28 protein-coding genes, 1 pseudogene and 2 riboswitches are annotated in these 47893 nt (G+C 76.0%); of the genes and pseudogenes, 17 read left to right on the top strand and 12 right to left on the bottom strand.

The window, feature by feature from the left end; all coding sequences use genetic code 11:
* Positions 1-879 precede the first annotated feature (879 nt).
* Positions 880-4650, bottom strand: a complete 3771-nt coding sequence (locus IF83_RS30715) for a cobaltochelatase subunit CobN (RefSeq protein ID WP_394297387.1) — start codon at positions 4648-4650, stop codon at positions 880-882.
* An 889-nt stretch (positions 4651-5539) separates the two neighbouring features.
* A riboswitch (cobalamin riboswitch) is annotated at positions 5540-5616 on the bottom strand.
* A 403-nt stretch (positions 5617-6019) separates the two neighbouring features.
* On the opposite strand from IF83_RS30715, the gene IF83_RS35680 reads away from it, so the two are divergent.
* From IF83_RS35680 to IF83_RS30720, 3 genes are read left to right on the top strand one after another with little or no spacing between them, the layout of a single operon-like run.
* Positions 6020-8206, top strand: a complete 2187-nt coding sequence (locus IF83_RS35680; RefSeq protein ID WP_244177222.1) for a precorrin-3B synthase — start codon at positions 6020-6022, stop codon at positions 8204-8206.
* Positions 8203-8835 carry a precorrin-8X methylmutase gene (locus tag IF83_RS0126930; RefSeq protein WP_030548535.1) on the top strand — a complete coding sequence of 211 codons (633 nt, stop codon included), beginning with the start codon at positions 8203-8205 and terminating at the stop codon, positions 8833-8835. The genes IF83_RS35680 and IF83_RS0126930 overlap by 4 nt, the downstream gene beginning before the upstream one ends.
* Complete coding sequence (locus IF83_RS30720) at positions 8832-10766, top strand: precorrin-2 C(20)-methyltransferase (protein ID WP_051723457.1); 1935 nt, start codon at positions 8832-8834, stop codon at positions 10764-10766. The genes IF83_RS0126930 and IF83_RS30720 overlap by 4 nt, the downstream gene beginning before the upstream one ends.
* Before the next feature lie 458 nt (positions 10767-11224).
* Here IF83_RS30720 and IF83_RS0126940 read toward each other — a convergent pair whose 3' ends face one another.
* Positions 11225-11971 (bottom strand): cobalt-precorrin-6A reductase, encoded by a 747-nt coding sequence (locus IF83_RS0126940; protein WP_030548538.1) that lies wholly within the window; start codon positions 11969-11971, stop codon positions 11225-11227.
* Positions 11972-12435: 464 nt separating this feature from the next.
* Between IF83_RS0126940 and IF83_RS0126950 the strand changes: the two genes are divergently transcribed.
* Positions 12436-13764: a cobalt-precorrin-5B (C(1))-methyltransferase gene (locus IF83_RS0126950; RefSeq protein WP_244177223.1), complete on the top strand. Its 1329-nt coding sequence runs from the start codon at positions 12436-12438 to the stop codon at positions 13762-13764.
* 527 nt (positions 13765-14291) lie between these two features.
* Here the strand turns inward: IF83_RS0126950 and cobM are convergent.
* The gene (gene cobM / locus IF83_RS0126955) at positions 14292-15092 is read right to left on the bottom strand and encodes a precorrin-4 C(11)-methyltransferase (protein ID WP_030548542.1); all 801 of its coding nucleotides are present in this window, start codon (positions 15090-15092) and stop codon (positions 14292-14294) included.
* 202 nt (positions 15093-15294) lie between these two features.
* Complete coding sequence (locus tag IF83_RS0126960) at positions 15295-16701, bottom strand: bifunctional cobalt-precorrin-7 (C(5))-methyltransferase/cobalt-precorrin-6B (C(15))-methyltransferase (RefSeq protein ID WP_051723458.1); 1407 nt, start codon at positions 16699-16701, stop codon at positions 15295-15297.
* 55 nt (positions 16702-16756) lie between these two features.
* Positions 16757-16880: riboswitch (cobalamin riboswitch) on the bottom strand.
* Positions 16881-17385: 505 nt separating this feature from the next.
* Here IF83_RS0126960 and IF83_RS31405 point away from each other — a divergent pair.
* The 7 genes and pseudogenes from IF83_RS31405 to IF83_RS0126995 all read left to right on the top strand — a co-directional run bounded on the left by IF83_RS31405 (position 17386) and on the right by IF83_RS0126995 (position 24436).
* Positions 17386-19041 carry an ATP-binding protein gene (locus IF83_RS31405; RefSeq protein WP_051723459.1) on the top strand — a complete coding sequence of 552 codons (1656 nt, stop codon included), beginning with the start codon at positions 17386-17388 and terminating at the stop codon, positions 19039-19041.
* Positions 19042-19043: 2 nt separating this feature from the next.
* On the top strand, positions 19044-19454 hold the full coding sequence (locus tag IF83_RS0126970; protein ID WP_030548548.1) for a roadblock/LC7 domain-containing protein: 411 nt from the start codon (positions 19044-19046) through the stop codon (positions 19452-19454).
* On the top strand, positions 19451-19813 hold the full coding sequence (locus IF83_RS0126975) for a DUF742 domain-containing protein (RefSeq protein WP_030548550.1): 363 nt from the start codon (positions 19451-19453) through the stop codon (positions 19811-19813). Before IF83_RS0126970 ends, IF83_RS0126975 begins: the two co-directional genes overlap by 4 nt.
* Positions 19791-20432, top strand: coding sequence for a GTP-binding protein (locus IF83_RS0126980; protein ID WP_030548551.1), 642 nt, complete (start codon positions 19791-19793; stop codon positions 20430-20432). The genes IF83_RS0126975 and IF83_RS0126980 overlap by 23 nt, the downstream gene beginning before the upstream one ends.
* Positions 20429-21685, top strand: a pseudogene (locus tag IF83_RS0126985) (cytochrome P450); the annotation flags it as partial. The gene IF83_RS0126980 and the pseudogene IF83_RS0126985, both read left to right, overlap by 4 nt.
* 1115 nt (positions 21686-22800) lie before the next feature.
* Positions 22801-23535, top strand: coding sequence for an SDR family NAD(P)-dependent oxidoreductase (locus IF83_RS0126990; RefSeq protein WP_394297386.1), 735 nt, complete (start codon positions 22801-22803; stop codon positions 23533-23535).
* A 13-nt stretch (positions 23536-23548) separates the two neighbouring features.
* Positions 23549-24436 carry a DMT family transporter gene (locus IF83_RS0126995; protein ID WP_051723460.1) on the top strand — a complete coding sequence of 296 codons (888 nt, stop codon included), beginning with the start codon at positions 23549-23551 and terminating at the stop codon, positions 24434-24436.
* Between the two features lie 356 nt (positions 24437-24792).
* Here the strand turns inward: IF83_RS0126995 and IF83_RS30730 are convergent, their stop codons facing one another.
* Together IF83_RS30730 and IF83_RS0127005 are read right to left on the bottom strand one after the other, a co-directional pair.
* The gene (locus IF83_RS30730) at positions 24793-26322 is read right to left on the bottom strand and encodes a glycosyltransferase (protein ID WP_037681590.1); all 1530 of its coding nucleotides are present in this window, start codon (positions 26320-26322) and stop codon (positions 24793-24795) included.
* 398 nt (positions 26323-26720) lie between these two features.
* Entirely contained in the window at positions 26721-27155 is a 435-nt protein-coding gene (locus IF83_RS0127005) for an HIT family protein (RefSeq protein ID WP_030548562.1), read from the bottom strand.
* Positions 27156-27373: 218 nt separating this feature from the next.
* Here IF83_RS0127005 and gdhA point away from each other — a divergent pair, with 218 nt between their 5' ends.
* From gdhA to IF83_RS0127020, 3 genes are all read left to right on the top strand, one after another.
* Positions 27374-28756, top strand: a complete 1383-nt coding sequence (gene gdhA, locus IF83_RS0127010; RefSeq protein ID WP_051723462.1) for an NADP-specific glutamate dehydrogenase — start codon at positions 27374-27376, stop codon at positions 28754-28756.
* A gap of 409 nt (positions 28757-29165) precedes the next feature.
* Entirely contained in the window at positions 29166-29975 is an 810-nt protein-coding gene (locus tag IF83_RS0127015; protein ID WP_030548566.1) for an SAM-dependent methyltransferase, read from the top strand.
* A 260-nt stretch (positions 29976-30235) separates the two neighbouring features.
* Positions 30236-30961, top strand: a complete 726-nt coding sequence (locus IF83_RS0127020; RefSeq protein ID WP_030548567.1) for a Mut7-C RNAse domain-containing protein — start codon at positions 30236-30238, stop codon at positions 30959-30961.
* Positions 30962-31010: 49 nt separating this feature from the next.
* Here the strand turns inward: IF83_RS0127020 and IF83_RS0127025 are convergent, their stop codons facing one another.
* Entirely contained in the window at positions 31011-32123 is a 1113-nt protein-coding gene (locus IF83_RS0127025; protein WP_030548569.1) for a DUF2804 domain-containing protein, read from the bottom strand.
* Between the two features lie 490 nt (positions 32124-32613).
* Between IF83_RS0127025 and IF83_RS0127030 the strand changes: the two genes are divergently transcribed.
* From IF83_RS0127030 to IF83_RS0127040, 3 genes are all read left to right on the top strand, one after another.
* Positions 32614-33999, top strand: coding sequence for an SGNH/GDSL hydrolase family protein (locus tag IF83_RS0127030; RefSeq protein WP_030548571.1), 1386 nt, complete (start codon positions 32614-32616; stop codon positions 33997-33999).
* A 431-nt stretch (positions 34000-34430) separates the two neighbouring features.
* On the top strand, positions 34431-34859 hold the full coding sequence (locus IF83_RS0127035) for a subtilase-type protease inhibitor (RefSeq protein WP_030548572.1): 429 nt from the start codon (positions 34431-34433) through the stop codon (positions 34857-34859).
* A 333-nt stretch (positions 34860-35192) separates the two neighbouring features.
* A complete protein-coding gene (locus tag IF83_RS0127040) occupies positions 35193-36104 on the top strand; it encodes a hypothetical protein (protein ID WP_347877129.1) in 912 nt (303 codons plus the stop codon).
* A 63-nt stretch (positions 36105-36167) separates the two neighbouring features.
* Here the strand turns inward: IF83_RS0127040 and IF83_RS0127045 are convergent, their stop codons facing one another.
* From IF83_RS0127045 to IF83_RS0127065, 5 genes are all read right to left on the bottom strand, one after another.
* Positions 36168-39485, bottom strand: a complete 3318-nt coding sequence (locus tag IF83_RS0127045; RefSeq protein WP_078843924.1) for an NHLP bacteriocin export ABC transporter permease/ATPase subunit — start codon at positions 39483-39485, stop codon at positions 36168-36170.
* Between the two features lies 1 nt (position 39486).
* A complete protein-coding gene (locus IF83_RS0127050; RefSeq protein ID WP_030548578.1) occupies positions 39487-41604 on the bottom strand; it encodes an NHLP family bacteriocin export ABC transporter peptidase/permease/ATPase subunit in 2118 nt (705 codons plus the stop codon).
* 371 nt (positions 41605-41975) lie between these two features.
* On the bottom strand, positions 41976-42782 hold the full coding sequence (locus tag IF83_RS0127055; protein ID WP_030548580.1) for an HlyD family efflux transporter periplasmic adaptor subunit: 807 nt from the start codon (positions 42780-42782) through the stop codon (positions 41976-41978).
* A 231-nt stretch (positions 42783-43013) separates the two neighbouring features.
* On the bottom strand, positions 43014-43220 hold the full coding sequence (locus IF83_RS0127060; protein WP_030548581.1) for a hypothetical protein: 207 nt from the start codon (positions 43218-43220) through the stop codon (positions 43014-43016).
* 590 nt (positions 43221-43810) lie between these two features.
* The gene (locus tag IF83_RS0127065) at positions 43811-47257 is read right to left on the bottom strand and encodes a S8 family serine peptidase (protein WP_051723463.1); all 3447 of its coding nucleotides are present in this window, start codon (positions 47255-47257) and stop codon (positions 43811-43813) included.
* Positions 47258-47893 lie beyond the last annotated feature (636 nt).

The following is a 47893-nucleotide window of genomic DNA, read 5'->3' on the forward strand; positions in this document are numbered from 1 at the left end:
GATCTGAGCGTGCTTGAACATCAGGAGTTACCTCCGAAGTGGGGGGCTCGCGCATTTCGCCGGGTTTGCCCGGTTGCGCCCTACCTTGGTAACCCGCCCGCACCAGGGGTTCAAGCACCCCCTCTCCTACCGGAGGCCGTAGCCGCCACCCCCGCACGCGGTCGCGTGAACCCCGGCGCGGGCAGCCCGCCCGCGCCCGTCGGACGCTCCCCCCGCGCCGGAGGACCGGCGCCGCTCCCCCGCTCCCCGCTCCGTAAACCCGCCGCTTGGGCCACCCCCCGGTCACGCGGCGCACCCACGGCACCCGGCGGCGGTCCGTCTCCCGGACGGGGCCGGGGCCCCGGGTCTCCTATCCCCCGTAGTACGTGAACCGGGCCACGTGCGGCAGGTCACCGGAAACCAAGGTCAACGACTTCTCGACGGGCTTCCCGAAGGGCCCGTGCCCGGTCCCCCGAGGGTCGGCACGGCCGCTGACGGCCGACCGGGAGCCACGGGGCCGGCACACCGGGTAAGGGCGGGCAGCCGGATGCGACCGGGCAAGGCGGTTCATCGGTCGGCGGCCCGGCGGGGAGGAAGAGGCGGCCCCGGGGGTAGAGGCGGCCCCGGCGGGGGAAGGGGCGGGCGGAGAGAGATGGGGCCCGGCGGCAGAAGAAGGGGGACAGCGGCCGCGCTCCCGGCATGCGCGGAGCGGCACACACCGAGCCCCGTCTCCCGGACCGGGCGCGGAGCCCGGGCCGGGAGGCCGGGCACGGAGCCGGGCCGGCACGGGACCAGGCCGGCCCCTCCGCCGGGCCGAGCTCGGGGGCCGGGCCGGGCCGAGCCGAGCTCGGGGCCGGGCACGGAAGTCGGCCCCGGGCTCGGGGCGGGGCCCCGGGCAGCTCAGTCCTCCCCGCCCTCCAGGTCGCCCTCCGTCTCCAGGAAGGTGCGGCGGAGCCCTTCGAGCACCTCCGGGTCCGGCTCCGCCCACATGCCGCGGCTCTCGGCCTCCAGCAGCCGTTCGGCCATGCCGTGCAGCGCCCAGGGGTTCGCCTCGCGGAGGAAGTCGCGGTTCTCCGGGTCGAGCACATAGGTGCGCGCCAGGGTGTCGTACATCCAGTCGGCGACGACCCCGGTCGTGGCGTCGTAGCCGAACAGGTAGTCGACGGTGGCGGCGAGCTCGAAGGCGCCCTTGTAGCCGTGGCGGCGCATCGCCGCGATCCACCGCGGATTGACCACCCGCGCGCGGAAGACCCGCGAGGTCTCCTCGGTGAGGGTGCGGGTGCGGACCGTCTCCGGGCGGGTGCTGTCGCCGATGTACGCGGCGGGGGCGGTACCCCGGAGCGCGCGGACGGCGGCGACCATCCCGCCGTGGTACTGGAAGTAGTCGTCGGAGTCGGCGATGTCGTGCTCGCGGGTGTCGGTGTTCTTGGCGGCCACGGCGATCCGCCGGTACGCGCTCTCCATCTCCTCGCGCGCCGGGCGGCCGTCGAGGCCGCGGCCGTAGGCGTAGCCGCCCCAGACGGTGTAGACCTCGGCGAGGTCGGCGTCGGTGCGCCAGTCGCGGCTGTCGATGAGCTGGAGCAGGCCCGCCCCGTAGGTGCCGGGCCGGGAGCCGAAGATGCGGGTGGTGGCGCGGCGCTCGTCGCCGTGCTCGGCGAGGTCGGCCCGGGCGTGGGCCCGGACGTGGTTGTCCTCGTCGCTCTCCTCCAGCGAGGCCGCGAGCCGCACCGCGTCGTCCAGGAGCCCGACGACGTGGGGGAACGCGTCCCGGAAGAAGCCGCTGATCCGCAGGGTGACGTCGACGCGCGGGCGGCCGAGGTCGGCGAGCGGTACGGGTTCGAGTCCGGTGACGCGCCGCGAGGCGTCGTCCCACACCGGGCGGATGCCGAGCAGCGCGAGCGCCTCGGCGATGTCGTCGCCGGCGGTGCGCATCGCGCTGGTGCCCCACAGCGACAGTCCGACGGACTCGGGCCAGCGGCCGGTGTCGGCGCGGTAGCGCTCCAGGAGGGAGTCGGCGAGCGCGGAGCCGGTCTCCCAGGCGAGCCGGCTGGGGACGGCCTTGGGGTCGACGGAGTAGAAGTTGCGGCCGGTCGGCAGCACGTTGACGAGTCCGCGCAGCGGTGACCCGGACGGCCCGGCGGGGACGAAGCCGCCGCCGAGGGCGCGCACGGCGTTCCGGATCTCGTCACCGGTGGCGGCCAGCCGGGGCACCACCTCGCGGGCGGCGAAGCGGAGCACGGCGGCTACGGCGGCGGGGTCCTCCCGGGGGCCGTCGAGGGCCGCGGGGACGCCGGCGGGGCGTCCGGTCTCCGGGGCCGCGCCGGTGCCGGGTTCGGGGGCGGTTTCGGGGGCGGTTTCGGGGGCGGCGCCGGTGCCGGAGGCGGTGCCCGGTTCGGGGCCGGATTCGGTCCCGGGACGGGGTTCCGTCCCAGAGGCGGCGCCGGTGCCGGAGGCGGAGGCCGTGCCGGAGGCGGAGGCCGTGCCGGAGGCGGAGGCCGTGCCGGAGGCGGAGGCCGTGCCGGGGACGGAGGCGTTCTCCGGGCCGGCGTCGGCGCCCGTGCCGCACACCGCCCCGACCACGCCCTCCACGGCGGCCGGGTCCCAGCCCGCCTCCTCCATGGCCTCGACCAGGGCGCGGGCCCGTTCCTCGGCCTCGTCCGCCCCGCCGCGGGTGGCCGCCGACTCGTCCAGGCCCAGGGCCTCGCGCAGTCCGGGCAGGGCGGTGGTGCCGCCCCAGATCTGCCGGGCGCGCAGGACGGCGAGGACGAGGTTGACCCGCTCCGGCCCGGCCGGAGCCTGCCCGAGCACGTGCAGTCCGTCGCGGATCTGCGCGTCCTTGACCTCGCACAGCCAGCCGTCGACGTGCAGCAGGAAGTCGTCGAAGCCGTCGTCGTCCGGGCGGTCGTCCAGGCCGAGGTCGTGGTCGAGCCGGGCGGCCCGGATGAGGGTCCAGATCTGGGCGCGGATGGCGGGGAGCTTGGCGGGGTCCATCGCGGAGATGGACGCGTATTCGTCCAGCAGCTGTTCGAGGCGGGCGATGTCCCCGTAGGACTCGGCGCGCGCCATGGGCGGGACGAGGTGGTCGACGAGGGTGGCGTGCGCGCGGCGCTTGGCCTGGGTGCCCTCACCCGGGTCGTTGACGAGGAACGGGTAGACCAGCGGCAGGTCGCCGAGCGCGGCGTCGGGCGCGCAGTCCGCGGAGAGCGCCGCGTTCTTGCCCGGCAGCCACTCCAGATTGCCGTGCTTGCCGAGGTGGACCATGGCGTCGGCGCCGAAGCCGCCGTCCTCGGGGCGGGCGGCGATCCAGCGGTAGGCGGCCAGGTAGTGGTGGGAGGGCGGCAGATCGGGGTCGTGGTAGATCGCGACGGGGTTCTCGCCGAAGCCGCGCGGCGGCTGGATCAGCACCAGCAGATTGCCGTGACGGAGGGCGGCGAGGACGATCTCGCCGTCCGGGTCCCGGCTCCGGTCGGTGAACAGCTCGCCGGGCGGCGGCCCCCAGTGCTCCTCGACGCGCTCGCGCAGTACGCGCGGCAACCGCTCGTACCAGCGGCGGTAGTCGGCGGCGGGGATGCGGACGGGGTTGCGGGCGAGCTGTTCCTCGGTGAGCCAGTCCTGGTCGTGCCCGCCCGCCTCGATCAGGGCGTAGATCAGTTCGTCTCCGTCGCCGGAGGCGAGCCCGGGGAGCGCGCCGGGCCCGTCCTCCGGACCGAGGTCGTAGCCCTCCGCGCGCAGGGCGCGCAGCAGGGCGACGGCGCTGGCGGGGGTGTCGAGGCCGACGGCGTTGCCGATCCGGGAGTGCTTGGTGGGGTAAGCGGACAGCACCAGCGCGAGGCGTTTGCGCGCGGCCGGGATGTGCCGCAGCCGGGCGTGGCGCACGGCGATCCCGGCGACACGCGCGGCGCGTTCGGGGTCGGCGGCGTAGACGGGCAGCCCGTCCTCGTCCACCTCCTTGAAGGAGAACGGCACGGTGATGAGCCGCCCGTCGAACTCGGGCACGGCGATCTGCGTCGCGGCGTCCAGCGGCGACAGCCCTTCGTCGTTCTCCTCCCAGGCGGCCCGCGGCCCGGTGAGGCAGAGAGCCTGCAGGATCGGTACGCCGAGCGCGGCGAGGGCGCCCGCGTCCCAGGACTCGTCGTCCCCGCCGGCGGAGGCCGCGGCGGGCTTGGTGCCGCCGGCGGCGAGGACGGTGGTGACGACGGCGTCGGCCTCGCCCAGCGCCTCGATCAGCCCGGGCTCCGGGGCGCGGAGGGAGGCCACGTACAGCGGCAGCGGGCGGCCGCCGACCTCCTCGACGGCCCGGCAGAGGGCCTCCACGAAGGCGGTGTTGCCGCTCATGTGGTGGGCCCGGTAGTAGAGCACGGCGATGACCGGGCGGCCCGTGGCACCGGGGCCGGCGGAGCCCGGCGCGGCGGTGCCGGGTCCGGTGGCGGCATCGGTGGTGCCCGGGCCGGCGGTGCCGGCCTCGGCGGCGCCGGGAGCCGCTTCCGGCATGGGGGTGCGTTCCAGCGGGCCCCAGCTCGGGGCGGGTTCCGGCGGGGCGAAGCCGTGGCCGGTCAGCAGCACCGTGTCGGAGAGGAACCGGGCGAGCTGCCCGAGGTTGGCCGGGCCGCCGTGCGCCAGGTAGGCGTGGGCCTCGGCGGCGATGCCGACGGGGACCGTGGACGCCGCCATCAGCTGGGCGTCGGGCGCCTGTTCACCGGTGAGGACGACGACCGGACGCTCCCCGGCGAGCAGCGCGTCGAGCCCGTCCTGCCAGGCGCGGATGCCGCCGAGCAGCCGTACGACGACGAGTTCGGTGCCCTCCAGCAGCGCGGGCAGCTCGTCGAGCCGGAGCCGGGAGGGGTTGCCCAGCCGGTACGGGACGGGGCCCCCGGCGGCGCGGGCGCTCAGCAGATCGGTGTCGGACGTCGACAGCAGCAGGATCACGGGCACTCGCTTCGCGGTGTCGTGGCGGACCGGCGGGCCGGCCCGGCCTGCCGGAGGGGAACGGCGACGCCCCGGGCCGGGGTATGGCCGGAGGGGACGCGGGAGGACGAAGCGGGATCCGGCCGGGCGGGGTTCGTCCGGGCGCGATTCCGGGTCGAGTTGAGCCGGGCGGGGTCCGGCCGGGCGCTATTCGGGGTCGAGTCGGGCCGGGCGGGGATCCGCCCGGCGGGGATCCGGACCGGATCCGGCTGGGAAGAGTGGGACGGAGCAAAGCTCGGCCGGGCGGGGTTCCGGGCCGGATTCGGCCGGAAGGGACCGGACCGGGCGGAGCCGGACCGGGCGGAGCGCGGCCCGACCGGCTTCCAGGCGGAGCCCGGCCGGGCGGAGTTCAACCGCGCAGGAACCCGGGCGGAGTTCAGCCGGGCAGGGTGGTGCGGGGTCGGCGGGCCCGGGGTCAGGGAACGCGGAATCCGGCGGCACGGGGTGCGGGACCGCGGGGCCGGGGCCGGGGCCGGGGACGGTATCCGGGAATGGCGGGACCGGGGGCGGCGGAGCCGGCCACGGCAGGGCCGAGAGCGCATGCGGCAGCGTGCCTTCCTCGGGGTCCTCGCCCCGGGTCGGTGGCGGACGGCGGGAGTTCCTGACTCACGCGGCGGTGCTGCTGCCGCGCTCACAGTGGCGGGACCGTGCCGGATTCACACCGGCTTCCTCCCCTGGCGCCGTCCATGGCGTCGTCGGACCCGCTCGGGGCCCGACGGTGAGCATAGTAAGGGCAGCGGGGCCGCTCGCGGCACGGTGCCTCCGCGGCCGGCCCGGCGGTGACCGAGAGAACACCGGCCGCCCGCCGGCCCCCGGAACACCGGCGCGCATCACACCAACCCGGCCGAAACCGGGACGGCTTCCGCCCGCTCACGAACCGTCCGGCCGGTGTCGCGCACTTCTCCCGCCGCAGCCGGTTTCCGGCTCAACCTCCGCCCTTGAACAGGGATTTCACCGGCTTCGGGGCGGCCCCGGAGCGGCCCGTCCCGGCAGTTCCGACCCCCGCCCGCCGCGGTGCGCCCCCGGCCACGAGACCCCACGGGCGCCGCCATCGGGCATCTGTATGCTCGCCGCCATGCCCTCCCCCGCCACACCCTGCCCCGGCATGCCCGGACCGCCCCGGCGCGGGCGCGACGACGCCTGCCCCGGAGCGTTGCGTCTGCACAGCGCCGATGACGGTGCCTTGGCACGGGTGCGCCTGCCGGGCGGATTGCTCACGAGCCGTCAGGCGCGCTGTCTTGCCGATGTGGCCGAGGATTTGGGGGACGGGGAGCTTGAGCTGACCTCCCGCGGCAATGTGCAGGTACGGGGTCTTCCCGATGATTGCGGTCGCCAACTCGCCGACCGTCTCCACCCCGTGGGACTCCTCCCCTCCGAGACCCATGAGCGCGTCCGCAATATGGTGGTTTCCCCGTTGAGCGGACTGGACGGCAACGGCCGCGCGGATGTCCGCGACTGGGTGCGCGCGCTCGACGCCCTGCTCTGCGCGAACCCGGGCGCGGCGGCGCTTTCCGGACGTTTTCTCTTCGCCGTGGACGACGGCCGCGGCGACGCCGCCGCCCTCGGCGCGGATGTGACGATCGTCGCAACCGGCGCCGGTGGCGCGGAGCTCCGCATCGGGGCGGGCGGCCCCCGGGTTCGGGTCACGGCCGAGGAGGCGCCGCGCGCGGCCGTCGCCGCCGCCGAAGCGTTCCTGCACGCCGCGGCGGAGAGCGGCACCCGTGCCTGGCGCGTCCGGGACCTGCCCCGCCGGACCGCCGAGTCCGGGGGACCCGGCGGCCCGGGCGAGCCCGGCGGACGCACCGGGCCGCCTCCTTCCGCGGCGCCGGATGCTCCGGGGAACCATGCTTTGGACGCGGATCTGCTGCGGCACCATCTGTCCCGCGCGGGTGTCGCGTGGAGGCCGGCGGAAGAACCGGCACCCGGACCCGCGCACGCGGGCGACCGCCCGGCGACCGGCCCTGGGCCGGAACGGGCGACCGGGTCGGCGGCGGGCTCCCCGGCCGGCCGGGTCATCGCACCGGCTCGACGGCCGGTTCCCGCACCGGCCCCCGCGCCGGCCGCCGGCCCCGCCCCCGGGCTGATCCGCGGCCCGGCCCCCGCCGGCCGGTGCGCCCTGTCGGTGACCGCGCCCCTGGGCCGGTACTCCGCCGCGCAGTGGCGGCTACTGGCGGAGACAGCCGAGCGCTCGGGTGACACGGAGCTCCGCACCACCCCCTGGCGCGGAGTCGTCGTTCCCGGTCTCCCGCCGGACGCGGGCCCGGCGGCTCTGCGGCGGCTGGCCGACGCGGGTCTCGTCACCGCCCCGGACTCCCCCTGGTTCGGGGTCGGTTCCTGCGCCGGGCGGCCCGGCTGCGCCAAGTCCCTGGCGGACGTACGGGCGGACGCCGCGCGGGCTGTACGAAGCGGCCGCGCGGAGCGCGCGACGATCCCCGGCGGCCCGGCCACCGGCCCGGCCATGGACGGCGCGACCACCGACCCGGCAACGGACGGCCCGGCCACCGACGATATGGCCGCGGACCGGCCCACGCACGCGATCACGAACCGCCCGGCCGGCGACCCCACCACGGCCGGCCCGGCCGCGGACCGTCCGGCCCGGGCTCAGCGCCCCACGGCTCCCGCGCCGGACGGCCCGTCCGCCCGGACGGACGTCTCCGGCCCGCCGACCCATGCCTCCGGCGGCCCAAGTGACGTGTCGACCCGCCCGGTTGACCACTCCGGCCTTCCCGCGGGCGCCACCGCGCCCGTCCGCGGTACGGCGGCGGTCCTGCCCGTGTACTGGTCCGGCTGCGAGCGCCGCTGTGGTCGTCCGAACGACGGCGGGCCCTGGATCGACGTCCTCGCCACCGGCGACGGCTACCGGGTGGCCGTCAACGGCACGCCGCCGGCGGCCCGTTCGGCGGCGCCGGTGCGGGTGCCACCCGGCCGGGCCGCCGCCGCGATCGCCGCTGTGGCCCGCGCGGCGAGTACCGACGGCACCACGCACCCGGCCCACCCGGCGCATACGGCGCCCCCGTCGGACGCCACCGGCACGGCGCTCGGAACGCTCGCCACGCCGGGCGGAACGGACCCGGCGGGCGGCACGGCGGACGGGACAGGCGGGACAAGCGGCAGCACCCCGGACCGTACAAGCGGCGCCCCGGACGTGACCGGCGCCGCCGGCCCCGGCGGCCGGAGCGGGTCCCAGCGGCACACACACCCCGGCACTCCGGGCGGCACCGGCGGCCCGGACGGCACCACACGAGCGAGGACGACTCCGTGACCGGTTACGAGTACGAGAAGGACGGCGCGGCCATCTACCGCCAGTCCTTCGCCACCATCCGCGCCGAGGCGGATCTCGGCGGCCTGCCCGCGGACGTGTCCCGGGTCGCCGTCCGGATGATCCACGCCTGCGGCATGACCGACCTGCCCGGCGACCTCGCCCACACCCCGGGGGTCGTGGCCCGCGCCCGGGAGGCGCTGCTCGCCGGCGCGCCGGTCCTCTGTGACGCGCGGATGGTCGCCAGCGGCGTCACCCGCAAGCGGCTGCCCGCGGACAACGAGGTGCTGTGCACCCTCTCCGACCCCCGCGTCCCCGCGCTGGCGCGCGAACTCGGCACCACGCGCAGCGCCGCCGCCCTGGAGCTCTGGCGCGACCGCCTGGAGGGCGCCGTGGTCGCCGTAGGCAACGCGCCGACGGCCCTGTTCCGGCTGCTGGAGATGGTGACGGAGGGCGCGCCCCGCCCGGCGGCGGTCATCGGCGTGCCCGTCGGCTTCATCGGCGCGGCGGAGTCCAAGGAGGCCCTGATCGCGCACCCGGCGGGCCTCGAACACCTGGTGGTGCGGGGACGGCGCGGCGGCAGCGCGATGGCCGCCGCCGCGATCAACGCGATGGCGAGTGAGGCAGAGTGAGCGAGCAGCAGGAGCGGCACACGGCACCGGAGGCGGCGACGGGCCGGCTCTACGGTGTGGGCCTCGGCCCGGGCGATCCGTCCCTCATGACCGTGCGGGCCGTGGAGGTCATCGCCGGGGCGGACGTCGTGGCGTACCACAGCGCCCGGCACGGCCGGAGCATCGCCCGCTCGATCGCCGAGCGCCATCTGCGGCCCGGCCACATCGAGGAGCGCCTGGTCTACCCGGTCACCACGGAGACCACCGACCATCCCGGCGGCTATCGGGGCGCCCTGGAGGAGTTCTACGAGGAGGCGGCCGCCCGGCTCGCGGCCCATCTGGACGCGGGGCGTTCGGTGGCGGTGCTCGCGGAGGGCGATCCGCTCTTCTACGGCTCGTACATGCATATGCACAAGCGGCTCGCGGACCGCTATCCGACCGAGGTGATCCCCGGTGTCACCTCGGTGAGCGCCGCCGCCGCGCGGCTCGGCACACCGCTGGTGGAGGGCGAGGAGGTGCTGACGATCCTCCCCGGCACCCTGCCGGAGGAGGAGCTGACGGCTCGGCTGGCCTCGACCGACGCGGCCGCCGTCATGAAACTCGGCCGCACGTTCCCCGCCGTGCGGCGCGCGCTGGAGCGGTCCGGCCGGCTGGCCGAGGCGCGGTACGTGGAGCGGGCCACGATGGCGGCGGAGCGCACGGGGCCGCTGGCGGAGGTGGACCCCGGCTCGGTGCCGTACTTCTCGGTGGCGGTCCTGCCGAGCCGGGTGGGCACCCGGCAGCGGGACACCGGGGCCCCGGCCGCGCGGGTGCCGGTCATCGCCGGCACCGCTGCGGCTGGCACCGTTGCGGAATCCGCGGTCCGGACGGCCACCGCCCCGGCCGCCGCCACCGCGTCCGACGCCGCTGCCGCCCCCGCCGATCCGGAGTCCGCCGCTCCGCCGTCCGCTCCCGGCGCCGCCGCTGCGGCTCCCGCCCCGGCGGAGCACGCCCCGGCCACCGTCCCCGTCACTCCGGCCACCGCGCAGGTGCCGGCCGTCGCAGCCACCGCTGCGGCCCCCGCCCCGGCCGTGACCCCGGTCACTGCCGCCCAGGCCGCCACCGCCCCGGACTCCGCTGCCGCGGCGGCCACCACCCCGGCCGCCCTCTCCGTCACCACCACTCCGGCCACCGCCGCCGCGCCCGCCGCCGCGCCTCCCGGCGCCGGCGAGGTCGTCGTGGTCGGGCTCGGTCCGGCCGGGCCGCTGTGGCTGACGCCGGAGGCGCGCGGCGAACTGGCCGCCGCGGACGACCTGGTGGGCTACACCACCTACCTCGACCGGGTGCCGGTGCGGCCCGGTCAGCGGCGGCACGCCTCCGACAACAAGGTCGAGTCCGAGCGTGCCGAGTTCGCCCTCGATCTGGCCCGCAAGGGCCACCGGGTCGCCGTGGTGTCCTCGGGCGATCCGGGGGTGTTCGCGATGGCGACCGCCGTCCTGGAGGTGGCGTCCGAGGACCCGTACCGCGAGGTGCCGGTGCGGGTGCTGCCCGGGATGACGGCGGCGCACGCGGCCGCCGCCCGCGCGGGCGCGCCCCTCGGGCACGACTACGCGGTGGTGTCGCTCTCCGACCGGCTGAAGCCGTGGGAGGTGATCGCCGGGCGGCTGCGGGCCGCGGCGGCGGCCGATCTCGTCCTGGCGCTCTACAACCCCGGGTCGCGCAGCCGGATCCACCAGGTGGGCAAGGCCCGCGAACTGCTGCTGGAGCACCGGGCACCGCACACGCCCGTCGTGGTGGCCCGGGACGTGGGCGGCCCGGAGGAGAGCGTACGCATCGTACGGCTGGCCGAACTCGACCCGGACCAGGTGGACATGCGCACCATTCTGCTGGTCGGCTCGACGCAGACGCGAGCGGTCACGCGCGGCGACGGCAGGGAGATCGTCTGGACCCCCCGCCGCTACCCGGACCGATGACGGCGCCGCGGCCCGCGGCGGTCGGGCCCGCAGCCGGGAGCGGGCCGACCGCGCCGGACGCGCACCGGTCCCGGACGGGCACGTATCGGACGGGCACGTATCGGACGGGCACGTATCGGTCCGGGCCGGACGACGGGCGGCAGCGGCGGGTCTGCTGCCGGCCGGGTGGCAGGCGGCGCGCGTCCACACGGCGCGTGGCGCGCCCCTTCGGCGCGGAAGGGGCTTCGCGCCCCGGTGCCGTACGGGTCCCCGTTCCGGCCGCCCGGGCCCGCAGCGCCCGGGACAGCGGACGCCGGACCCCAGCCGGTGGGGACGCCACGGGACCGGGACGGCCCCGGCCCGGCACCGTCACGCCCGGTACGGACACCCGGAACGAGGGGGCCTGGCGCCCGGGCGGTCCCGCCACCGGGCGGGGAACTGGAGGACGGGCCACGGGTACCCGCGCACGGCGGTTCCCGTCATCCCGTCCGGTTCCGCAACCATGCGACGGCCCCCGCCACGTCGGCCGCCGCCGGCACCCCCGCGGGCGCCTCCGGCCGCGTGACGACGACCACCGGCAGGCCGGCCCGCCGGGCCGCCGTCAGCTTGGCGGCGGTGGCCGCGGCACCGCTGTCCTTGGTCACCAGGACGTCGATGCCGTACCGGCGCAGCAGTTCGGTCTCCCCCTCCACCGTGAACGGCCCGCGCGCGAGCAGCACTTCGGTGCGGGGCGGGAACGGCGGCTCCGGGGGGTCCACGGACCGCACGAGGAACCAGAGCCCGGTGAGGCCCGCGAAGGCGGCGAGCCCCATGCGCCCCGTCGTCAGGAACACCCGTTCCCCGAGGTGCGGGAGCAGCCCCGCGGCGGCCTCCAGGGAGGCGACGGGGTACCAGTCGTCGCCCGGTCCGGCCGTCCAGCCGGGCCGGCGCAGGGCGAGCAGGGGAATATGGGTCCCGGCGGCGGCGCGGGCCGCGTTGCGGCTGATGGTGCCGGCGAAGGGATGAGTGGCGTCGATGAGCGCGTCCACCCGGTGCTCGCGCAGCCACCGGGCCAGGCCCTCGGGGCCGCCGAACCCGCCGACGCGGACCTCCCCGGCGGGCAGCCGCGGCCGGGCGACCCGCCCGGCGAGCGAGCTGGTGACCCGCAGCCCCGGATCGGCGGCCAGCTCCCCGGCGAGCCGCCGGGCCTCCTCGGTGCCCCCGAGGATCAGCACATGGCGTCGCATCCGTCCCCTCCCGGCTCTCCGCGCGGCTCTGCGCACTGCTCACGCTGCCGGGACATCTTCTCCGACCGGCCTTCCCGCGACTCCGCGCGGGTCCGGCCACGGCGAGCCGACGACCGGGCCGAGCCCTGCCCAGGGCTGGAGCATCGAGGGCTCGGAGCACGGGAACCCGGAGACCGGATGCGCACGGACGGTGGCCGGCGGACCGGAATCCCGCGGACCGGTGGCTCAGCGGCCAGGTGCTCACGGGCCGAGCACTCACGGCCGGGTGTTCACCGGCCGGGAGTTCGCGGACCGGAAGCCCGGGGGCCGGGGATCCACGGACCGGAGCACCGGACAGCCGGGCACGGCCTCCGCGACCGCATGGCCGGACACCCCTTGGCCCCGGAGGTATCGCGCGAGACCCCGGCCCGGCAGCCGTACGGCCACTCGACGCCCCTTCCCCCACCGGTCACCCGGAGCGCCACATGAACACCCCTGATCCCACCCACGCCACAAGCCCCGAAGGATCCGGACAAGGCGCGGACACACCGCCGACTCCGCGAACCCCCGCCTCCACCGGCACCCCGGGCTCCCCCGACACCCCGGGCGGCGCGAACTTCCCCGGCACCGGGAAGGCCCCGGGCTCCCGGGGCACCCCGGAGCCGTCGGGGGGCGCCGGCGGCCGCGCCGCGCAGCTCGCGCGCACCGGTCTGCGTCCCGGCTGGACCACGGGCGCCTGTGCGACCGCCGCCGCCACCGCCGCGTACACGGCGCTGCTCACCGGCCGCTTCCCCGACCCGGTGACCATCACCCTGCCCCGGGGCCAGACCCCGGCCTTCGCCCTCGCCACCGAGGAGTTGCGGTCCGCGGAGGGCCGGGCGGCGGCCGGTGTCGTCAAGGACGCGGGCGACGACCCGGACGTCACGCACGGAGCGCTGGTCCGCGCGACGGTGCGCCTCCTGCCACCGGGAAGCGGGGTCGTCTTCCGCGCCGGCCCGGGCGTCGGTACGGTCACCAAGCCCGGCCTGCCGCTGGCCGTCGGGGAACCGGCCGTCAATCCCGTCCCCCGGCGGATGATGCGCGAGCACATCGCCGGCGTGGCGGCGCGGCACGGCGGTTCCGGTGATGTGGAGATCGAACTGTCCGTCGACCGGGGCGAGGAGATCGCGCGTTCCACCTGGAACCCGCGGCTGGGCATCCTGGGCGGCCTGTCGATCCTGGGCACGACCGGTGTCGTGGTGCCCTACTCGTGCTCCGCGTGGATCGACAGCATCCGGCGCGGCATCGACGTCGCGCGGGCGGCCGGACGCACCCATGTGGCGGGCTGCACCGGCTCGACCTCCGAGCGGACCGCCGTCGCGGAGCACGGCCTGCCGGAGGACGCGCTGCTGGACATGGGCGACTTCGCGGGGGCCGTGCTCAAGTACCTGCGGCGCCACCCGGTGCCGCGCCTCACGATCGCGGGGGGTTTCGCCAAGCTGTCGAAGCTGGCCGCGGGCCACCTGGATCTGCACTCGGGCCGTTCACAGGTCGACAAGGGCTTCCTCGCGGACCTCGCCCGCCGGGGCGGGGCGGACGAGGAACTGGCCGCCGCCGTGGCCGGGGCCAACACCGGTCTGGAGGCGCTCCAGCGCTGCGCGGCGCGCGGGGTGCCGCTGGGCGATCTGGTGGCGGAGGCGGCGCGCGGGACGGCCCTCGGGGTGCTGCGCGGCGAACCGGTCACCGTCGACGTGCTGTGCGTAGACCGGGCCGGCACCGTCGTCGGACGCGCCGCCCCGGCGGGGCCGTCCCGCACCGGCCGCCCGGAGCGCTGACCCGGCACCCCCCGGCACCGCGCAGGACCACCCACACCCCCAACACAGGCACCATCACCGACCACGCCACCCCGACGGAGCCGCCCCACACCGGCCACCCGAAGCACTGACCCCCGGCACCGCGCAGGGCGGACGCCCGCCTCCAGCCCAGGCACCATCACCAACCACCCGGCGGAGCCGACCCCCGCCGACCGCCCGGAGCACCGACCCCGGCACCGCGCAGGGCCACCCCCGCCCCGGGCACAGGCACCGTCACTGACCGCGCCACCCCGGCGGAGCCGACCCGCGTCGCCCCTCCGGAGCACTGACCCGCCGCACCGCCGCGCGTCGTACGCACCCGCGTCCCGGCCCGCCGCACGGGGCGGGCACCCGTTCCGGCCACCCCCGCGCACGCGTGCACCGCATACTCCGGGAGGACGGTCACCGACCCGCCCGCACCCGCCAACCGGCGGCAAGGCCACGTCCGGGGGCAACGGCCCGCACCGGCCACCCCGCACCCGCCCGCCCCGCGCACCCGGGGCGGACCGTCACCGTTCCGGTGCGCTCCCGCCGGCCGGGGCCGGGCCGCCGTCCGGGGCGGCGGTTTCGCAGCGGTCGCGTTCCGCCGAGTACAGATGGCTGTCCGGGAACTGCTCGGCGCCAAGGGTGCGGCCGACCATGATGACCGCCGTGCGCGTCACCCCGGCCGCCCTGATCTGGTCGGCGATGCCGCCCAGCGGGCCCCGGAGCACCAGTTGGTCCGGGCGGCTCGCCATGGCCACCACCGCGGCGGGGCAGCCGGCCCCGTAGTGCGGCAGCAGTTCGGCGACGACCCGGTCCGCGTACCGGGCGGCCAGGTGCAGGACGAGCAGCGCCCCGCTGCGCCCCAGGGTGGCCAGGTCCTCGCCGTCCGGCATGGGGGTGGCCTGCTGGGCGACGCGGGTGAGGATGACCGTCTGGCCGACGGCCGGCACGGTCAGCTCCCGCCCGAGCGCCGCGGCCGCCGCCGCGAACGCCGGTACGCCGGGCACCACTTCGTACGGCACCCCGGCCGCGTCCAGCCGCCGCATCTGCTCCGCGACCGCGCTGAACACCGAGGGGTCCCCGGAGTGCAGCCGGGCCACGTCGTGGCCCGCGCGATGGGCGTCCACCAGCTCGGCCGTGATCTGGTCAAGGTTCAGCCGTGCCGTGTCCACGAGCCGCGCGTCCGGCGGGCACGCGGCGAGCAGTTCGCGCGGCACCAGGCTGCCCGCGTACAGGCAGACGGCGCACGAGGCCAGCAGGCGCTGCCCGCGCACCGTGATCAGGTCGGCGGCGCCGGGCCCGGCGCCGATGAAGTACACCGTCATCGTTCTACTCCTCGGTCCGGCCTCCCGGCCGGCGTGTGGTGTGCCACAGTGCGCTCTGCCGGCGCGTGGCCCGCGGGCGCGTGTCCCGTCGGCGCGGGCGCTGTTGACGTTCGGTCCGTCCGCGCACTGCCGACGGCTCGGACCGTCCGCGCGCCGCCGGTGTTCGTCCCCCGGCGTGGTCTGGGCGTGCCGTCCGCCCGCGTCACTCCGCCGGTGTCCGCTCCACCGGCTCCCGCACGCGCGGCCCCGGCTCTCCCGGACTCCGCTCCCCCGGCTTGGCCACCGCCCACTGCGTGACCGGCATCGCCGGCCGCCAGCCCGTGAACCCCCCGACGGGGGCGGCGTGGGAGACGGCGATCCGCACCAGCTGGCCACCGTGCCGCCGGTACCACTCCGCCAGCAGTGCCTCGGACTCCAGCGTCACCGTGTTGGCGACCAGCCGCCCTCCGGCGGGCAGCGCCGCCCAGCACGCCTCCAGCAGTCCGGGGGTGGTGAGCCCGCCGCCGACGAACACCGCGTCGGGCGGCCCGGGCCGGGCCCCGCGCCGGTCTTCCGGCCCGTTCCCCCGCCCGTCCGCGAGGCCCCCGTCCGCGGGCCCCTCCGCGCATCCCTCCGCGAGTCCCTCCAGGGCTTCCGGGGCCGCCCCGGTGACCACCCGCAGCGCGGGCACCCCCAGCCGCTCCGCGTTCCGCCGGATGCGCGCGGCCCGTACGGGGTCGCGCTCCACGCTCACGGCCCGGCAGCCGCGGCCGGCACGCATCCACTCCACGGCGACGCTGCCGGAGCCGCCGCCGATGTCCCACAGCAGTTCGCCGGGCGCCGGGGCGAGCGCGGCCAGCGTGGCCGCCCGCACATGGCGCTTGGTGAGCTGCCCGTCGTGCTCGTACGCCCCGTCCGGGAGCCCGGGCACGGCGGACAGCCGGCGGCCGCCCGGCGCGGGACGGCACTCGACGGCGACGACGTTCAGCGGATCGCCGGGCGGGTGCGGCCAGTCGGTGGCCGTTCCCTCGAACCGGCGTTCCCGCGCGCCGTCCCCCAGCTGTTCGAGCACCGTCATCCGGCTCGGCCCGTAGCCGCGGTCGCACAGCAGAGCCGCCACGTTGGCCGGGGTGCCGGCGCCCGCGCTCAGGACGAGCAGCCGCCGGCGCGCGTACAGGGCGGCGGCCAGCGCCGCGACCGGCCGGCCCACCAGGCTGACCACCTCGGTGTCCTCGACGGCCCATCCCAGCCGGGCACAGGCGTACGAGACCGACGAGGCGTGCGGCAGCACCCGCAGCCGCTCCGCGCCGACGGCCCGGGCCAGGGTCCGCCCGATGCCGTGGAACATCGGGTCCCCGCTGGCCAGGACGGCCACCCGGCGACCGGCGTGCTCGGCGAGCAGCCGGGGCACGGCGGGGCGCAGCGGTGACGGCCAGGGCACCTGCCGGGCCGTGCAGCCGGGCGGCAGCAGGGCGAGCTGGCGAGGGCCGCCGATGACGGTCCCGGCGCGGCGCAGGGCCTCCCGGGCGTCCTCACCGAGCCCGTGCCAGCCATCGGCGCCGATCCCGACCACGGTGACCGTGTCCGGCGCGGGGCCGGCGCCGGGGCGCGGTGCCTCGTCGTCGCTCATCACGAACCTCTTCCCGGGGTGTCCTCGCCCCTGGTGCGGCGGATCGGCGACGGGCCAGTCTCCTGGCTGCCGGATCAGCGCTCGCCCCGGCCTTCCGGCCCGCGGGGGGCCGTGGCTCGGATGGGGTCCGCTCCCCGGTCACAGTGGCGGGACCGCGCCGGATTCGCACCGGCTTCCTGGTTCCCGTCGCCTCGTTGGGGAGCATCCTCCCGCATCGGTGCGGACGGGTGTGCGACGGCCTCCGCCCTTGTGTGCGACGCCCGCTCTGAGCTGCGATAATTTAAAATGCATGGCCTATACATGGGTCTATGCTCCGTCCCGTGGACCCGAGACTGGAGCCGAGACTCCCGCCGTTCCGGCGCGCCCTCCCCTGCCCGCCTCCCGGCCGCGGGCACTCCCGCCGGCCCGGCCGGGCCTGTCCGGCGTACCCCTCGAATCGATGTGCCCGGTGCCGGACCGCGCACAACGGGCCCGCGGCGGCGCCACCGGCCGGTAGAAAGAAGGCCACGGAGCGCCGCCCCGCGGCTCCGGGCCCGGCCGCCCGCGGCACGGCGGCGCCCGGACGGCACGACGGCCCGGCGGCCGGACATCCCGGCCGCCGCCCGGCGGCAGACCTCATACCGGGGCCCTCGCCCCGCGTACGGGCCTCCGTCATCCGCCGTCCTTCCCTTCCCAAGGTGTGCCATGGTTCGACCCTCGATCGCTTCCTCCACGTTCCGCCGCCGCTTCGTCCGCCCGGCCGCGCTGCTCCTGGCCGCCGCCGCGGTCACGGACCCCTGGGCGCTGGGCGGGGTGGGCGCCGGCTGGGCCGTGGCCGGCCACGTCCTCACCGCGGCCCTGCTCGTCGCTCTCTTCGAGCGGCTGCAGAACGCGCTGCGCTCCTGCGAGCGGGAGACCCTGGACGCCCGGGAGGAGGCCGCCCGGCACGACGCCGAATGGCGTGAGTTCTGCGACCGGCAGGATGCGCGGCGGGAGGAAACGGTCCGGCATCTCGCCGACATCCGGCTCCCCGCCGCCCTGGCGGGTGAACCGGTGCCCGCGGCGCACCCGGCCGAGAGCCACCCCGGCACGGCCCGGGAGTACGAGCGGGTCCTGGCGGCCGCCACCGCCGCCGTGCGGACGGTCCGCGAGCGGGAGGAGTCGCTGCGCCTGGTCGTCGTGGCCCTCGCCCGCCGGGTGCAGGCGTCCTCGCACCGCATCCAGGAGGAGATGGCCGCCCTGGAGGCCCGCCACTCCGCCCACCCGGACGTCCTGGAGGCGAGCATGCGCGGCGACCACGCCGCCGCGCAGCAGGCCCGGATCGCGCAGAGTCTCGCGGTGCTGTGCGGCGAGTGGCCCGGGCAGCAGTGGCAGAAGCCGCACGCGCTGGTGGACGTGGTCCGCGCGGGGGCGTCCCGGATCGTGTCGTACCAGCGCGTCCGGGTCTGCGGCGACCAGGACATCGCGGCGGTGGCGGGTATCGTGGAGCCCCTCGTGCACGTCGTCGCGGAGCTGCTCGCCAACGCCACCCAGTGCGCGCCGCCGACCACCCACGTCGAGGTGACCGTCCGCACCGTGACCCGGGGCGCCGTCATCGAGATCGACGACGCCGGCCTCGGCATGGACGAGTACGCGCTCGAACAGGCCCGCGAGGTCGCCGCCGGACGCCGGCTGCTGGGCTTCGCCGATCTGGGCGAGATCCCGCAGACGGGGCTCGCGGTCGTCGGCCGGTACGCCGAGCGGCACCGGCTCAAGGTCGACCTGCTGCCCTCGCCGTACGGCGGGGTGCGCGCGGTGGTCCTCGTGCCGGGCACCCTGCTGCTGACCCTGGAGCCGACGGCCCTGCCCGCCTCCCGGCGCCCCTCGGCGGGCGAGACCGCGCACGGCGGGACCGGTGCCGTGCCGGCCGGCGCGGCGGCCGTCACCGGCGCCGTGCCCGTACCGCCGTCCGCCGCCACCGGCGGTACGGGACTGCCGCAGCGGCGCTCCAGCCGCCACCGGGCCGCCGTCCCGCCCGTCTCCGAGCTGACCGGTACCGCGAAGCTGCCCCCTCCCCCGCCGCCGCCCTCCCCCGAGCGGGCCGGGGCCTGGATGGGCGCCCTCTTCGCGGGCAGCCGGGCGGGGACCGCCCGGGCGCAGGCGGCGGAGACCGGGGACGAGACGGCGGGGACGGCCGGGCCCGGGGGCCCGGAGACCCCGGAGCCGGAGCGGTCCGCCGCCGCGGCGCCGGGAGGACCGTGGCAGCGCGTCGGCCCCGGCGGCTCCGGCGGCGCGGCCCCGGACCTCCCCGGCCACGACGGCACTCCCGGCCGCGACGGCCATCCGCAGCGCGACGACGACGCCGAAGGACAGCAGAAGTGACGATGCATCAGATGAAGAGCCCGGTCGGCCGCGACTGGATGGTGGCGGACGTCGCCTCCGTGTCCGGCGTACGGCATGTGGTGGTGCTCAGCACCGACGGTCTGCTGATGGCCCGTTCGGAGGGGACCGGCAGGGACAGCGCCGACCGGCTCGCGGCAGCCTGCTCCGGGCTGCAGTCCCTGGCCAAGGGCCTCGGCCGGGAGTTCGGCACCGGCAGCAAGGCCGTGATACAGCAGATGGTCGAGTTCGACGGCGGCTTCCTCTTCATGGTCGCCGCCGGGCAGGGCTCGTATCTGGCCGTCGTCACCGACGTCGCGGTCGACCCGCAGCTGATCGCCCAGCAGATGCGCATCCAGGTCAACCGCATCGGCAGCCATCTGTCCAGCCCGCCGCGGCAAGGCGCCGTCTCGTGACCGCCCCCGGGGAGTATCTGGACACCCCCCTGCGGCCCTATGTGCTCACCGGCGGACGGGCCCGGCCCAGCCGCAACACCGTCGCCCTCGACACCCTGCTCGTCGCCTCCGCCCGGGAGGAGGACCTGCCCGTCTCCGCCAGCCGCCAGGAGCGTGCCCTGGTACGGATGTGCGGCCGGCTGCTGTCCCTGGCGGAGGCCGCGGCGCACCTCGGGCTGCCGGTGAGCACGGTCACCGTCCTCGCCTCGGACCTGGTCGACTCCGGCCACCTCACCGCGCGCACCGGTGTCCCCCCGGCCGCCCGCACCGACCGCGATCTGCTCCAGGAGGTGCTCGATGGTCTCCGCCGGCTCCGCTGACCCCGGCCTCGCCACGCGCCGCGCCCTCCCGCCCGGCGAGCGGTATCTGCCCGACACCGTGGAACGGGCGGTGAAGCTCCTCGTGGTCGGCGCCTTCGGCGTCGGCAAGACCACCCTGATCGGCTCGGTCAGCGAGATCGCGCCGCTGCGCACCGAGGAGGTCATGACGGAGGAGAGCGCCGGCGTCGACGACCTCGCCGGGCTGGCGGGCAAGACCACCACGACCGTGGCGATGGACTTCGGCCGCATCACCCTCAATCCGGGTCTCGTCCTCTACCTCTTCGGCACCCCCGGCCAGCGGAGGTTCTGGGATCTGTGGGAAGGGCTGGCCGAGGGGGCGCTGGGGGTCCTGGTGATGGTCGACACCCGCCGCCTGGAGGACAGCTTCGAGGTGCTGGAGCAACTGGAGGTGCGCGGCCTGCCGTTCGCCGTGGCGGTCAACCACTTCCCCGACACCCCCCGGCACCACACCGTGGAGGATCTGCGCCGCGCCCTCGATCTGCTGGACGAGACGCCCGTCGTGATGTGCGACGCCCGCCTGCGCCCCGCCTCCCGCGACGCCCTGATCACCCTGGTGGAGTTCGTCTCCGCCACCGCCGCACAGGAGGTGCCCCGATGACCGCCCCCGCCCCGCCCCCCGGCTGCCCGGCCCACGGGACCACCACCGGTCTGACGCCGCTGGTGTCCGCGGCCGGCGCCGACGCCCGCCGCGTCTACGAACGGCTGCGCGCCGAGTGGGGCAGCGTCGCCCGCATCGAGCTGGAGCCCGGCGTGCCCGGCTGGCTCGTCCTCGGCTACCGCGAAGTGCTCACCGTCACCCGGCAGGAGAAGACCTTCTCCCGCGACGCCCGGCACTGGCGCGACCTCAACGACGGGGTCGTGCGGCCCGATTCGGCGCTGCTGCCGATGATGGCGCACCGCGACAACGTCATCGGCCACGACGGCACCGAGCACCAGCGGCTGCGCCGCCCCCTCGTGGACGCCGTGGCCGGTGCCGACCAGCGGCGGATGCGCCGCTCCGTGGAAGCGGTGTGCGCGGGGCTGCTCGAGGCGTTCTCGGGGCGCGGCACCGCCGACCTGGTGTCCGAGTACGCCAGGGTGGTGCCGCTGCTGGCCATCGGCGGCCTGTTCGGTCTGGAGCAGACGCAGGCGGGCGAACTGCTGCGCGCCCGCGCGGCCCTGCTGGGAGACGGCGGCCGGCCGCGGCCCGGCGGCCTCCGCTTCGAGGAGATCCTCTCCGCCGTGCTCCGTGACCGCCGCGCGCACCCCGGGAACGATCTCACCTCGGCCTTCCTCGCGCACCCCGACCTCCGGGACGATGCCGAGGTGCTGCGCTCCGTGATCGTCATGATCTCGGCGGGCAACGAGACGACGACCGCGTGGATCGCCAATACCCTCCGGCTGATGCTGACCGACGAGCGCTTCCGCGGCCGGCTGCACGGCGGACGGCTCGGCGTCGACGAGGCGCTCGACGAGGTCCTCTGGCAGGACCCGCCGATGGCCAACTTCCCCGCCCGCTACGCGCTCCACGACACGGAGCTCGGCGGCCGGACGATCCGCTGCGGGGACGTGCTGGTGCTCGGCCTGGCCGCCGCCAACGCGGATCCGGCCGTGCGCCCGTCCGACCCGTACGACATGCTCGGCAACCGGGCGCACCTCGCCTTCTCCTCCGGCGCGCACGCCTGCCCGGCGCAGGTGCCCGCCCGGCTGATCGCCAAGACGGCCGTGGAGACGGCGCTGCGGGGACTGCCCGAGGTCAGCCTGTCGGTGCCCGACGAGGAGCTGCCCTGGCGGGCCTCCCCGTGGACGCACTGCCCGGCCTCCCTCCCGGTGCGCTTCGCCCCGGTGGACACGGGGCGGACGGCGTCCCGGAGCGGGACCGGGGCCGTTCCGGACCGGCCCGGAGCCTCCTCCGGAGCGGCCGGGCGGGGCTGGGCTTCCCCGGGCGGTGCCTCGCCGCACGGGGCCTCGCCGGGGACGGCTTCTTCCGTGGCGGCTGCCGGCGAGGCTTCGCCGGCGGACATGCCCCCCGCTTCCCCGGTGGCGGAATCGCTGCCCGGAGCGCCTCCTCCGGGCGCCCGCTCCTCGGGCGCACCCTCGCCGGGGCTGTCTCCGGCGGGCCTCCCTCCGGCGGGGGCTTTCCCGGCGGACTCCTTCCCCGGCACAGTCCCGTCCGGCAGGGCTCCCTCGGCGCCGGACCGCCCCGCTGGAGCAGGTGCCTGCGGTGCACCGACCGGTCCCACGGCCCCCGATCCGTACGGGCAGCCGACCGGGGCGGGGGAATCGACCGCAGGGGGGTCCGTCCCGCCCGCGGCTCCGGCCCCGCCGGCGGCCCGGCTGCCCGCGGCTCGGCCGGCGGCGGCTCCGGTGCGGTCCGCCGCGCCGGGAGCGCCCGTCGGCAGGGTCCCCGCTCCCCCGCGCATCGGGGCCGTCCTCGCCCCCCGGCCCGCTCCGGCCGCCCCCGCCCCGGCGGCCCTCCGACCGGAACCACCCGGCTTCACCGCTCCGTGAGGGCCGACGGTCGGGGGCCGGTCCCGTCGCCCCGCTCCCGGCCGTCCGCCACCGGCATGGCGGGTACCGGACACTTGATCCGCAATGGCACCGTATCCGTGCGATACGGTGCCATTGCCGCTTTTCCGCATCACCCCTTTACCCCGTCACCCCGTCACCCCGTCACCCCGGCTGCCCGCCGCTCGCCCCCGCTTCCGCTTCCGCTTCGCCGCAGCGCGCTCCGCGCCGCCCGCCCCCGCCACCCGCACCACCTCGCTACTCCGCCAACTCCACCCATCGGGAGGGCCCGCCGTATGTCCGAGTGGGAGCACGAGCCCGGAAGGGACACCGGCACACTGCCGGAGCCGGCGCCGCCGCCGGCCGCGCGCGCGGGTCATGGTCCGGCGGGGGAATCCGCGCGGGAGGCACGGCCCCGTCCGCACGCCTCGGCCGTCCCGGCGCCGGAGGCTCCCTATCGGCGGGGCACCGCGCCCGTCGTGCTGGTGACCGGCGCCTCCTCCGGCATCGGGGCGGCGGTGGCCCGGCGGATGTCCGCCGCCGGCGGCCGGCGGCTGCTGCTGAACGGCCGGGACCGGGCGCGGCTGGCAGAGGTCGCCGCGGCCTCCGGGGGGACGGCCCTCCCCGGCGACCTGGCCACGGCGGGGGGCTGCCGGGCCCTGGCGCGGCAGGCTCTCGAACAGGCCGGGCGCGTGGACGTCCTCGTCGCGAGCGCGGGCGTCGGCTGGGCGGGCCGGTTCGACGCGATGCCCCCCTCGGCCCTGGACGAGGTGATCGCCGTCAACCTCACCTCCACCCTGCGTCTGGTGCACGCCCTGCTGCCCGCGATGGTGCGGCGCGGCAGCGGCCGTGTGGTGCTGGTGGCGTCCGTCGCGGGGGCTGTGGGAGTCGGCGGGGAGAGCGTGTACTCGGCCGCCAAGGCCGGTCTGTGCGTCTTCGCGGACAGCCTGCGGTACGAGGTGCGGGAGGCGGGGGTGTCCGTGTCCGTGGTGCTGCCGGGCGTCGTGGACACCCCCTTCTTCGAGCGCAGGGGAGCGCCGTACCGGCGCCGCGTACCGCGGCCGGTTCCCGCTGAGCGGGTGGCCGACGCCGTCTGCCGGGCCGTCGACCACGGGCACCACGAGGTCTTCGTGCCGCGCTGGCTGCGCGTTCCCGCCCGGTTCCGGGGCGCCGCGCCGGCGTTCTACCACCGCATGGCCTCCCGGCTCGCCTGACCGGCGCGCCGACGTGCTCGTCGCCATCGCCGCCGCCCTGGCCTCGGGACTGTGCTTCGCCCTGGCGGGGGTGTGCCAGCAGCGGTCCGCGAGCGCCCGGCCCGCCGATGAGTTCCTCTCCTTCCGGCTGCTGCTGGACCTCGCGCGGCAGCCCTTGTGGGTGTCCGGCATCGCCCTGGCCGTCCTGGCGTACGGCTTCCAGGGCCTGGCGCTGGCGTACGCGCCCCTCGCGCTGGTGCAGCCCCTCATCGTGAGCGAACTGCTGTTCGCCATTCCGCTCTCCGCGCTGGTACTCCGGATGCGGCTGCGCCGGCGTGAGTGGTGCGGTGTGCTCGCGGTGAGCACGGGTCTCGTCACCGCGCTCGCCGCGGCGCGGCCCCGGCCGGCGGAGGCCGTGGCCGATCCGGGTTCCTGGCTGGTGATGCTCGCCGGTGCCGGAGCCGCGGCGGCCGCCGCGCTTGCCGCGGGGCGCCGCGCCAGGGGCACGGCGAAGGCCTCGCTCATCGCGCTCGCGGCCGGGCTGGTCATGGGGACGCAGTCCGTTCTGCTGGCCGCGACCGTCGAACGGTTCGGCGAAGGGGCGGCCGCCGTGTTCTCGGCGTGGCAGACGTATCTGCTGGTGGCGGCCAGTATCGGTGGGCTGCTGCTGATCCAGAGCGCATTCCAGGCCGGTCCGCTGGCCGCCAGCATGCCCGTCATGGACGCCGTGGAGCCGGCCGTCGCCGTCGCGGCGGGCGTCGCTCTGTTCGGCGAGTCGGTGCGCACCGGCTGGCCCGCGGGAGCCGTGGCGGTGGCCGGGCTGCTGCTGCTGTTCGCCGGCATCGTTCTGCTGGACACGTCGCCGCTGCTGAAGGCGCTCTACCGCCGGGAAACGGCCGACCGGCCCCCGGGTCCGGGGTGACGCGTCCCGGTCCCGGTCCGGCTCCGCCGGACGCTCAGCCGCCGCCGGGTGTCCCCGCACCCGGCCGGTGCCGCTGCGGCAGAGCCGGGGCCGGGCGGAGCCGGGGTCCCGGGCCCGGCACGTCCGGCCGGGCCGGGAGGGGGAGGGACCAGGCGCAGGGGCCGGGGGCCCGCCCGGAACGGGGTGAGACCGAAGCAGAGGGCACCGGGCCGAGCCGGGCGCGGGATGAACCCGGAACCGGGGGTGCGGGGCTGAGCCGGGCGGCGGCGGGGCGGAGGCTTGACGGGCTCGCACCGGGGCGGGCGGCGGCTCCGGCGCTCCGGGATCCCGGGGCACCGGGCCCCGCCCCGCGTCCGTCAGACCGGTGAGCGGTCCGCCGGCCGGTGGCGGGGGGAGACCGCGTACCAGTGCGGCAGCAGGTCCTCGCGCAGCACCCGGTCCCAGGAGCGGTGGCGGAGCCGCGCGGTGTCGGCCGCCCGGTACCCCATCGCGGCGCGCACCTCCGGCCGGTCGGCGAGGCCGGCCAGGGCGCGGGCCCAGCCGGCCGGGTCGTCGTCGGTCACGAGGAGGCCGTCCCCGCCCGGTGCCGCCAGCCAGCGGCGGGTGCGGGCTCCGGCCGGGAGGACGACCGGCAGCCCGCAGGCCATCGCCTCGGCGACGACGTTGCCGGCCGTCTCCGAGCGGGAGGGGAAGGCCAGGACGTCGCAGCCCGCGTACACCTCGGCCAGCCGCTCCTGGGGCACCGTGCCGAGCAGCGTCACACCGGGCCCCAGCAGGGCTCTCACCCGCGGGGAGTCGGCGCCGGTGCCCGCGACGACCAGGTGCACGGGCCGGCCGGTGTCGCGGAGCCGGCGCACCGCCTCGGCGAGCACCATGACGCGCTTGGAGGCGTCGACCCGGCCGGCGAACACCACGGCCATGCCGTCCACGGGCACCCCGTGGGCGCGCGCCAGCCGGTCCCGCGCGCCGGGTCGCGGGCGGAAGCGTTCGTGGTCGATGCCACGCCCGAACAGGGAGACCCGGTCGGGGCCCAGCAGCGCGGCCAGTTCGTTCCGCTCCTCGGGCGTGGAGACGAGCACCCGGTCGCAGGCGCGCAGCAGCCGGTCCCGCCGGTGCCGCGCGAGCCCGGCGGCGAGCGCCTCCGGCGAGAGCCGCCCGGGCCCGGCCGGCGGCGGGGAGAGCCCCGCGGGCGGGATGCCGGGGGCCGGCCCGGCCCCGGGCGGTGGGCGGGTGGCGGACGGAGCGGGGCGGGACGCGGCGGGCGAGGAGACGGACGGCCCGCGCGTGAGCCCGTGCACGGCCGGCCGGATGAGTCCGGCCGCGGGCCGCACGGCGGGCAGGCGGTCGGTGAGCTGACGCAGATAGGCCGCGGTCAGCGCCGGTACGTCCGTGTGGACGGAGCCGACGAGCCCGTGCGGCTGCGGCCGGCCGGGGCCCGAGTGCCGGTGCGCGGTGCGCCGCTCCCTGCGGGCCATCCGGACCGCCGTCGCGGCGAAGGCGAAGGAGTGGGTGAGGTGCCAGACGTCGTGCCGGGGCAGCAGCCGGGCCAGCGCCGGGTGGTACGGGGCGAGGTCGGAGGCGTCCGCCCGGCCGAGGGCCGGGGCCAGCGGCGCGGAGCTGATGACGGGGCGCAGCACGGCGAAACGCACGTTCGGCGACAGTTCCTCGACCCGCCGCCGGCCGCCCAGGACGTAGACGGTCAGATCGACGCCGGCCCCGCCGGCCCCGCCGCCGGTCCGGCCGTCCGGGCCGCCGGCGCCGGATCCCAGCCGGGCGGCGGCTTCCGCGAACCGCTCCCAGCACTTCAGATGGCCGCCCGCCAGCGCGTTCCACTCCAGCTCGACGAGGACCCCGACCGAGGGCCCGCCGGGACCGGGGTGCGCCATACGTGCCGGAGAAAAACGCATAGCACCCGAATACCCCCATAACCCCCACCCTCACGGCCCGGCCCGCGACGATCAACGGGCCAACCGCGACGGGATCCACACCCCGCCCTGCCGGGCCGAGTCCCCGCGGCCGGCGGGGCTCCACCGCCGCGCCCGGGACGGCACGGGGTACCGCCAGGCTGCGGCGACACCCGGGAGTGGCGGCCGCCGGGACACCACCCCCGTACGGCCGCGCCGCGATAGCGCCGCCCGGCCGCCGCCGCGCCGCCCGAGAGGCCACCCACCCGCGGGAACACCAGGCACCCGCGCGCCGCCTCGGCCCCGCCCCGCCCGCGCCCGCCGGAGCGCCCGCACGCGGCGCCCTCCGCCCGGCCCCGGGAGCGGGCCACCCCCGCCGCTCAGTCCGGTTCCGGTTCCGCCTCCGCTTCCAGTTCCGCCCGCAGCCGGGCGGCGATCCGGGCGGGCTCCTCCTCGTCGGGATAGCGGCCGCGGGGCCAGAAGAAGCCCCGCAGTCCGTCCTTGGGATGGCGCGGGACGACGTGCACGTGCAGATGCGGCACCGACTGGCTGACCCGGTTGTTCGCGGCCACGAACGACCCCGCCGCGCCGGTGCCGCGCTCCACCGCGCCGGTGATCCGCCGGACCCGGCGGAAGAACGGACCGGTCTCCTCCGGCGTGAGGTCCGTGAGGGTCCCGGCGTGCCGCCGCGGCACCACCAGCACATGGCCGGGGAACAGCGGCCGGCGGTCGAGGAAGGCCACCGCCACCGCGTCCTCGTGGACGCGGTGGCTCGGCAGCCGGTCCGCGACGATCAGGCAAAAGGTGCAATCCATGCCCGCAGTGAACACCGGCGGACGCCGTTCGGCAGCCCCTCCCTGGGAGCGCGCCGCCGGGACCGGCGATAATCGCACCAGCGGCCGCGCGCGGCCGCTCATCACGGCGGTCCCGCAACCGCGACGCCTCAACGGCGAGGTACGCACCCAGCGGAGACGGCATGACGCACGCGCATCGGCACCCGCACGCCGTACGCCCGTAGAAGGAGCCCGATCTGATGGAGCCCCGCACCTCCACACTCGTCCAGAACAAACCGGACCAGGATCGCGTGATCGAGCCGCTGTACGCGGAGATCCTCCGGCGGAACCCCGGCGAGGCCGAGTTCCACCAGGCCGTCCGGGAGGTCCTGGAGACCCTGGGCCCGGTCCTCGCCCGGCGCCCGGAGTTCGCCGAAGCGAAGATCATCGAGCGGATCTCCGAGCCCGAGCGGCAGCTCATCTTCCGCGTCCCGTGGTCCGACGACTCCGGTGAGGTCCACGTCAACCGCGGCTTCCGGGTGGAGTTCAACAGCTCCCTCGGCCCCTACAAGGGCGGCCTCCGGTTCCACCCCTCGGTGAACCTGGGCATCGTCAAATTCCTGGGCTTCGAGCAGATCTTCAAGAACGCCCTCACCGGCATGCCCATCGGCGGCGGCAAGGGCGGCAGCGACTTCGACCCCAAGGGCCGCTCCGACGCCGAGGTCATGCGGTTCTGCCAGTCCTTCATGACCGAGCTGTACCGCCACCTGGGCGAGTACACGGACGTCCCCGCCGGCGACATCGGCGTGGGCGGCCGGGAGATCGGCTATCTCTTCGGCCAGTACAAGCGCATCACCAACCGCTACGAGTCGGGCGTCCTCACCGGCAAGGGCCTCGGCTGGGGCGGTGCCCAGGCCCGCACCGAGGCCACCGGCTACGGCTGCGTCATGTTCACCGCCGAGATGCTCAAGGCGCGCGGTGACGACCTGGCCGGGCGGCGCGTGGCGGTCTCCGGCTCCGGCAACGTCGCCCTGTACGCGACCGAGAAGGCACAGCAGCTCGGCGCGGAGGTGATCACCTGCTCCGACTCCAGCGGCTATGTGGTCGACGAGAAGGGCATCGACCTCGATCTCCTCAAGGAGATCAAGGAGGTCGGGCGCGGCCGGGTCTCCGAGTACGCCGAGCGGCGCGGTTCCGGGGCCCGCTTCGTGAGCGGTGCCAGTGTGTGGGAGGTGCCGTGCGACGTGGCGCTGCCCTGCGCGACGCAGAATGAGCTCACGGCCGCCGACGCCGTCATCCTGGTGAAGAACGGTGTCCGCGCCGTCGCCGAGGGCGCCAACATGCCCACCACCCCCGAGGCCGTGCGGGTGCTCCAGGAGGCGGGCGTGGCCTTCGCGCCCGGCAAGGCGGCCAACGCGGGCGGCGTGGCGACCAGCGCCCTGGAGATGCAGCAGAACGCGTCCCGGGACTCCTGGACGTTCGCCCACACCGAGGACCGGCTCGCCGAGATCATGCGGCACATCCACGACTCCTGCCACGACACGGCGGAGCGCTACGGCCAGCCCGGCAACTACGTGGTCGGCGCCAACATCGCCGGCTTCGAGATCGTCGCCGAGGCCATGCTGGCGCAGGGTCTGATCTGAGGCGGGCGCCGGGATCCCTCGCCGGTCCGGCCATCGGCGAGGGGTGCCGGCGGTGCACGTACACGGCTCCCGGCCGGGGCCGCGGCGCCGCCCGGCCCTCGCCGGGAGCCGTCACCGGCCCGCGGCGCGAGGCCCTCGCGGGGGCCGGGCGGGCACCGGAACTCCCCGCCTCACGGGCTGCCGGACCGGCGCCGAACCGCTGGACAACGGCCCGTACAACCGCATAACGGACGCCCGGCCGCCCTGCCCGTACCACCGGGACAGGGCGGCCGGGCGTCCGGTTGTGGACCGCGGGGGCAACCCGGACCCCTTGTTCGGCCGTACCGTGCACATGCACGGGGGTGGGCCGCTACGCTCAGCCACCAAGCATTAGGACAACCGTTCAACTACCCATGATGAAGCAGGTGTTATGACGGATCAGAGTGCCGCTCCTGCGGGCATCGACACCAGCGTCGCCCACTCCGCCCGGATGTACGACTACTGGCTGGGAGGCAGCAGCAACTTCGAGGCCGACCGGGAACTGGGCAAGGCGGTCGAGGCGGCCATCCCGAGCATCCGGACCATGGCCCGGGAGAACCGCAGGTTTCTGGGCCGCGCCATCCGCGTGATGGCCGAGGAAGGGGGCGTCCGCCAGTTCCTCGACATCGGGACCGGTGTACCGGCCGCCGGTGACACCCCTTCCGTCACGGAGATCGTCGCGCCCGACAGCCGCGTCGTCTGCGTCGACAACGACCCGATCGTGCAGGCCCACGCCAAGGCCCTCATGGAGAAGTCGCCCGGGGGGAGGACTCGTTACGTCCAGGCCGACCTGCGGAAGCCGGACGAGCTGCTGGCGCGGCCCGAGGTGGCCGGGCATCTGGACTTCGAACGGCCGGTCGGGCTGCTGCTGGTGGCGGTGCTGATGCTGCTCAAGGACCAGGACCGCCCCTGGGCCACGGTCGCCGCCCTGCTCGACGCCATGCCGCCGGGCAGCCATGTCGCCATCACCCACCCCACGCCGGACTTCAACCCGGAGGCGATGTCCGACGTCGTCGAGGCCGCCACCCGAGGCCATATGACGCTGGTGCCGCGCACCCGGGCGCAGATCTCGGAGTTCTTCGGCGACTGGGAGCTGCTGGAGCCGGGCCTGGTGCCGGTCATGGGATGGCGCCCGGAGGAGGCCCCGGCCGACCCGAGGGCGGCGTACTACTGGAGCGGTGTCGCCCGGAAGAAGGGCTGAGGGGCGGAAGAGTCCGGCCAGGTCCGGGGAGTACGGCAGCGGGGATGCCGGGGAGGCGCGGCGGAGCCCGCCGGGCGCCGGGGGACGGGCGGTGCCGGGGGAACGGGCGGGCGCCGGGGGACGGGCGGGTGCCGCCGGTCCGGCCGGCGCTCCGCCCGGGTGACGGCCCTCCCTCTCCCCCGCCGGCCTGCCTCCCCGTGCCGCCCTCCCCGGGGGACCGGACCGCACACCGGCGCCCCGTGCGTGGCAGGCTTGCGGCCATGAGCCCATCGGAGCTGCGCGTACGGTTCGACGCCGGCCTGCGGATGCTGATGACCTCGCGCCGCAGGGGCGCGGAGGTACGGGTCGCGCACGACGGCACGTCCTCCCTGGGGCATGTGGTGGAGTCGCTCGGGGTCCCGCTGCCCGAGGTCGGCGGACTGACCGCCGGCGGGCGGCCGGTGGAGCCGTCCCACCGGCCGCTCGCGGGCGAGGTGGTGGAGGTCCACGAGGTGCGGCGCCCCCAGCCGCTGCCGGACGGGGAGCCTCCCCGTTTCCTCCTGGACGTCCATCTCGGCGCGCTGGCCCGGCGTCTCCGGCTCGTCGGCGCGGACGCCGCCTACCGCAACGATCTCGACGACCCGGCGCTGGTGGAACGGGCCAACGCCCAGCGGCGGGTGCTGCTCACCCGGGACCGGGGCCTGCTCCGCCGCCGGGCCCTGTGGTGCGGGGCCTTCGTCCGCGGCTCCCGCCCGGATGAGCAGCTCACCGATGTGCTCGACCGGTTCGCGCCGCCGCTGGCGCCCTGGACCCGCTGCACCGCGTGCAACGGGATGCTCGCGCCGGTCACCAAAGAGGAGATCGAGCATCTGCTCGACCCGGGCACCCGGCGCACCCAGGAGCGGTTCACCCGCTGCCGCGACTGCGGCCGGGTCTACTGGCCCGGGGCGCACCACCGGCGGCTCGAAGAGGTGGTGGCGGCCGCGGCCCGTACGGTCGCCCGGTAGCGGTTCCGGGCGCCCGGAACCGCGCGGCCGGTCCCCGGCGGGCCGCCGTTCACCACCGCATCCGGACCTGTTCCGCCCAGCCGAGGAGCCCTTCGACCCGGATCCGGTTCCCGCCGTCGGCCCGGACGGTGCCCGTGTAGTGGCCGAAGGACTGGTGGGTGTCGTTGAGGATCACCCCGGTGTTCGTCCGGTCCTCCCGGACGTGGAACGGGGTGAAGCTGAGGTCGACGGCGTCCGAACCGGGGGTGCGGATGGTCCACGGCTCCCCGAAGTCGTCGTAGTGCCACTCCAGTTCCTCACCGATCTTGGTGAGTCTGCCGTCGACGCAGAGGGCGTTCTCCGTCATGCCCGTGCCGGCGGTCCACCGGCCGCCGAACTGCAGGCCGACCACCCTGCCGTCGGTGGTGCCCGAGGCCGCGCCCCAGTTCCACCGGGTGTCGTAGGGCCAGCGGCCCCGGCCGTGGTCGAGTACGCCCCAGCCGCCGTGGAAGTCGTACGCGGTGCCGCCGATCCGCACGGTGCCCTCGGCCGGGCGCGCGGTGTGCTTGGAGGTGTACTGGAAGCGGCGGTCGCTCCAGGGGATGACGACGCCCAGGGTCTCGTGGCCGGGTGGCATGGCCACGAACAGGTCCCCGTCGAGCGGCCCTTCGGCGGTCGCGCAGCGGAAGCGCAGCCGGGTGCCGTCCCGCTCCTGGCGCATCCCGATCCGTACCGGCCCGGAGGCGGACACCTCGCCCCGGCCGGCCCCGCCGTTCCCGCCGTCCAGGCCCGCCGGCAGGCGGATGCCGTGGGCGAGGGGCCGCAGGGCGGTCCGGGAGAGCTCCCGCCGCACGGTACCGAGGCCGCCGGCGCCCGCCCGGCCGCCGCCGCTCCCGCCGCCTCCCGGTCCGGGACTGTCACCGTCCCTGCCGTTCCCCCTCCCGTATTCCAGGAAGTAGACGGAGGCGAGGCCGAGATAGTCGATGTCGGCGACGGTGACGGCGACCAGGTGCGTGGGGGTGGTGACGCACCAGTACTCCCAGCGCTTGGTGCGCCCCCAGCCCCGCAGGTCGCACCGGTGGAGCGGGGTCCGCGACCAGCCGACCGCGGCCCTGTCGAGCCGGCGGCCGCCGGGGGTGCAGAGGTCGACGGGCCGGGTGATCTCTCGTTCGTGGGTCGGCATGCGAGGAGCCTACGGACCCGGGACGCCCCGTAGGCATGATCCCCCCTTCCGGGGACACTGGGAGCGCACCCAACTCCCGTGCACCGTGGTGCCGTTGTGCGGGATAACAGCCCACACCACCACAGAGCGCCGCCCGGCACCGCACAGCACCACGCGTCAGCCCAGTGCTCCCCCGCACCGCTCCGGTCACCGTCCGAGGAGGTCCCGTGCCCGTACGCGTCCGCTCCCTCGGCGCGCACGCGCCGCGGACACCGCCCGCCGACGGCCGCCGCCACCCCTGCCCCCGGTCCCCCGGCGGGGAGCGGTGGACGGCCGCCGCCCGCGGCCCGCGCCGGGTGCGGCGGCGGGCGGAGCGGATCCGGCGTGCCCGGGCAGGTGCTCCGGACCGGCCCGCCGGCTCCGGCCGGCGCTCTGTGCGCACCCCGCCCTCCGGCCCCGGCCGGGCGGCGGTTCACCCGCCCATGCACATCAGTACCGGAAGGCACGCTTCATGAAGAGATGGACGTCCGTCCTCAATATGGTCGTCGCGGGAGCGCTCGCGGCGACCGCCGCCGTGACCTCGCCCGACGTGACCGGGACGACCGGGATACGGCAGGCAGCGACGGCGAACGGCGACGGTTCCGCGCCCGCCGTCGCGCAGGTGTCGGAGGAGACGCGGAACCACCGGCCCGGGAAGCCGCGGAAGCCGCGGGCCGACACCCGCTGGGTCAACTCCTGGACCTCCATGCCGCAGTTGACCGAGCCGCACAACATGCCGCCCGCGCCGTTCACCCGGGACGGTCTCGTCCTGGCCGACAGCACCCTGCGGCAGACCATCCACACCACCATCGGGGGCGAGCGCCTGCGGCTGCGGTTCTCCAACGCCTTCGGCGGCACGGTCCTCCCCATCACCTCGGTCGAGGTGGCGCTCCCGCAGGGCGGGAAGGCCGGCGCCCCGGCGATCCGCCCGGGCAGCTCGCGGCCGGTCACCTTCCACGGGAAGCCCTCGGTGAGCATCCCGGTCGGCGCCCAGATGGTGTCGGACCCCCTGGACTTCACGGTGGCGCCCGGCTCCGAACTGACGGTGACGCTGTACCTGAAGGACGGGCAGGCGTCCAACAACATCACCTCGCACCCCGGTTCGCGGACCACCTCCCATCTGCTCGCCGGTGACCACACCGGGGCCGCGGACCTGCCCGGGGCGACCCCCACCGACCACTGGTACTTCCTGAGCGGCCTGGAGGTGACGGCCCGTGACACCGCGTCGGCGGTGGCCGTGCTGGGTGACTCGCTGACCGACGGCCGCGGCTCCACGACCAACGGGAACGACCGCTGGCCCGACCTGCTGGCCGAACGGCTGCGCGCCGGGAAGGCCACGTCCGATGTCGCCGTCCTGAACCAGGCCGCCGGCGGCAACCGCGTGCTGCAGGACGGACTGGGCCCCAACGTCCTGGCCCGGATGGACCGGGACGTGCTGGCGCAGAGCGGCGTCGCCTGGCTGATCGTGCTGGAGGGCATCAACGACATCGGCACGGCGGAGGCCGCCCCGGCCGCCCAGCGCGCCGTGGTGGACCAGCTCATCGCTGCGTACGACCAGATCGTCACCCGCGCCCACGCGCAGGACATCCGGGTGTACGGCGCGACGATGCCGCCCTTCGGCGGCAACGAGATGTACGACGACCCGGCCGGCGAACGGGAGAAGTCCCGGCAGGCCGTCAACGAGTGGATCCGGAAGAGCGGCGCCTTCGACAGCGTGATCGACTTCGACGCGGCGACCCGCGACCCGGCGCAGCCGGAGCGGCTGCTGGAGAAGTACGACACCGGGGACCATCTGCACCTGAACCCGGCGGGCTACCGGGCCATGGCGGACGCCGTCCCGGCCCGGCTCTTCCGCTAGCGGCCGCTCAGGCCAGGCCCCGGCGCGATACGCCGCGCCGGGGCGGCACGGAGCCGGACTCCGCGGGCGGGGCGGCGCGCAACGCCGCCGTCCCCCCCGCGGGGGGGATCAGCCCGTGCCGCCCACGGACGCCTGTCCGCGGCGTCCCCACACCTTCGCGTACCACCAGCGGAGATCGGTAACCGCTCAGCGGTACGTTTCCGCCGTTACGGACTGGCCTGATCCGGCAGCCGGCCCTCCCGTGTCCAGTGGGGACAGCGCTGTCATCTCCGGCGCGCCACCGGCCCCCGCCACCACTTCCGGCCAGCACTCCCCCGCACACCCGTGCCGAAAAGTGCCGGGTTGATGTGCATTCGGCCCGGGTTCCCGACAGACTCCGGAAGCGTCGAAACACGACACAACACGGCACAACAAGCGGAAGGAAACACATCATGAGGAACCGCGTGAAAGCGGCGTTAACCGGAACCCTGGTGCTGGCGGCCGCGGCCCTCGGCCCGCTGGGCGGCACCGCGCACGCCGGAGAGTCCTCGCTCTACGCTCCCTCGGACCTCGTCCTCACCCTCGCGCACGGAGAGGACGCCTCCTCCGTCGCCCCGGAACGCGCGGTGACCCTCTCCTGTGAGCCGCAGGCCAGGGGCACGCATCCCTCCCCGCAGGAAGCCTGCGTGCTCCTCGGGGCAGCCGGGGGAGATGTGGACGCGATCGCGCCGCCGGCCGAACCCGAACTGTGCACGTACCAGTACGACCCGGTCGTCGTGACCGTGCGGGGCGTCTGGCAGGGCCAGCGCATCGACGAGGAGCGCACCTTCGGCAACGAGTGCGTGATGCGGGCCGAGACCGGAGCCGTCTTCGACTTCTGAGCCCGCTCCCCCTGACCGTCCCTTGACCGCCCCCGGACTCCGACGGCGTCCGGCGGGCAGCACCCGGGGGCACGCCCCCGGCCCACCGCGCGCCGCATGGCTCCGGCCGTGCGGCGCGTCACGGCATGACGGGGCGGCGTGACGGGGCGGCGTGGCGGCAGGGCGTGGCGGGAGGACGGTGCCACCCTGCCGCCAACTCCCGTGCGCGGCACGGAAACCGGGGTCCGGACAGGTGTACTTCCGCGGAAGGGCGGAACGGGCGAGGATGCTCCCCGGCGCACGCACCAGGCACATCCTTCACCCCCACGCCCGCACCGACGAGGAGCCTGTTCCGTGAAGAGAAGAAGCCCGCTGACGGCCCTGCTCGCGGCCCTGCTGTCGCTGTCCTTCGCCACCGCCGCCGCGCCGGCCACCGCCGACCCGGGCTCCGGCCACGGGCACCGTCACGGCCGCGGCCACGGCCATGGCCATGGCCACGAGCACGAGCACGAGCACGGGAAGGGCCATGGGAAGGGCCACGGCTACGGCCACCACCACTCGGGGAGCACCTGCGCGGACGACGCGACGCTGCTGTTCTGCGAGGACTTCGAGTCCCTGCCGCCGGGCGAGGCCGAGAGCCCCCACTGGCGGACCGACACCGAGAACGGCACGCTGACCGTTGAACCGCATCCGACGGGGCACCCGGCCGGGCAGTATCTGCGCGTCCGCACCGAGGGCAACGGCAAGGCGTTCCTCGCGGTCACGGACCTGGCGCCGCCCGGCAACAGCTTCTGGGGCCGGGTCCGGCTGCGCGTCGCGGCCTTCCCCACCGCCCCGGACTGGGCGCACTGGACGATGGTCGAGGCGACCGGCCGCGGCCCCGGCTACATCCGCCCGCTCGGCGGCCAGTACGTGCCCTCCGCCGGAAAGAACCTGTGGGGGGTCGGCTCCGACGGCGGCCCGACCGGCGACTGGACGGCCTGGCAGGAGTCGGCCCCGGCGCGAGCAGGGGCCTGGAGTTGCGTGGAGTGGCGGATGGACGCCTCGGACAACCGCATCGAGGTGTGGTTCGACGGCGAGCCGCAGCCCGATCTCACCGTCGACACCCGCGACCACGGGGGCGCCGACGTGGACTTCGTCTTCCCGGAGTTCGACACGGTGAAGTTCGGCTGGCAGCTCTACCAGGGCAACCCGTCGCCGGCGGACTACGACGTGCGGATGGACGACCTCGCCCTCGGCACGGAACGCGTCGGCTGCGACGGCTGACCCGGCCCGGCGACCGGCCGCGACCGGCGTCCACCGGCCTCCGCCACCCGCCTCCCCGGCCCGTCACTGGATCTGGCGGCGGACCAGCTCGTGGAAGAGGCCGGTGGTGTCGGCGAGCAGCTCCGCGGGGCGGCCCTGCTGCACCACGCGGCCCTCCGCCATGACGACGACCCGGTCGGCGTCCATGACGGTGGAGAGCCGGTGGGCGATGACGACGCGGCTGGCGTTGAGTTCGCGGGTGCTCTCCGTGACGATGCGCTGGGTCTCGTTGTCCAGCGCGCTGGTCGCCTCGTCGAAGAAGAGAATCCGGGGCCGGCGGATCAGGGCCTGGGAGATCATCAGCCGCTGCCGCTGCCCGCCGGAGACGGTGCCGCCGCCGTCGGAGAGCACGGTGTGCATGCCCATCGGCATCCGCTGGATGTCCTCGGCGAGCCCGGCGAGCCGGGCGGCCTCCCACGCCTCCTCCAGGGAGAAGTTCTCGGCGCCGCGGATGCAGTCGAGGATCGAGCCGGAGAACGGCTGCGCGTTCTGCAGGACGACACCGCACTGCCGGCGGACGGCGGCCTGGTCGAGGGCGGCCAGGTCCTGGCCGTCGAAGAGGACCTCGCCGGAGGCGGGCCGGTCGAAACCGATGAGCAGCCGCAGCAGTGTGGACTTGCCGCAGCCGCTCGCGCCGACGACGGCGACGAACTCGCCCGGCTCCACCCGAAAGGAGACGTCGTCCAGGACGAGCGGCCCGTCCTCGGTGTAGCGGAAGGAGAGCTGCCGGGCCTCGATGGCGCCGGAGAGCTCCCCGGGCCGGGTCGAGCCGCCGCGGACCTCGGGCAGCTCCCGGAAGACCGGCCGGACCTGTTCGAACATCGGCAGCACGGCGGCGGCGGAGATCAGCGCGCCGGTCAGCTGGGTGACCGAGCTGAGCATCATCGTCACGGCCGTGTTGAAGGTGAGGAAACCGCTCGGGGAGAGGGCGCCGCGGGCCGGCCCGGCGAGCAGCATGAACATGACGAGGGTGCAGAGCGGCAGGTAGACCGCGTTGAGGACGGTGATGAGGTTCTTGATCCGGCCGACGCGCTGCTGGAGTTCGCGGCTGCGGGCGAACTCGCGCGCCCAGGCCGCGTAAGCGAAGCTCTCGGCGGCGGCGACGCGCAGCTTGGGGAGCCCGCGCAGGGTCTGGAACGCCTGGTTGTTCAGCTTGTTGCCGAGCACGACCAGCCGCCGCTGCCAGCGCAGCTGCCACAGCCCCAGGCCGAGGAAGAGCGCGGCGATGACGAGGAGCATGGCGACGGCCACCAGCGCCAGCTGGACGCTGAACAGCAGCAGGAGCACGAGGTTGACGGCACCGACCGTGCCGGCCTGGACGAGCACCGTGCTGATCCCGGACAGCACCTTGCGGATGGAGCTGATGCCCATCGCCGCGCTCGCCAGCTCGCCGGTGGAGCGCTGGGCGAAGAAGCGGGTCGGCAGCCGCAGCAGCCGGTCCCAGACGGCGGGTTGCAGGGTGGCCTCGACGCGGCCCTCCATGCGGAGGATGGCGGTGTTCTGCAGCAGCATGAACGCGGCGGCGACCACCGCGGTGACGATCAGCGCCAGGGAGACCTGGACGATCAGGCCGGTCTCGGCGGCCGGGACGTACACGCCGAGGACCTGTCCGGTGGCGATCGGCACCAGCGCGCCCAGGCCCACGGCGACGAGGCCGCCCAGCGCCAGGTGGCGCAGGTCGGCGCGGGTGCCGCGGAGGCTGAAGAGCAGCAGCCGCCAGGCGGGCAGGGGCTCGTCGGGCAGCGGCCGGTAGAACATGACGGCGCGCTCGTCGAACTCGGCGGCGTTGTCCTTGCCGACGCGCCACCGCTCGCCGCTCGCCGGGTCCACGGCCTCGTAGCGGCCGCGCCGCCACAGCAGCGCCACCGGCTCGCCGTCCTCGGACCAGTAGCCCACGAGGGGGCCGGAGTTGTCGCGCCACCAGCTCCCGGTGAGGCGGACGTCGCGGGTGCGGAAGCCGGAGCTGAGCGCGACGCGTTCCACGGGATCGAGCCTGCCGCCGGACGCCCCGCCGGTGTCGGGGTCGGTCACGGGGATGCGGGCCGCCGCGGCGACCTTGCGGCAGACGGCGAGGGCGGCGTCGTCGGTGCCGGCGGCCGTGCCGGACGGGGCTCCGCGGCGGCGCGGCCGGCCGATGGAGTTCAGCAGCGCCTGGTCCGCGCGTTCCCGTTCGGCCTCGCCGGCCTGGATGCCGGCGGCGGTGCGGTCCTCGTGGGCGCGCTCCAGCCGTTCGATCCAGCGGTCCAGGGCGGACAGCAGGCGGGTCTGCTGGTTGACCATGTCCTGCCACAGCGCACCGTCGATGAGCAGGTCGGCGGCGGTGTCCGCGCCGTAGGCGGAGCCGTACTGGACGCTGCCGGGGGCCATGGACATCCACAGGATGTTCTCGTCGCCGGTCCCGGCGGCGTCGTTCGCGGCGCTCGCCCCGAGGCCGTCGTCCGGGGCGTCCTCGTCGGAGGGGCCTCGGGTCAGGTGCTGGCCGTCGAAGGGGGCTTCGAAGAGGACGCGGAGGCTGCGTCCGTAGCCGCGGGCGAAGGCGTCGTCCAGAGGGGTGAGGACCGGTTCGTGGGCCGGGTGCGTCCACGGGGTGCCGTACGGGTCGGGCGCGCCGTACGGGCCGCCGCCCTGCCCGCCGTACGGGTCGGCGTACGGGTCCGGGTACGCCTCGCCATGTGCGCCGCCGGACAGCGGGTCGTGCCCGCCGTACCGCTCGTACTGGTCGTAGTGCTCGCCGGGGTGTCCGTACTGGCCGTAACCGCCGTAGGGGCTGTACGGGTCGTGCGCCGCGTACGGTTCCGGCCCGGGGCGGTGCAGCTCGCGGAGCTGGATGCGGCGCAGCGCGCAGTCCTGGAGCGGCCGGCCGACGAGGGTGTGGCGCGGGCCCTCGACGGGTCCGAGCAGCAGGGTGCCGGTCTCCAGCCGGCCGAGGAAGTGCCAGTGGCCCTGCCGGCCGGCGTCGACGGCGAAGAGGTCCATGGCCCCGGCGGTGACCAGCCACAGCACCTGCGGGCCTTCGAGGCCGAGGCTGCGGGCGGCGGTGCGGTCGACGGGGGTGCCGAGGCCGCCCAGGGCGGCGACGACCACGTCGGCGGAGGAGGCGGCGGCCGCCGGGCCGGCTGCGGGTGTCCCGGGGGCCGCCCCGTAGGCGTCGCCGGTCCCGTAGTCACCGGTCCCGTAGTCACCGTTCGCGTAGTCACCGGCCGCGTACCCGTCGCCGGTCCCGTACGCGTCGGCGCCGTAGCCGCCGGTTCCGGCGGTGCCGGGGACGGGGGCCGGGACGGCGCCGGTGGTGGTGAGGGCGGAGCCCTCGGAGGAGGAGTGGGAGGGGTGGGGGGATGACATGTCAGTGCTCCCTGACCAGGGCGGCGTAGGCCCCGCCGGCGGCGGCCAGCTCCTCGTGCCGGCCGCGCTCCACGACGGTGCCGCGGTCGAGGACGACGATCTCGTCGCTGTCCCGCACGGTGCTCAGCCGGTGCGCGATGACGACGCAGGCGCAGCCGCGCCGCCGCAGATTGTCGATGATGACCTGTTCGGTCTCGGCGTCGAGGGCGCTGGTCACCTCGTCGAGGACGAGGACGCTGGGGCGGCGGACGAGCGCGCGGGCGATCTCCAGCCGCTGCCGCTGCCCGCCGGAGAAGTTGCGGCCGTCCTGCTCGACGCGGCTGTGGATGCCGCCGGGGCGGCGGGCGACGATGTCGTACACCGCGGCGTCCTTGAGCGCCGCGACGACGGCCTCCTCCGGGATGGAGGGGTCCCAGAGGGCCACGTTGTCGCGGACGGTCCCCTCGAAGAGGAAGACGTCCTGGTCGACGAAGGAGACGGAGGCGGACAGCGCGCTGCGCGGGATCTCGTCCAGCCGCCGCCCGTCGATGCGGATGACGCCCTCCCACGGCCGGTAGAGGCCGGAGATCAGCCGGGAGACGGTGGACTTGCCGCTGCCGGAGCCGCCGACGAGGGCGACCTGGCGGCCCGGTCCGACGTCGAGCGAGAAGCCGCTCAGCAGCGGCTTGTCGAGCGGGCTGTAGCCGAAGGTGACGTTCTCCAGGGTGACGTGGCCGCGCAGCCGCTTGGTGCTGGCGGGCGGTTCGCGCCGGGTGTAGAGGGTGTCGGCGGGGAAGCTCTCGACGTCCTTGAGGCGGGCCACGTCGGCCGCGAAGTCCTGGAGCCGGCCGGCGACGCCGTTGAGCCGGGTGAGGGGGGCGGTGAAGTTGGTGACCAGGGCCTGGAAGGCGACGAGCAGGCCGATGGAGACGGCGCCCTCCACGGCCCGCTGCCCGCCGATGAGGAGGATCAGCGCGCTGTTGAGGGTGGCGAGGGTGGGGGCGACGACGGCCAGGAAGGCGCTGGGCACGCCGAGCCGCTGCTGGGTGTCGAGGGTGGTGGCGTGCTGCCCGGCCCAGCGACGGAACCAGCCGTTCTCGCCGCCGGTGGCCTTCATGGTCTCGATCAGCTGGAGGCCGCTGTACGAGGTGTTGGTGAGCCGGGCGCTGTCGGCGCGCAGTTTCTGGGTGCCGACGGAGCGCAGATGCATCACGACGCGCAGGGCGACCACGTTGAGCAGGGCGATGCCGATGCCGACGACCGTGAGCTGCGGGTCGTAGGCCCACAGCAGGACGGCGTAGAGCACCACGACGACCACGTCGACGCCGGCGGCGGCGAGGTCCCGGGCCAGGGTTTCGGCGACGGTGTCGTTGGACTGCAGCCGCTGGACGAGGTCGGCCGGGTTGCGCTGGGAGTAGAAGGTGACCGGCAGCCGGAGGAGGTGGCGCAGGAAGCGGGCGCTGCTGAGGGTGGAGGAGATGATGCGCCCGCGCAGCAGGTTGGCCTGCTGCAGTCCGGTGAGGACGGCGGTGAGGACCACCATCGTGCCCATGGCGGCGAAGAGGACCCCGAGCAGCGAGGTCTGCTCCCCGAAAAGGAACATGTCGATATAGGTACGACTGAGGGCGGGGACGGTGGCACCGACGAGGACGAGCAGGAAGCTCGCGGTGAGCGCGGCCAGCAGGGTGCCGCTGGTGCCGCGGAGCCGGACGGGCATGGCGCCGAGGACGCCCGGCCTGCGGCCGCCGCGGCGGAACCGCTCGCCGGGTTCGAAGACGAGGACGACGCCGGTGAAGCTGGTGTCGAAGTCCTCCATGGAGACGTAACGGCGGCCGCGGGCCGGGTCGTTGATGCGGACCATGCGGCGGCCGAAGCGGCGCACCGTCCCCTCGTAGACCACGTAGTGGTTGAACTCCCAGAAGAGGATGGCCGGGGCCCGCACCTCGGCGAGGGCCGCGGGCTCCATCTGCATGCCCTTGGCGTCGAGGCCGTAACTCCGGGCCGCCTTCAGGAGGTTGCTGGCACGGGAGCCGTCGCGGGACACGCCGCAGGCGATGCGCAGCTCCTCCAGGGGGACGTGCTTGCCGTGGTGGCCGAGCACCATGGCCAGGGAGGCGGCGCCGCACTCCACGGCCTCCATCTGGAGGACGACGGGGCTGCGGACGCTCTTGGGCGCGCGCGTCCGCTGCTTCTTCCCGGCGCCCCGGGGCTGCCTGCGGTCCCCGCCGCCGCGTCCCCGCGGCGGCGCCGCTCGGCGGGCGCGGTCCGCGCGGCGGCGGCCGTCGGCGGCCGGGCGGCGCCGGCCATGGCCGGGGAGCCGGTCCCCGGGGGCGGGGCCGGTGGCCGTCTCGCCGGAGGACCGGGGGGACGGGGCGGCGGGCGCGGCCTGCGCGGCGGGCGCCGGCTCCTGGCCGGGGGCGGGTGTCCCGGCGGGTGTCCCGGCGGTCGGTGCGGGAAGGGGCTCGGCGGGGGCCGGCGGTCCGGCCGCCGGTCCGGTCTCGTACGGGGTGTTCACGGCAGCAGCCAGTCGATGGGACGCTCGGCGGTGAGATGGATGGCACCGCTCACGGGGGTGGTGGACTCGATCCGGAACGGCGGGCCGTCCTTCCGCGACCAGGCGTAGCCGGACGGGGTTCCGGCGGACCGCTCCAGCTCGACGAGGACGGCCACGGCCGGCCCGTCGGCGGAGAACCGCTCGGCCAGTTCGGCGCTGCCGAGGAAGCCCGCGATGCGCTGCGCGGTCTGCGGCACCCGGCCGACGGTCTTGACGCGCCCCTTCAGCACACCGAACTGCTGCGCGGGCGCGGACTGGACGGTGAGGTCGACGCGGGCGCCCACCGGCACGGGTGAGCCCTTGCCGCCGGGGACGTAGAGCATGGCCACCAGCGGCTCATCGGGATCCTTGACGCGTTCGACGGTCGCCACCTGCGCGCCTGGGGTGATGACCGAGCCGGTCTCGGCGACGAGCGAGGTGACCCGGCCCGCCTCCAGGGTGCGGACGGCGCGGGTGCCCTGCTCCGTACTGACGGCCAGCACGGGGGCCTTGGCGGGGAGGCTGTCGCCCTCGCGGGCGAGGACCTCGGTCACCTGTCCGGCGAAGGGACTCTGCAGGACGTAGCTGCCCCCGGCGCGGGTGAGGACTCCGGGCGATTCCAGCCGGGACGACACCGAGCCGGTCACGGCCCAGAAGGCGGCCCCCGCCATCACGAGGAGCGTGATCACGAGCACGAGCAGGCCCTGGGGCCGTGCGAAGCGCACCGGGATGTCCAGCTCCTCGGGTGACTGCAGCTTGGACAGCGCCTTCTGGCGGAACTGCACGGTCTTTCATCCCTCGCCTGCGACGACGCCGGACGTTCCGACGCGATGGCGCACGACCGTAACATGGCCGCCGAGCTGCGGAGATGGCAGCCGGAGGCCGCCCGGCCGACAGCATGCATGGGCCCCGGAAAGGGGAATTCCGGGGCCCATGGTCAACCCTTTCCGGTCTCAGCCAAACCGGGGGGTTGTGAAACGCTCCGGCCGGTCAGGGCCGGACAGCGGACGTCCGGATCAGAGACCCGCGACGAGGCCGGTGACCTGGCTGGTGGGCAGGCCGGTGACGTCCTGCACGAGACCCAGGCCCTCGGAGAGCGGGGCGACGGAGTCGACGGCGCCCAGAACCGGGGCGACGTTGACGCCGATGCCGCCGGACACGGCGTCCAGGGCGGCGTCGTCGATCTCGCGGGTCTCGACCTGGGGGGTGAAGTCGTTGCGCACTTGGGCTTCCCTTCGATTTCTGCTGGGTATTTCTGCATCGCACCGGCCGGTTCAAGGGGGACGAAAACCGACCGATTTGATGGGGCGTCAAGCTGCCCCTCAACCCGGGAACCATTTTTCAACAGCTTCCGCGTACCGCCAGATGAAAGCACGTCACGCGGTCGGCGGGCCAGCCGCGGCGGCCGTCGCCCCGGGCCCGCCGGCGGGGAAGCGCCGCAGGTCGGGCACGGCATGGTGACGGCTTCTTCACAAGGTCCACTGTCCGGTCACCCGCCCCGGGCAGTCCGGCGGTACCAAACCGGACTGAACGCCTCCGGTGGGGGCGGGGATTCGGGGAAAACCGTTTCCACACTCCGTCCTGTGCCGCTTCTGCGAAAACGATGTGCAGGACCGGCCGAATGCGACATGGCCCGACAAGAGAACCCGCGAAGGAAGCCCGGGAGCGCCGCTTTTCCCTGCCGCGCCGTTTGTATCGGGCATGTCCGGTGGGCCCCGCATTACCTGCGGTATGCGGCAAGCGGCCCTTTCCGCCGATTGGTCACGGCCTTCCGGTACGGGAACCCGCCGCGGCCGCGCTCCCCCGCCCGCCGCTACCGGGTGCGGTAGGCGTCGAGGATCGTCTGGGTCAGCGCGTGGCCGGCACCGCCGGTGACCTCCGCCCTGAGGGACACGCCCGTTCCGGGCTCCGCGGGGTTGCGGACCTTCACCACACCGTCACGGACCGGGAGTTCCGTCCAGGTCCGGCCGCCGTCGAAGGAGGCGTGAACGGTGAGCGGGCCGGCCCCGTCCCCCGCCGCGGAGCCCTGCACCGTCACGGGGATCTCCGTGACCGTACCGGCGGGGGCGGTGGAGTCGGGGGCGAGCCCCGGGGTGAAGCGGACCGCCGAGGCCGGCAGCCGTACCCGCTCCCCCTCCCCCGCCGCCTCCGAGGTGAACGTCCAGGAGGAGGTGACCTCGCGGGAGACGGTGGCGGGGCCGCGGCGGGCGACGGTGGTGACGAGCCGGTAGTCCGCCTTCTCCGGCGGCAGGGTGAACTGGGCGCGGTCGAGGATGTCCTCGGCCGTGGCGTAGGGCTCGCCGTTCCGGTAGAGCGTCGTGGAGGCGGTGTCGTAGAGGCTCTCGCCGCGGTGCCCCGCGCCGTCGGCCAGGGGGTTGATCCGGCCGGAGAGGGTGTCGCCCCGCCGGAAGAGACCGTCCTCCGCAGCCCCGTCCCCGCCGCCGGGCCCGTCTCCGTCTCCGCCCAGCAAGGGGCCGAAGACCCCGGTGTTGTACGTGTGCTCGTAAGCCTCGCCCGCCGTGTACGCGGCCCGCTGCGGGCCGGCGTAGACCGCCTCCCGCTCCTCCCCGCGCATCTGCTCGAACCGGTGCGACCAGCGCACGCCCTCGGTGTTGAGGTACTGCGTGAAGGTGCCGGGGAGGTCCCGGAGGTGGGCCACGGTCCAGCCGAATCCGATGTCGCCGGTGTCCGGTTCGGTGATCACCGCGCCCTGCCGCCCCGCCGCCGACGCTCCTTGATGGATCGTCAGCTGCGCGAGCTCCTCGGACGCGACGTCCTTGCGGAAGCCGGTGAAGAGGCCGCCCTCCCGCCCGTACGCGACCCGGTACTCGGTGTCGGGGCCGCTGCGGAAGCTGCCGACCGTCTTGGCGTGCATCCGCCCGTCCGGCAGCTCGGGGCCGACGTGCCGGGTGCGGAAGCCGAGTGGCAGCGGCGGGCGCACCAGCCAGACGCTGCCGATGGTGCGGCCGTCCACGGTGGCGTCGAACGACATGGCGGCGTCGGCGAGTTCGGCCTCCGGGTCCGGCACGGTGATCTCGACCGGCTCGGCCTTCCGCGCGTCGAAGGTGAGGGTGGTGTCCGCGGTGAGGTCCAGCCTCGGCTGGAGCTGCCAGTCGAGTCCGGCCGCGTCGCCGTCACCGCCGTCACCGCCGGCGAGGACGATCTGGTGGCTCACGAGATAGGTGCCCTCCGGCAGCCGGACGGTGGCGGTGCCGCCGGTGCCCGAGGTGCCGGTGAAGCCGCCGCGCTCGTAGTCGTAGACGATGGCGGCCCAGTCGGCGGGGGCGGCGCCGTCCCGGCCCACGGTGTTCACCGTGAGGTCGTACGACTCCTCCTCGCGGGTCACGGCGCCCGCCGTGCGGACGGACTGGCCGCCTCCGCTCGCCGTGACCACCACCTCGAAGTCCCCGTAGCGGTCGCCGCCCGGCCGGGTGTCGGCGGTCAGCCCGGTGGAGACGGTGCCGCCCGCGGGGACGGTGATCCGCTCGGCGTCCGGGACGAACATGCCCTCGGGGGCCGGCTCGCCGTCCGGGCCGGTGGCCTCCACGGACAGCGTGAGCGTGAGGTCCTCCTCCCCCAGGTTCCGGTGGACGAGGTCCCGGGTGACGGGTTCGTCGTCGGTGTGCGGCCAGCGCGGTGCGCCGAAGTCCAGGGAGGAGGCCCCCGCGACGAGGGTCTGCCCGGTGGCCCGGCCCGCGTCCATCCGGCCGCTCCCCTTCTCGAAGACGCTCCGGCTCTCCCCCGCCGCGGCCGAGCCGGTCAGGGCCGCCTTGATCCGCTCACCGTTCCAGTCCGGGTGCCGCTCCGCCAGCAGGGCGGCCGCGCCCGCGGCGTGCGGGGTGGCCATCGACGTCCCCGACAGCGAGCCGTAGCCGTCGGCGACCGGGCCGGCCTCCCCCGCCAGCACGCTGCCCTCGGCGAGCGCGGCCCCGATCCCGGTGCCCGGGGCCGTCAGGTCGGGCTTCAGCCCGCCGTCCCCGGTGCGCGGGCCGACGGAGGAGAAGCCGGCGAGCCGGTCCTCGCGGTCGACGGCGCCGACGGTGAGCGCCGCCTCCGCGCTGCCCGGGGAACTGATGGAGCCCGGGCGGGGGCCCGCGTTGCCCGCGGCGGCCACGAACAGGGGGCCGCTCCCGGCCGAGAGCCGGTTCACGGCCTCCTCCATCGGCCCCACCCCGGGGGCGTCACCCGCGCCGACGCTGAGGTTGACGACATCGGCGCCCCGGTCGACGGCCCACTCCATACCCGCGATCACGTCCGACTCGCGGCCGCTGTTGTCGTCCCCGATCACCTTGGCGTTCAGCAGCCGCGCGGCGGGCGCCACACCCCGGTACGCGCCGCCGGACGCGGCGCCCGTCCCCGCCGCGATGGACGCCACGTGGGTGCCGTGGCCGTACCGGTCGGTGGTATCGGGGGACGCGGAGAAGTTCTTCGCCGCGGCGACCTTGGGGCCGGCCAGATCGGGGTGCGTGGTGTCGATGCCGGAGTCCAGGACGGCGATCGTGACGCCCTCGCCCTCCAGTCCGGCCTCCCAGGCGGCGGGGGCGCCGATCTGCCGGACGCTGCGGTCGAGTTCGGCCCGGACCAGGCCGTCGAGCCAGAGGGAGGCCACCCCGGGCGCGGTGGTGCGCCGACCGCCCTCGCCGGAGGCGCGGGTGAGCGCGGCCCAGGCCGCGGCGGTGTCCCCGGGCCCGGCGGCCACGGCGTCGGCGCCGATGCTGCGCAGCGGGCGGACGCCGGCGTCCCCGGCGGCGGCGCGCAGCCGGCGCCCGGCGGCCGGGACGTCCTCCTCCGGGCCGTCCCGCTCCGGGCCGCTCTCCTCGTAGCGGACGATGAAGGGGAGGGTGTCGCCGTGCAGGGCGCGGAAGGCGGGCCGGCTCAGCTCGGTGACGTCGAACAGCCTGCGGTCCACGGTGCCGTCGAGGACGAGGGCGGTCGCGTCCTGGGGGATGACGTGCGTGTGGCCGTCGCCGTCGCGCAGCGCCTGGACGGGTATGTGCTCGCGGCCCTCGGCGGGGAGCACAGCGGTGACGCGTCCGGCGCCGTCCAGGCGGACCCGGTCGCCGGTGACGAGCGTGACGAGCCCCGCCCCCCCGGCCGCGGCGAAGGGGGCGGGTGCCGCGGCGGTCGGTGAGGTGACGGCGGGTGCCGCGATGGCCGGCGACGCGGTGGCCGGTGGGGCCGCGGCCGGGAGCAGCGCGGCGGTGACGGCCGCGGCCAGCGCGGCGAGTGCTCTCCGGGTGCGGATGGCGCGGATGGGCACGGGGATCCCCCTGCTCGCCTCGGAAGGGCCCCGGGCGGGGGGCCTCGGAAGAGAGGGCCCGGCCGGAGCCGGCCGGACGCGGCACCTTCGCGTCTCAGGGGGACAGCTCGGTCACAGACGTGTCCCCGGGCCCTGCGCGCCTCAGTATCAACGGCGCGGCCGGGGGCGGACAACGGACGGAAACCGGCCATCCGCGGGCCCCGCGAAAGGGGACCGCAGAACGCCGGGAGGAGACGGGAGGAGCCGGAGAGGGCCGGGGGCGGGCATGGAGAAACCGCAACGCCCTTGTGGGGCGGTGCGGTTGACATGGAACGACGACTTCTCGGGCGGACCGGCGGCTCTCACGACCCGGACCGGGCGGTGACGGCCGTCCGGCGGCGCCGTGGCGCCCGGGCGGCCGTACTGCCCCGCGTACTCGGGCTCGGTGTCGCCCTGTTCCGGCTTCTCCTGCCGCGGTCCTCTGTTCCCTGCTCCTGTTGTTCTCTCTCCGGCGCCCCGGACCCGCGCCGTGGCCCGTCGTCCCGCCGGTGCCCTCGTGGGGGGGTGCCTCTATGTCTTCCGTCAAGACACCCTGTCGGGTTTGGGATGGTTCGGGGTGCTGAGGTTATGCGGCGAGCTCGACATCTTTCGGTGTCC

This window comes from Streptomyces albus subsp. albus (genome assembly GCF_000719865.1).
GTDB classification, from domain to species: domain Bacteria; phylum Actinomycetota; class Actinomycetes; order Streptomycetales; family Streptomycetaceae; genus Streptomyces; species Streptomyces albus_E.

Coding starts and splice junctions, on each gene's coding strand:
- IF83_RS0127025 (WP_030548569.1), bottom strand. CDS start 32,123: ATGCCGACCCACGAACGAGAGATCACCCGGCCCGTCGACCTCTGCACC.
- IF83_RS30730 (WP_037681590.1), bottom strand. CDS start 26,322: ATGGCGCACCCCGGTCCCGGCGGGCCCTCGGTCGGGGTCCTCGTCGAG.
- IF83_RS0127005 (WP_030548562.1), bottom strand. CDS start 27,155: ATGGATTGCACCTTTTGCCTGATCGTCGCGGACCGGCTGCCGAGCCAC.
- IF83_RS31405 (WP_051723459.1), top strand. CDS start 17,386: ATGGTTCGACCCTCGATCGCTTCCTCCACGTTCCGCCGCCGCTTCGTC.
- IF83_RS0127035 (WP_030548572.1), top strand. CDS start 34,431: ATGAGGAACCGCGTGAAAGCGGCGTTAACCGGAACCCTGGTGCTGGCG.
- IF83_RS0127020 (WP_030548567.1), top strand. CDS start 30,236: ATGAGCCCATCGGAGCTGCGCGTACGGTTCGACGCCGGCCTGCGGATG.
- IF83_RS0126980 (WP_030548551.1), top strand. CDS start 19,791: ATGGTCTCCGCCGGCTCCGCTGACCCCGGCCTCGCCACGCGCCGCGCC.
- IF83_RS0126960 (WP_051723458.1), bottom strand. CDS start 16,701: ATGAGCGACGACGAGGCACCGCGCCCCGGCGCCGGCCCCGCGCCGGAC.
- cobM (WP_030548542.1), bottom strand. CDS start 15,092: ATGACGGTGTACTTCATCGGCGCCGGGCCCGGCGCCGCCGACCTGATC.
- IF83_RS0127050 (WP_030548578.1), bottom strand. CDS start 41,604: ATGGAGGCCGTGGAGTGCGGCGCCGCCTCCCTGGCCATGGTGCTCGGC.
- IF83_RS30715 (WP_394297387.1), bottom strand. CDS start 4,650: ATGGCGGCGTCCACGGTCCCCGTCGGCATCGCCGCCGAGGCCCACGCC.
- IF83_RS35680 (WP_244177222.1), top strand. CDS start 6,020: ATGCCCTCCCCCGCCACACCCTGCCCCGGCATGCCCGGACCGCCCCGG.
- IF83_RS0127015 (WP_030548566.1), top strand. CDS start 29,166: ATGACGGATCAGAGTGCCGCTCCTGCGGGCATCGACACCAGCGTCGCC.
- gdhA (WP_051723462.1), top strand. CDS start 27,374: ATGGAGCCCCGCACCTCCACACTCGTCCAGAACAAACCGGACCAGGAT.
- IF83_RS0126970 (WP_030548548.1), top strand. CDS start 19,044: ATGCATCAGATGAAGAGCCCGGTCGGCCGCGACTGGATGGTGGCGGAC.
- IF83_RS0127030 (WP_030548571.1), top strand. CDS start 32,614: ATGAAGAGATGGACGTCCGTCCTCAATATGGTCGTCGCGGGAGCGCTC.
- IF83_RS0127045 (WP_078843924.1), bottom strand. CDS start 39,485: ATGTCATCCCCCCACCCCTCCCACTCCTCCTCCGAGGGCTCCGCCCTC.
- IF83_RS0126950 (WP_244177223.1), top strand. CDS start 12,436: ATGAACACCCCTGATCCCACCCACGCCACAAGCCCCGAAGGATCCGGA.
- IF83_RS0126940 (WP_030548538.1), bottom strand. CDS start 11,971: ATGCGACGCCATGTGCTGATCCTCGGGGGCACCGAGGAGGCCCGGCGG.